General features: G+C 39.8%; 50 protein-coding genes (1 of these 50 running past the window's edge). 32 read left to right on the top strand and 18 right to left on the bottom strand.

The features are described from left to right. The 8 genes from VJ937_RS06385 to rfbD form a co-directional block, all read left to right on the top strand. On the top strand, nucleotides 1-203 hold the end of the coding sequence (locus tag VJ937_RS06385) for a TIGR02757 family protein (protein WP_324066060.1). 577 nt of this gene lie to the left of the window's left edge; only the last 203 of its 780 coding nucleotides appear in the window; its start codon lies beyond the left edge, outside the window; the stop codon is at nucleotides 201-203. A gap of 3 nt (nucleotides 204-206) precedes the next feature. Beyond that, on the top strand, nucleotides 207-917 hold the full coding sequence (locus VJ937_RS06380; protein ID WP_324066059.1) for a tRNA1(Val) (adenine(37)-N6)-methyltransferase: 711 nt from the start codon (nucleotides 207-209) through the stop codon (nucleotides 915-917). 109 nt (nucleotides 918-1,026) lie between these two features. Further along, on the top strand, nucleotides 1,027-1,656 hold the full coding sequence (locus VJ937_RS06375) for a YiiX/YebB-like N1pC/P60 family cysteine hydrolase (RefSeq protein ID WP_324066058.1): 630 nt from the start codon (nucleotides 1,027-1,029) through the stop codon (nucleotides 1,654-1,656). A gap of 10 nt (nucleotides 1,657-1,666) precedes the next feature. Further along, nucleotides 1,667-2,065, top strand: coding sequence for a DUF4878 domain-containing protein (locus VJ937_RS06370; protein WP_324066057.1), 399 nt, complete (start codon nucleotides 1,667-1,669; stop codon nucleotides 2,063-2,065). A gap of 129 nt (nucleotides 2,066-2,194) precedes the next feature. After that, on the top strand, nucleotides 2,195-3,154 hold the full coding sequence (locus tag VJ937_RS06365) for a UDP-glucuronic acid decarboxylase family protein (RefSeq protein ID WP_324066056.1): 960 nt from the start codon (nucleotides 2,195-2,197) through the stop codon (nucleotides 3,152-3,154). 33 nt (nucleotides 3,155-3,187) lie between these two features. Then, entirely contained in the window at nucleotides 3,188-4,060 is an 873-nt protein-coding gene (gene rfbA / locus VJ937_RS06360) for a glucose-1-phosphate thymidylyltransferase RfbA (RefSeq protein ID WP_324066055.1), read from the top strand. A gap of 3 nt (nucleotides 4,061-4,063) precedes the next feature. Then, on the top strand, nucleotides 4,064-4,624 hold the full coding sequence (gene rfbC / locus VJ937_RS06355) for a dTDP-4-dehydrorhamnose 3,5-epimerase (protein ID WP_057952567.1): 561 nt from the start codon (nucleotides 4,064-4,066) through the stop codon (nucleotides 4,622-4,624). Beyond that, on the top strand, nucleotides 4,617-5,498 hold the full coding sequence (rfbD, locus tag VJ937_RS06350) for a dTDP-4-dehydrorhamnose reductase (protein WP_324066054.1): 882 nt from the start codon (nucleotides 4,617-4,619) through the stop codon (nucleotides 5,496-5,498). Before rfbC ends, rfbD begins: the two co-directional genes overlap by 8 nt. A 12-nt stretch (nucleotides 5,499-5,510) precedes the next feature. Here the strand turns inward: rfbD and VJ937_RS06345 are convergent, their stop codons facing one another. Then, a complete protein-coding gene (locus tag VJ937_RS06345; RefSeq protein ID WP_324066053.1) occupies nucleotides 5,511-8,153 on the bottom strand; it encodes a S8 family serine peptidase in 2,643 nt (880 codons plus the stop codon). Nucleotides 8,154-8,386: 233 nt separating this feature from the next. On the opposite strand from VJ937_RS06345, the gene VJ937_RS06340 reads away from it, so the two are divergent. From VJ937_RS06340 to VJ937_RS06325, 4 genes are all read left to right on the top strand, one after another. Beyond that, the gene (locus VJ937_RS06340; protein WP_324066052.1) at nucleotides 8,387-9,100 is read left to right on the top strand and encodes a LytTR family DNA-binding domain-containing protein; all 714 of its coding nucleotides are present in this window, start codon (nucleotides 8,387-8,389) and stop codon (nucleotides 9,098-9,100) included. Between the two features lie 157 nt (nucleotides 9,101-9,257). Beyond that, the gene (locus tag VJ937_RS06335) at nucleotides 9,258-10,454 is read left to right on the top strand and encodes an aspartate aminotransferase family protein (RefSeq protein ID WP_324066051.1); all 1,197 of its coding nucleotides are present in this window, start codon (nucleotides 9,258-9,260) and stop codon (nucleotides 10,452-10,454) included. Between the two features lie 59 nt (nucleotides 10,455-10,513). Next, the gene (locus VJ937_RS06330) at nucleotides 10,514-11,383 is read left to right on the top strand and encodes a hypothetical protein (protein WP_324066050.1); all 870 of its coding nucleotides are present in this window, start codon (nucleotides 10,514-10,516) and stop codon (nucleotides 11,381-11,383) included. A gap of 12 nt (nucleotides 11,384-11,395) precedes the next feature. Continuing rightward, nucleotides 11,396-11,911, top strand: coding sequence for a hypothetical protein (locus tag VJ937_RS06325; RefSeq protein WP_324066049.1), 516 nt, complete (start codon nucleotides 11,396-11,398; stop codon nucleotides 11,909-11,911). A 104-nt stretch (nucleotides 11,912-12,015) separates the two neighbouring features. On the opposite strand, the gene ccsB is transcribed toward VJ937_RS06325, so the two are convergent. After that, the gene (gene ccsB, locus VJ937_RS06320; protein WP_324066048.1) at nucleotides 12,016-15,069 is read right to left on the bottom strand and encodes a c-type cytochrome biogenesis protein CcsB; all 3,054 of its coding nucleotides are present in this window, start codon (nucleotides 15,067-15,069) and stop codon (nucleotides 12,016-12,018) included. A 44-nt stretch (nucleotides 15,070-15,113) separates the two neighbouring features. Next, entirely contained in the window at nucleotides 15,114-15,806 is a 693-nt protein-coding gene (locus VJ937_RS06315; RefSeq protein WP_324066047.1) for a Crp/Fnr family transcriptional regulator, read from the bottom strand. 235 nt (nucleotides 15,807-16,041) lie between these two features. Here VJ937_RS06315 and VJ937_RS06310 point away from each other — a divergent pair, with 235 nt between their 5' ends. The 6 genes from VJ937_RS06310 (at nucleotide 16,042) to VJ937_RS06285 (ending at nucleotide 20,545) form a co-directional block, all read left to right on the top strand. Then, nucleotides 16,042-17,070, top strand: coding sequence for an ammonia-forming cytochrome c nitrite reductase subunit c552 (locus VJ937_RS06310; RefSeq protein WP_324066046.1), 1,029 nt, complete (start codon nucleotides 16,042-16,044; stop codon nucleotides 17,068-17,070). A gap of 103 nt (nucleotides 17,071-17,173) precedes the next feature. Next, complete coding sequence (locus VJ937_RS06305; RefSeq protein ID WP_324066044.1) at nucleotides 17,174-17,539, top strand: hypothetical protein; 366 nt, start codon at nucleotides 17,174-17,176, stop codon at nucleotides 17,537-17,539. 11 nt (nucleotides 17,540-17,550) lie between these two features. Next, on the top strand, nucleotides 17,551-18,417 hold the full coding sequence (locus VJ937_RS06300; RefSeq protein ID WP_324066043.1) for a DUF5777 family beta-barrel protein: 867 nt from the start codon (nucleotides 17,551-17,553) through the stop codon (nucleotides 18,415-18,417). Between the two features lie 29 nt (nucleotides 18,418-18,446). Further along, nucleotides 18,447-18,863, top strand: a complete 417-nt coding sequence (locus tag VJ937_RS06295) for a cytochrome c (RefSeq protein ID WP_324066042.1) — start codon at nucleotides 18,447-18,449, stop codon at nucleotides 18,861-18,863. A gap of 111 nt (nucleotides 18,864-18,974) precedes the next feature. Continuing rightward, the gene (locus tag VJ937_RS06290; RefSeq protein WP_324066041.1) at nucleotides 18,975-19,919 is read left to right on the top strand and encodes a hypothetical protein; all 945 of its coding nucleotides are present in this window, start codon (nucleotides 18,975-18,977) and stop codon (nucleotides 19,917-19,919) included. A 5-nt stretch (nucleotides 19,920-19,924) separates the two neighbouring features. Next, a complete protein-coding gene (locus VJ937_RS06285) occupies nucleotides 19,925-20,545 on the top strand; it encodes a cytochrome b/b6 domain-containing protein (RefSeq protein WP_324066040.1) in 621 nt (206 codons plus the stop codon). A 52-nt stretch (nucleotides 20,546-20,597) separates the two neighbouring features. Here the strand turns inward: VJ937_RS06285 and VJ937_RS06280 are convergent, their stop codons facing one another. After that, nucleotides 20,598-21,695: a glycosyltransferase gene (locus tag VJ937_RS06280; protein ID WP_324066039.1), complete on the bottom strand. Its 1,098-nt coding sequence runs from the start codon at nucleotides 21,693-21,695 to the stop codon at nucleotides 20,598-20,600. Nucleotides 21,696-21,772: 77 nt separating this feature from the next. Here VJ937_RS06280 and VJ937_RS06275 point away from each other — a divergent pair, with 77 nt between their 5' ends. After that, the gene (locus VJ937_RS06275; protein WP_324066038.1) at nucleotides 21,773-23,722 is read left to right on the top strand and encodes a tetratricopeptide repeat protein; all 1,950 of its coding nucleotides are present in this window, start codon (nucleotides 21,773-21,775) and stop codon (nucleotides 23,720-23,722) included. Between the two features lie 129 nt (nucleotides 23,723-23,851). After that, the gene (locus VJ937_RS06270; RefSeq protein WP_324066037.1) at nucleotides 23,852-24,109 is read left to right on the top strand and encodes a DUF1858 domain-containing protein; all 258 of its coding nucleotides are present in this window, start codon (nucleotides 23,852-23,854) and stop codon (nucleotides 24,107-24,109) included. Between the two features lie 27 nt (nucleotides 24,110-24,136). Here the strand turns inward: VJ937_RS06270 and VJ937_RS06265 are convergent, their stop codons facing one another. Together VJ937_RS06265 and purD are read right to left on the bottom strand one after the other, a co-directional pair. Then, nucleotides 24,137-25,108, bottom strand: a complete 972-nt coding sequence (locus tag VJ937_RS06265) for a DUF6427 family protein (protein WP_324066036.1) — start codon at nucleotides 25,106-25,108, stop codon at nucleotides 24,137-24,139. Between the two features lie 7 nt (nucleotides 25,109-25,115). Then, nucleotides 25,116-26,387: a phosphoribosylamine--glycine ligase gene (gene purD, locus VJ937_RS06260; RefSeq protein WP_324066035.1), complete on the bottom strand. Its 1,272-nt coding sequence runs from the start codon at nucleotides 26,385-26,387 to the stop codon at nucleotides 25,116-25,118. A gap of 428 nt (nucleotides 26,388-26,815) precedes the next feature. Here purD and VJ937_RS06255 point away from each other — a divergent pair, with 428 nt between their 5' ends. Together VJ937_RS06255 and VJ937_RS06250 are read left to right on the top strand one after the other, a co-directional pair. Beyond that, nucleotides 26,816-32,323: an alpha-2-macroglobulin family protein gene (locus tag VJ937_RS06255; RefSeq protein ID WP_324066034.1), complete on the top strand. Its 5,508-nt coding sequence runs from the start codon at nucleotides 26,816-26,818 to the stop codon at nucleotides 32,321-32,323. A 356-nt stretch (nucleotides 32,324-32,679) separates the two neighbouring features. Further along, nucleotides 32,680-33,123 carry a hypothetical protein gene (locus VJ937_RS06250; RefSeq protein ID WP_324066033.1) on the top strand — a complete coding sequence of 148 codons (444 nt, stop codon included), beginning with the start codon at nucleotides 32,680-32,682 and terminating at the stop codon, nucleotides 33,121-33,123. Between the two features lie 124 nt (nucleotides 33,124-33,247). On the opposite strand, the gene VJ937_RS06245 is transcribed toward VJ937_RS06250, so the two are convergent. The 5 genes from VJ937_RS06245 to VJ937_RS06225 all read right to left on the bottom strand — a co-directional run bounded on the left by VJ937_RS06245 (nucleotide 33,248) and on the right by VJ937_RS06225 (nucleotide 36,933). Continuing rightward, nucleotides 33,248-33,463 carry a hypothetical protein gene (locus VJ937_RS06245; protein ID WP_324066032.1) on the bottom strand — a complete coding sequence of 72 codons (216 nt, stop codon included), beginning with the start codon at nucleotides 33,461-33,463 and terminating at the stop codon, nucleotides 33,248-33,250. 534 nt (nucleotides 33,464-33,997) lie between these two features. Further along, the gene (locus VJ937_RS06240) at nucleotides 33,998-34,798 is read right to left on the bottom strand and encodes a hypothetical protein (RefSeq protein ID WP_324066031.1); all 801 of its coding nucleotides are present in this window, start codon (nucleotides 34,796-34,798) and stop codon (nucleotides 33,998-34,000) included. A 138-nt stretch (nucleotides 34,799-34,936) separates the two neighbouring features. Then, nucleotides 34,937-35,557, bottom strand: a complete 621-nt coding sequence (locus tag VJ937_RS06235; protein WP_324066030.1) for a hypothetical protein — start codon at nucleotides 35,555-35,557, stop codon at nucleotides 34,937-34,939. Nucleotides 35,558-35,653: 96 nt separating this feature from the next. Beyond that, on the bottom strand, nucleotides 35,654-36,550 hold the full coding sequence (locus tag VJ937_RS06230) for a helix-turn-helix transcriptional regulator (RefSeq protein WP_324066029.1): 897 nt from the start codon (nucleotides 36,548-36,550) through the stop codon (nucleotides 35,654-35,656). Between the two features lie 56 nt (nucleotides 36,551-36,606). Then, a complete protein-coding gene (locus tag VJ937_RS06225; RefSeq protein WP_324066028.1) occupies nucleotides 36,607-36,933 on the bottom strand; it encodes an HIRAN domain-containing protein in 327 nt (108 codons plus the stop codon). A gap of 248 nt (nucleotides 36,934-37,181) precedes the next feature. On the opposite strand from VJ937_RS06225, the gene VJ937_RS06220 reads away from it, so the two are divergent. The 5 genes from VJ937_RS06220 to VJ937_RS06200 all read left to right on the top strand — a co-directional run bounded on the left by VJ937_RS06220 (nucleotide 37,182) and on the right by VJ937_RS06200 (nucleotide 41,338). Then, on the top strand, nucleotides 37,182-37,532 hold the full coding sequence (locus tag VJ937_RS06220; protein WP_324066027.1) for a PadR family transcriptional regulator: 351 nt from the start codon (nucleotides 37,182-37,184) through the stop codon (nucleotides 37,530-37,532). Then, nucleotides 37,526-38,977: a GldL-related protein gene (locus VJ937_RS06215; RefSeq protein WP_324066026.1), complete on the top strand. Its 1,452-nt coding sequence runs from the start codon at nucleotides 37,526-37,528 to the stop codon at nucleotides 38,975-38,977. Before VJ937_RS06220 ends, VJ937_RS06215 begins: the two co-directional genes overlap by 7 nt. Beyond that, complete coding sequence (locus VJ937_RS06210; RefSeq protein WP_324066025.1) at nucleotides 38,974-39,918, top strand: GldL-related protein; 945 nt, start codon at nucleotides 38,974-38,976, stop codon at nucleotides 39,916-39,918. The genes VJ937_RS06215 and VJ937_RS06210 overlap by 4 nt, the downstream gene beginning before the upstream one ends. 195 nt (nucleotides 39,919-40,113) lie before the next feature. Continuing rightward, a complete protein-coding gene (locus tag VJ937_RS06205) occupies nucleotides 40,114-40,428 on the top strand; it encodes a rhodanese-like domain-containing protein (protein ID WP_324066024.1) in 315 nt (104 codons plus the stop codon). Between the two features lie 49 nt (nucleotides 40,429-40,477). After that, entirely contained in the window at nucleotides 40,478-41,338 is an 861-nt protein-coding gene (locus VJ937_RS06200; protein ID WP_324066023.1) for a hypothetical protein, read from the top strand. Here VJ937_RS06200 and VJ937_RS06195 read toward each other — a convergent pair. Beyond that, nucleotides 41,335-42,270 (bottom strand): DMT family transporter, encoded by a 936-nt coding sequence (locus tag VJ937_RS06195; protein WP_324066022.1) that lies wholly within the window; start codon nucleotides 42,268-42,270, stop codon nucleotides 41,335-41,337. The two genes, VJ937_RS06200 and VJ937_RS06195, sit on opposite strands and share 4 nt — an antisense overlap. A gap of 345 nt (nucleotides 42,271-42,615) precedes the next feature. Between VJ937_RS06195 and VJ937_RS06190 the strand changes: the two genes are divergently transcribed. Next, the gene (locus tag VJ937_RS06190; RefSeq protein ID WP_324066021.1) at nucleotides 42,616-44,256 is read left to right on the top strand and encodes a transglutaminase domain-containing protein; all 1,641 of its coding nucleotides are present in this window, start codon (nucleotides 42,616-42,618) and stop codon (nucleotides 44,254-44,256) included. 63 nt (nucleotides 44,257-44,319) lie between these two features. Here VJ937_RS06190 and VJ937_RS06185 read toward each other — a convergent pair whose 3' ends face one another. The 5 genes from VJ937_RS06185 to leuS form a co-directional block, all read right to left on the bottom strand. Beyond that, nucleotides 44,320-45,186, bottom strand: a complete 867-nt coding sequence (locus VJ937_RS06185; protein WP_324066020.1) for a hypothetical protein — start codon at nucleotides 45,184-45,186, stop codon at nucleotides 44,320-44,322. Nucleotides 45,187-45,253: 67 nt separating this feature from the next. Then, nucleotides 45,254-46,750, bottom strand: coding sequence for a serine hydrolase (locus tag VJ937_RS06180; protein ID WP_324066019.1), 1,497 nt, complete (start codon nucleotides 46,748-46,750; stop codon nucleotides 45,254-45,256). A gap of 145 nt (nucleotides 46,751-46,895) precedes the next feature. Continuing rightward, nucleotides 46,896-48,302: a peptidoglycan DD-metalloendopeptidase family protein gene (locus VJ937_RS06175; RefSeq protein WP_324066018.1), complete on the bottom strand. Its 1,407-nt coding sequence runs from the start codon at nucleotides 48,300-48,302 to the stop codon at nucleotides 46,896-46,898. 33 nt (nucleotides 48,303-48,335) lie between these two features. After that, nucleotides 48,336-49,220, bottom strand: a complete 885-nt coding sequence (locus VJ937_RS06170) for a YitT family protein (RefSeq protein WP_324066017.1) — start codon at nucleotides 49,218-49,220, stop codon at nucleotides 48,336-48,338. 83 nt (nucleotides 49,221-49,303) lie between these two features. Beyond that, entirely contained in the window at nucleotides 49,304-52,084 is a 2,781-nt protein-coding gene (gene leuS / locus VJ937_RS06165) for a leucine--tRNA ligase (RefSeq protein WP_324066016.1), read from the bottom strand. A 308-nt stretch (nucleotides 52,085-52,392) separates the two neighbouring features. Between leuS and VJ937_RS06160 the strand changes: the two genes are divergently transcribed. The 3 genes from VJ937_RS06160 to VJ937_RS06150 all read left to right on the top strand — a co-directional run bounded on the left by VJ937_RS06160 (nucleotide 52,393) and on the right by VJ937_RS06150 (nucleotide 56,916). Then, nucleotides 52,393-52,671 carry a hypothetical protein gene (locus VJ937_RS06160; RefSeq protein ID WP_324066015.1) on the top strand — a complete coding sequence of 93 codons (279 nt, stop codon included), beginning with the start codon at nucleotides 52,393-52,395 and terminating at the stop codon, nucleotides 52,669-52,671. A 97-nt stretch (nucleotides 52,672-52,768) separates the two neighbouring features. Continuing rightward, nucleotides 52,769-53,851 carry a transporter substrate-binding domain-containing protein gene (locus VJ937_RS06155; RefSeq protein WP_324066014.1) on the top strand — a complete coding sequence of 361 codons (1,083 nt, stop codon included), beginning with the start codon at nucleotides 52,769-52,771 and terminating at the stop codon, nucleotides 53,849-53,851. 251 nt (nucleotides 53,852-54,102) lie between these two features. Beyond that, on the top strand, nucleotides 54,103-56,916 hold the full coding sequence (locus tag VJ937_RS06150; RefSeq protein WP_324066013.1) for a PAS domain S-box protein: 2,814 nt from the start codon (nucleotides 54,103-54,105) through the stop codon (nucleotides 56,914-56,916). A gap of 24 nt (nucleotides 56,917-56,940) precedes the next feature. Here VJ937_RS06150 and VJ937_RS06145 read toward each other — a convergent pair whose 3' ends face one another. Further along, a complete protein-coding gene (locus tag VJ937_RS06145; RefSeq protein WP_324066012.1) occupies nucleotides 56,941-57,156 on the bottom strand; it encodes a DUF2892 domain-containing protein in 216 nt (71 codons plus the stop codon). A gap of 84 nt (nucleotides 57,157-57,240) precedes the next feature. Here VJ937_RS06145 and VJ937_RS06140 point away from each other — a divergent pair. Then, on the top strand, nucleotides 57,241-57,671 hold a 431-nt coding region (locus VJ937_RS06140; RefSeq protein WP_324066011.1), incomplete at its 3' end, for a DNA/RNA non-specific endonuclease.

Below are 57,671 nucleotides of genomic sequence, written 5' to 3'. Positions count from 1 at the left end.
AGTTTATCAAACCATCGGCCCTGTATTTACCACTCGATGTGCACACAGCCCGTATTAGTCGCAAGTTGGGTATTTTAACCCGCAGATCAAACGATTGGCGAGCGGTGGAAGAGGTTTCAAAAGTACTGCAGGAGTTTGATACGGAAGATCCTGCTAAATATGATTTTGCGCTATTTGGACTGGGCATCTTCGAAAAATTTTAAGCAATGGCTAATCAGTGGTTTCGTTTTAAACAGTTTACAATTAACCAGAATCGTACTGCCATGAAAGTGGGCACTGACGGTGTATTGGTCGGTGCATGGGCAAATGTTTCTGATTCATCGAAAATACTGGATGTGGGTACCGGAACCGGGCTTATCGCAATTATGGCAGCGCAACGCAATGCTACTGCCAGTATCGATGCTATTGAAGTTGATTGCGGGGCGTTTAACCAGGCAAAAGAGAATGTTCAGGCATGTGCCTGGAGTGAACGAATTAATTTGCATTTGATTGACTTCAGGTCTTTTTATGAAAATAGTGCGCAGCGCTTCGACCATATCATTACCAATCCGCCATTTTATAACAGCACCCTGAAACCTGCGCAAAAGGAAAGGGCTGTTGCCCGGCACGATGAATCCCTGGACTTGTCTGGAATAATGGAAGGTGCAGCAGCTTTGTTATACGACATGGGACGGTTATCTATGATCTTGCCAGCAGCCACATTTCCTGATTTGAAAACAATAGCTCAGAAGAATGGTTTCTTTATTTCTGCGCTGACATATGTGAAACCAACCCCCACAAAGGCGCCTCACCGTATTTTAGTCGAGCTTAATCAAACCAAAGCAGCCTGCGAGGTAAATGAGATAATTATTGAAGAATTTGGCCGGCATCAATATAGTGATGCTTATAAGCAACTCACCGGGCCATTTTATCTTTAGTTTACATACTAACAGTGTGTATATTTATTTGAGTTTTAATTAATTGTTAACTACTTATTTTTCAGGCGGGTCAATTTTATTTTTACTATCTTTACCCTAAATCCATTGAATGAACCCAATTTTCATTATACTCGCAATGTTGGCTTTTTGGGAGATATCTGCCGTTACCCCTTTAGATTCATTTCGTATAGCTAATTGTGATGATGACTTTAGCGCTTTGCCTGCTTTAAATGAGGGTGATTTGGTTTTCAGACGGGGAAAAAGCATTGAGAGTTATGTTGTTTTAGCTGCCGATGGTACTGTGAGATATTCTCATATTGGGATAGCACACATTAAAGACGATGGCGGTTGTGTAATTTTGCATGCTGCTCCCGCTGAAAATGAACCTGAAAATACTGTGAAAATGGAGCCTCTGAAGGAGTTTTGGCACTATAAACATGCCTCTGCAGGTGCAGTTTACCGCATAAACCTTAAAGCCTCGCAAAAGAAAAAAATTAGCGGTTACATTGACCGGGTTCATAATGCCAGGGTGGAATTCGATGACGCTTATGATTTGCACGATTCGTCGAGATTATATTGTACTGAATTGGTTCGCAATGCATATCGTGGATGTGGTATTGATATTCTGGCGGGAAACATGGATTCTCTGATCTTTCCCAGGCGAATCCCGATAATATTTCCCGGAACGATATTGAAGAATTCGAAAATTCAACATATTTATTCATTCCCCAATAACTAAATTTATACGTATGAAAAAATTAGCATTTTTATTAACGATTTTGGCAGCAGCTGCTACAATGTTTTTTGCATGTGGTGGCGAAGAAACACCCGGCGATATTACCGAGAAAGTATATTTTAGCCTTGCCGATGGAGAGTACGATTACGTAATCGATAAATTGGATACCAATGGAGATGAGATGACCGATGAAGATCGGGAAAAACTCAAAAAGATACTTGAAATGAGTAAGGGCCAAATTGAGAAAAAGGGCGGAATAAAAACAGTTAGTATCGTAAAAGAAGAAATTTCTGAAGATGGTAAAACCTGTAATGTTCAGGCCGAGGTAGAGTATGGAAATGGAGATAAGGAACCTGCCAATTCCAATTTAGTAATGGTCGACGGCGCCTGGATGCTGACCGTGGGAAAATAATTGAGTGTGAAATTGAGAAGAGACTGGCCTTTAAGTCAGTCTTTTTTTGTTTTTAGCGTAAAAAATATCTTAAAAGCCTTAATTTTGAAGTCAGATCGTTTTATAATTTGAAATGTATTACAAATTTTTATGAAAAAAGCACTTGTTACCGGTGGTGCCGGTTTTGTGGGATCACATTTGTGTGAAAGGCTACTGAATGATGGTTATGAAGTAATTTCTCTTGATAATTATTTTACTGGCGATAAACGTAATATAATGCATTTGATGGACAACCCGTTTTTTGAAGTAGTCAGACACGATGTGACAGCCTCATATTATGCAGAAGTGGATGAAATATACAATTTGGCTTGTCCTGCCTCTCCAATACACTATCAGTATAACCCCATTAAAACAGTAAAAACTTCTGTTATGGGTGCAATCAACATGTTGGGCCTTGCTAAACGCATAAAAGCACCAATACTGCAGGCGTCTACCTCAGAGGTTTACGGTGACCCCCACGTTCATCCACAAACTGAAGATTATTGGGGGCATGTAAATCCTATTGGTCGCAGATCGTGCTATGACGAAGGTAAGCGATGTGCTGAAACGCTGTTTATGGATTACCATATACAAAATAGAGTGCGCATAAAAATTATCAGGATTTTTAATACCTACGGCCCGCGCATGCACCCAAGCGACGGCCGTGTAATATCAAATTTCATTATCCAGGCGCTTCAAAACCAGAATATCACTATTTATGGCGATGGTAGCCAAACTCGCAGCTTCCAGTATGTGGATGATTTGGTTGAAGGTATGATTCGAATGATGAAGACCGATGATGAAATTACCGGACCAATTAATGTGGGCAACCCGGGAGAGTTTACAATAAAAGAACTGGCAGATATGGTAATTGAGATGACCGGTTCTGCGTCAAAAGTTGTGAACCATCCAAAACCCGATGATGATCCTATTCAGAGGCGACCCGATATTTCAAAAGCCCACGAATTACTTAATGGCTGGGAACCTGAAGTTGCCCTCAGACAGGGACTTGAAAAAACAATTACTTATTTTGATAATCTATTGAAATCAGGTAATTTCGATACCTGGTAAAATGGAGCAATTAAAAATTTAAATCACAATAAAATGAAAGGTATTATTCTGGCCGGTGGCGCCGGCACCAGGCTTTATCCTATTACGAAAAGTATCTCAAAACAAATCATTCCGGTTTACGATAAGCCAATGATTTATTACCCCTTGTCGGTACTGATGCTGGCAGGTATAAAAGATATCCTCATAATTTCAACACCCCGTGATTTACCATTGTATCAGAATTTATTTGAAGATGGCAGCCAGTATGGATTAAATATTCAGTATGCAGAGCAACCATCGCCCGATGGCCTCGCTCAGGCTTTTATTATTGGGGATGAATTTATTGGGAATGATCAGGCGTGTCTGATCCTTGGCGATAATATTTTTTATGGATATGGATTTTCAGGCATTTTGCGCAATGCTGTAGAGCGCCAGCAGGGAGCTACTGTTTTTGGTTACTATGTGAAAGATCCGCAACGATATGGGGTGGCAGAATTCGACGAACACGGCCATGTGCTCAGTATTGAGGAGAAGCCGGAAAATCCTAAGTCGAACTATGCGGTTACCGGCTTATATTTTTATGACAATACCGTGGTAGAAAAAGCTAAAGCGTTGAAGCCTTCAGCCAGGGGAGAACTGGAAATTACCGACCTGAACAGAATGTACCTCAAAGAAGGGAAACTTAATGTGGAATTGCTTGGTCGAGGCTTTGCCTGGCTCGATACCGGCACGCATGAGAGCCTGCATAATGCATCTAACTATGTAGAAACCATAGAACAGCGTCAGGGCCTGAAGATTGCCTGCATTGAGGAAATTGCCTATAAAAAAGGATTTATCGACAGAGCGCAATTGTTAAAATTGGCTGAAGAGCTTAAGAAGAACCAGTATGGCGAATATTTATTTGAAGTAGCCAGGAAAAACAGTTAATACATGAAAATTATTGAAACACCCATCTCCGATTTGTTAATTATAGAACCAAAAATATTCGGAGATGAGCGCGGATATTTTTATGAATCATACAATAAGCAAGCCTTTGAGAAGCAGGGTCTTCATTATGACTTTGTGCAGGATAATCAGGCCATGAGTCAGCGAGGCGTATTGCGTGGATTGCATTATCAGCATCCACCTTTCGCGCAAAGTAAGCTTATAAGGGCTATTGAGGGGGAGATAAACGATGTGGCTGTTGATTTACGTAAAGGATCACCAACTTTTGGACGTTGGTTCAGTGTTAAGCTTACTAAAGAAAACCATAAGCAACTTCTGGTTCCAAAAGGGTTTGCACATGGTTATGCAGTATTGAGCGAAACAGCGCTGGTACAATATAAGTGCGATGCCTATTATCATCCCGAAGCTGAAGGAGGAATTAATCCCTTTGATGCCGAACTCAATATCGATTGGGGTATTACATATGATGAAGCACGTTTGAGTGATAAGGATAAAGTGCACCCTGCTTTTAATAAATGTGTCAATAAATTTGAGTTTCATGCCTAAAAAAACAATATTGATTTCTGGTATCAATGGCCAATTAGGACAAAAAGTTAAGGAAGCTCTGCTGCATAACAATCACTTTAATGTAGTGGGTCTTGATATTGATGAACTGGATATTATCTCACGCCGGCAAGTTGAGGAAAAGCTACAGGAGATTCGGCCAGATGTGCTTATTAATTGCTCTGCATATACAGATGTTGATAATGCCGAGAACGAAAAGGAGATGGCACTCAAAGTGAACCAGAAAGGCCCGCTTGTGCTGGCTGAGAAATGTAAAATGTTTGATGTATTTTTAATACATATTTCTACAGATTATGTATTTAGCGGCGAAGGTTTTCGACCGTATATAGAAAACGATCCCATAAGGCCGGTGAATTTTTACGGGGAGACCAAGGCACTGGGCGAAGAATCCATCCAAAAAACATACAGCAATGCCATTATAATACGCACTGCATGGCTATATTCTGAGTATGGTAAAAACTTTGTAAAAACCATGCTGAGGCTGGGCGGGGAGCGTAAGCAACTCGGTGTAATTGATGACCAGGTTGGCAGTCCAACTTATGCAGGTGATTTGGCCGATGCTATTAATGCTATAACGATTCAATATTTAAATGATGATGATTTTGCACGGGGTATATATCATTTTACCAATGAAGGCGTTTGCTCATGGTTCGATTTTGCCCTGAAAATTCAGCAAATCGCAAATAACCGTGTGAAAGTAAACCCGATACCCACCAGTGATTATCCCACACCCGCAAAACGCCCGCATTACAGTGTGCTCGATAAACGAAAAATTAAAAACCAGTTTCATATCGCAATTCCGCATTGGGAAGCAAGTCTTGCAAATTGTATTGAAGTGCTTAAAAAATCAAACTGAGGTAGTGCAGTGTTACTGTATCACAAGTTTTGAATTTTTTACGGCTCCACCAGCGGTGTATGCTTTTACAACATAGATGCCTTTTGCAAGATCTTCTGTGTTAAGTAAATATTGTTTTGTGTGTAGGTTGAGTTGTTTCTCTGGCTTTCCGTTCAAGTTGTAAATTTCTATTCTGCGCAGGTAACTGTCACATGATATTATTACTTTTGAGTCAGATGGCTGGGGATATATGGTTAACCTGGTTTTTGATATTGGTGCTGTGACCGATGTGCTACCGGATAAATAATTCTCTGCTTCATTGATATTCGTGATGATATTTGAAAGGTGAAATCCGGCAGTGAGAATAAACGTCGTAGAAATGGTGTCGCCTGGATTTAAAGTCATGCCTTCTGTACCAACCAGATGTGCCACATCATCACCAGAACTCGAACCCGCTTCTTGTCGCTCATTCGAGAGTGCAAACCACCTCTCTTCGTTTGTGAATCCGTCTGTGATGTCAATACCTTCAGTATCTTCTTTTAGCTCGAAAGCATAGTGATGAAAGGGTTGGTTATGGATTTTAATTCCGGTAAGCATATTGCCTTCCAAAGTGTTTTCACAATATGCAATTTGATTGTTATTGTCAAAGTACATGTGGTTGGTCGTTGCGTTTATTAAATCCCAGTCAAAAAACAAGCCTGCATGGAAGTCATTATAGGTGTTTTCGCTTTTGTTGATGAAGGCATAAGAAATAAATATGGTAGATGTTAATTCCGGATAGTTAACGATACTTATTTTTTGCAAAGTTTTTATTTGCATGAGGCTTGTTTTATTGGTGTCAATCATCACAGCATGAATTGTTAAGCTATCCGTTCCAAAATATGCTGTGTCGGCAATACTCAGCGTTTGTAATCCTGTGGCTCCTATGAAAGTGCTGATTACCTCATTTGTGCTGTTACCATAAATCAATCCGGCCTCCCATACCATATTGGTGTAGTTATCCAGCCAGATGCCGTTACCCTGCAAAGGACTAATTCTATTAAACCCCAGACGCCCATTTGCGGGAACTGTCATGTTTAGCTCCTGGCGGGTGAGGTCAATGTACGACTGATTGGCATAGAATGAGAAATAGCGGTTGTATGATTTTTGGCCGTCATTAATGCGGAATTTTATGGTGATTTTTTCATCGAATGGTATGTCATCATGAAGAATAACAGGCACCTCATTATTTTCTATTGAGAACGATTCGCCAGTATTTAGGATCCCGGCATTCAATGATGTTGTTAACAGAGAAGCAAAATCGGATAGAGACTCAACTTCTATAGAGATGGCGGCACTTTGCAAATGGTTTGTCAATATGCCTCGCATGTGTATTGTATCACCTGCCGCTGTTAATCCATGGGTGTGCATTTCGGTAATGTCAACGCCACTTATCATGGTGTCTGAAAGAGCTTTATAGGCGTCGAGCCTTCCGCTCCCAAGTTTATTGCTATAAATCACGTTTTGGGGAATCGTATCTAAGAAGTAGGTTGAATTAATAATTTGTTGCATTACCTGAAAAGTATTTAGATGGGGCCGCTGATGCCTTACCAGTGCGGCAATTGCACCAACCGATGGTGCAGCATAAGAAGTGCCGGAGCCGCTACTGTAATTGTTGCCGAGGGCTGTTGAATAAATATCCTGACCGGGAGCTGAGAGGTCCACATAATAACCGTAAGATGAGCCTGCCCACTTCTGATCATTTTGATTGGTTGCAGCTACCGAAATTACTTCTTTGTAAGCCGCGGGATAAAATAACTCTTCATTATCGTTATTGCCGGCTGCAGCAACAATTACCATATCTTTATCATAAACAGCATATTCAATAATGTCGCGGGCAAAGGGAGATTCAACCAAACCACCCCATGAGCATACGGCCACATCTACACCATGGTCCGCAGCGTATACAATGCCTTCCCAGGCCGTGTTCAATTCTCCGTTGCTGTTCATAACCTTTATGGGTAGGTAACTAATGTCGCGCCCGGCCCCGGCAATGCCAATATTGTTATTCGCTGCAGCGGCTGCAATACCTGCTACTTTTACCCCATGACCGTTAATATCTGCCTGTGGGTTATTGTTATTTTCACTCAAATCCCATCCATTAAAATTGTCAACAAATCCATCCAGGTCATCGTCTATACCGTTTACAGGATCGGCATAATTGCGATGGACCTTCGTGTTTAAGTCATCGTGCGTAAAATCTGTTCCTGTATCAATAATGCCTATTACGGTGGTGGAATCGCCCTGCTCAATATCCCATGCAGCAAAAGCATTTATTGCACCAAGATAGTACTGCTGACTTATTGAAGGGTCGTTTGTGGTATCGAATAAATATACCGTGGGTTTTTCAACGGCATAAATAATTTCTGGTAGTTGGTTGAGTTGTTTTATGATCTGTATTTGTTCTGTCTTCGAGGCGGTTGAAATGCTGAAGATATTAGCCAACCTGCTTTTATTGCCCTTTTGTGCATTTTTATAGTGGGCTGGAAATAGCGGAACCAACTGAAACTTCTTATTAACCTGACTTAGATTAAAATTTGTGTTTTTTGTTTTAAGTATAACATTATAGTTTTGGGCTAAGCCTGTGCTGGCAAAGAACAAAAAAGTTGCAATCAGTAAGAATGTGAGGTTTTTCATTTTTTCAGCTTTGTCTTATTACTTCAATAACGGAAAACAAGGTGTTAAAGATTAAAAAATTGAAAATTATTCATATTTTTAGCTAAATTATTGACTATATTTGAATTTTATATGGTTAATAATGGACAAATAACCACGAAAATAATTATATTTTTGATTTAAGGTTGTTGAGAGGTCAGGGTTATTTTGGTAAGGCCCATCAACAATTATTGACACGCAAAAACATGGAAGCTATGAATTGCATAATCATTGACGATGATCAGTTATCACGAAAAGTAATTGAAGAATTTGTTAAAAAATCGGAATCATTAGATTTAATCGCATCTTACGATAATGCTATGGATGCCATCCAGGCCTTTAACGGACCCGATAGCATAGATTTAATTTTTCTCGATATTGAAATGCCGGAGATGTCTGGTTTGGATTTCTTGAATACACTTGACAATCCCCCTCAGATAATTATTATTTCAGGTAAAGAAAAATATGCAATTGAAGCTTTTGAGTACGATGTAACAGATTACTTGCTTAAACCAGTCAGTTTACCCCGCTTTATAAAATCTGTAAATAAAGCACAAAAGCGATTCAATAATGCTGCGCAAATTTCAGGTGAAACCAACGACGAAATTTTTATTAAAAAGAAAAATTCTACACTTGTTCGCTTAAATTACAATGATATCATTTATATTGAAGCTTTGGAGAATTATGTAATTGTTGCTACTTATGAGCATCGGTACACTATACACTTCACAATGAAAGCTATAGCAAATAAGCTGCCTGAAAACAAATTTAAAAGGGTTCATCGTTCATATATCATCAATGTAAACAGAGTTGATATGATTGAAGACAATACAGTGATAATGGGTGAAAAAACCGGAACCAAAGTAATTCCAATTGGCAAATCATACCGCGATGGTCTCATGGACGATTTAAACCTCATCTCGAAATAACACTGGTTTCCATAGAAATAGGTTAAAGGAGAGGCTTTGTATATGGATAGTTTATGCATTTTTAAGCTATGTTTAAAGTCGGTTTATTAAGAAGAAGATATACTACTCCCACTGTTTCTATAATGAAATAAAAAGTAAAAAATAAAATTAAGAGAAGATGCTGACTCACCGCCAGCTTTTTTTTGAGCACGTAGCACAGACGAGTACTGATCCATTTGCTATTGAGATTGAAAGTGCTGAGGGTATTTATCTACGTGGAAACAATGGCGAAAAATATATCGATCTGGTATCCGGCGTATCTGTAAGTAATGTGGGGCATGCTCATCCCGAAGTTGTAAAAGCCGTTCAAAACCAGGCAGCCAAACATATGCATTTGATGGTTTATGGCGAGATGATCCAAAGTCCGCAAGTGCGTTATGCCGAATTACTTACTTCGAAATTAGCTGCTCAGCTGAATACCGTTTATTATGTAAATTCAGGTAGTGAGGCAATCGAAGGCGCCATGAAACTGGCAAAACGTGCTACAGGCCGCTCAGGTGTTGTGGCTTTTCGCAATGCATACCATGGCGGTACCCAGGGAGCACTGAGTATACTTGGGGACGAGGTATTAAAAAATGCTTTTCGCCCGCTTTTGCCGGGCATTACACATTTGAATTTTAATGTACCTGAAGAGCTCTCAAAAATAGATAAAACCACGGCATGTGTGGTTGTGGAGCCTGTTCAGGCAGAAGCCGGAATTATAGTGCCAGATACGTCATACATGCAGCAACTAAGGGCGCGTTGCGATGAAGTTGGCGCATTGCTCATCTTTGATGAAATTCAAACCGGGTTCGGAAGAACTGGTAAGCTCTTTGCCCATGAGCATTATGATGTTGTTCCCGATATTATGACCATTGCGAAAAGTATGGGCGGAGGTATGCCCATTGGCGCTTTTGTGGCCGATAAACAGTTGATGAATCAACTCACTTATAACCCGGCGCTCGGTCATATTACAACCTTTGGCGGGCATCCTGTTTCTTGTGCTGCTGCTTTAGCTTCGCTCGAAATTATTTTACGCGATGAGCTTACGCAACGTGCCAATGAAGTGGGAAATATTTTCAGACAAAAAATGAAACACCCCCGCATTAAAAATGTAAGAGGGAAGGGGCTTTTTCTTGCTGTGGATTTAGACGATGTTTTTATCCCTGATTTTATGAAATACGCCGCTGAAAACGGCATAATTTTCGATCCGTTTCTTTTTAATCCGGAGGCTTTTCGTATTGCACCACCACTCATTATTACCAATGAGCAGGCCACTGAAATTGCCGAAAAGCTTCTCGGGTTAATTGATACTTTTGTGAACAAGCATGTCTAGGTAGAATTAAATACTAGAGATTGAATAAAAACGTTATAAAAAAAAATATAGCACATAACATGTTGAAAAGATTGTTGTTGATTTTAATGGTGCTTCTGTCCCTTGAGGGTATGACACAAAGAGCGACCAGTGAAAGTGTGGATGATACGCTTTCCGATTATTTTACACGTTTGCGTACTATTCAAGATATTGATAAAAAACTGGCATTGAATGATTCTATAAGAGAAATATTTGGTCGTATCCTGAAAGAAAAAGATTCATTTGAGCATGGGTTCGATACTTTGAAAACTATCGGCAAAATATTATCGCCTGATGAGAAGTTTCGATTAATAAACTGGAATATCATCAAGCCAGATGGCACCTATAATTACTATTGCTTTGTGCAGTTTTATAATGAAGATAAAGATGAAATTCGACTCACCGAGTTGCATGATGCTTCTGATAGTATTTCAGACCCTGAGCAACAAGTGCTGATGGCTGACCAGTGGTATGGTGCCTTATACTATGAAATTGTGCCGGCGAAAGTTAAAAGGCGAAACCATTATTTGCTGCTTGGCTGGGATGGTGGCGATTTGTTTGTCAACAGGAAGGTAATAGATGTGCTTAGTTTCAGCTCAAGCGGTGTGCCCAGATTTGGGAAAAGCGTATTTAAGTTTAAAAAAGACAGAAAAAAAAGAGTCGTGTTTGAGTTTTCTTACATGGCTACCATGAGGTTATTTTACGACGATGATATTGATATGGTCGTTTTTGAGCATATGACACCAATTAAGCCATCCCTCAAAGGACAAAAAGTAGCTTATGGGTCTGATCTAACTTTTGACGGACTCGAATTTGAAGATGGAAAGTGGGTTTTAAGAGAAAATTTAGATGTAAAAAATAGTAAAAAGCAATTGAATAGACGGAAAAAAGACATATCTTATACCTTCTGATAATTGATTGTTATGGCCTTTTTACACAAAATACTACGCACCTCTGTTTATATTGTCGAAGACGACAGGGATTTTCTACGTGTGCTCAAACAGGTTTTAGCACGCGGCGTAGAAAATCATAAAATTTTCAGCTTCAATTCTGCTGATGACCTTCTTGACCAACTAAAAAGTCAGGCAGTGAAAAAAATACAGCGAAATATTATTATTATTTCGGTTAGTGCACATGCCAGAGATACAAATAGTGTATTTGAAACCATTGAGGCTATAAAGCAGTACCTGCTCAATACGCATGTTATTCTGTTATATAATCCCGGGGAGCTCGAAACAGAAGAGATGGAGCTTTACCAGGCTGAGCTGGTGGTAGATGATATCATAACCAAAAATAATTTTGCCAGGCTACGTATTCAGAATTCCATCCGCAGAATACTCAGTCGCGATGATTTTCAATGGCGCCGCAAGTTACTCTACTTCGCAGCCGCTGTGGCGACTTTCTTTTTGACAACTACCTTGCTTTTATTTTTTATTTGAATTAATTTTTCATTGAGCTGTATCTTAATTTTTCGTAGTAGATAAAACAAAAGCTGCATAGATTTTTGTCTATACAGCTTTTATGAATGTTATGATTTTATTTGTTAGGCCGTTCGCATATTTTTATGGTTAACCCATGACAGCAATGAGAGGGTGATAAGCAGCCCTATACTTACATAAACAAATGTTGGTATTGGTACAGGATCTCCTCCGGCATAACTGTGAAGGCCTGACAGGTAGTAGTTCACGCCAAAGTATGTCATTAATACCGAGAAAAATGCATAAACAGATAACACATTAAAAACGAATATGCCATTCATATTTTTAACAAGTCTGGCGTGCGTTACAACTGTATAAACTATGATCGTTATAAGTGACCACGTTTCTTTAGGGTCCCACCCCCAGTAGCGACCCCACGATTCATTAGCCCAAACAGCACCAAGGAAAGTTCCTATGGTTAAAAAGATAACACCCAGGATTAATGTTTTATGGTTAATTACCGTAAGGCTTTCTATGGTTTCATTAATACGAGTTTTATTCTTTTTACTTTGAAGCATAAAAAGAATAAGGTTTATAATGCCGAGGATAGCACCAAGCCCGAGGAATCCGTAGCTGCCTGTAATAACAGAAACATGTAGTGTGAGCCAATAGGATTTAAGTACCGGAACCAGATTTGTTATTTGTGGGTCCATAAAACTAAGGTTGGCCACCATTAGCGTAAACCCGCCCAGGATTGCAGTGGCCGCCAGCGAGAATGGCGAGTACCTGTTAAACAGAAATCCTGCTAAAATGGTAACCCAGGATACAAAAATCATGGATTCGTACCCGTTACTCATCGGTGCGTGCCCCGAAATATACCACCTTATGGCAAGTCCTGCTGTATGTGCAAGAAATCCAATTAGTACCAGAATCATAAATGACCGGTTGAGCCATGGAGAAAATCGCTTGCCTGAAATAATGCTTCCGACAAGTATGAATAGGTATATTAGTCCAACAGTGGCATAGAAAGGGAATAATTTTTTGAAAATATTCCAACGATAATAGGTCAGCTCCATGTTTGTTTTGCTCTCTGATGGGAGCTCATATTGGGCATGACTGCGCTGGTATTTTTTTATCCCATTTAATATTTCAGTGGCCTGAGCATAATTTCCAGATTTTTTGGCTTTTGAAAGTTCCTGAAAATAAACGCCTGTTACATCTTTTAGGAAGGCTGAGTCTTCCGGGTTTTTGGCGTATTTCCATGCATTATCTGGCGTTTGCCATTTGTCAATAGCAGAGTCCTTTGCCGGAAATAATCTTAGAAATCTACCAGTAAACATGCCATAACAAATATTTACGCGCTCATCGACTTTAATAACTTCCTTGTCGGCCTTATTGCGCTCTGCGGGTGCTTTTGCATAAACTTTTTCGACCATGCCGCTTAGTTTATATCCTTTACCCGGTGCTACGATGTCTGTATAGGAGGCATAGTTTGAGTTTATACCTATGATTTGTTGCACCCTGTCGTTTCCAACTTTTATAAAGGGAATGTGTACAAGGTTCTCAGGGTTAACATGCATCTCAAGGAAAAACTGAGCAGGATTCATGCCTGCTATTTTTGATTTTCTGGAGATTTTGCGCATTATATCAGACGCCAGTGTATTGACCGGCTTGGTTCTGCCCTGGTCATCTTGTATCAATAGCTTTCCAAAAGTTAAAGCATGATTTTTCGATACGATGTTTTTGGGTGTATGGTGCGTTTTATGTTGTGCCTTTAAGTCGCTAAAAGGTGTTAACAAAAACATGAAAAGTGCCAACACACTCAGAGTTTTAATTTTGGTGTTGCGCAAAAATGTATGTTTGCTGACAAGTGACCATAACAGGCCGAGTGTAAGTAGAAAATAGCCGATGTAGGTCACTGTTGTTCCGGTTGTATCGTGGTTTACAGATAAAATTGTCCCTTTCTCATCTTTATCATAAGACGATTGGTAAAAGCGGTATCCTTCCATTTTTAAAATGTTGTTCATATAAATGTGATACGGTTTAGGATCTTTGCCCTCCTGGTAAATGGTAACGTGACTTGAAAAAGAGGATGGACTGTGTGAACCGGGGTAACGCTCTATTTCAAAGTCGTTCAGGTAGATCTCAAACGGTAATTCAATTACTTTATAACCGTATGCAAAATCGAGCGATGTTTCCCCGAATTTTACTGTAGAGATGTTATTGGTAAACTCTCTGCTTTGCCATACTACAACCTTTTTATCCTTATTGTTGTGCGATACATTAAATATAAGGGCCGGGCGGCTGGCTTTGTGGTTCTGTGCCCTTACCGGTGCAGCAATTATGTTTGCTGATTTATACAACTCTTGTGCTACAAGATTTACATTGGCTGTTTGGTAAAGCTTTTTTGTTTCAAGTGCAGTTTTTCCGGCTGTTAGTTTTCGTTGTTCTTGATCTCCCATTCTGCCCTGGGCTATTGGTGTTCTTGATTCTATAAAAAACGTGTCGTTTTTATAACTGAACCTAATGTCTGCCGCAGTATCGGTGTCGGAGAAGGCTACAGTAAGCATCCCGTATTGCCTTTTTTCTCCCTGGGTAATGTATGAAAATCCACGATAAGATCGGCCCGCCAGTACAAAGCCAATTGTTGGTTTGCCTTCCTCTGAGGGTTCTGCTTTTTCAATGGCGGCATTGTAGTTTTTTGATAGGGTAATATCGTATGTCTCTCCATCGAGTTCTATTGCTTCCTCAAATGAAGAGGGATTTTCAATATCATAATCAAAAAGATGCTGAAAATTATGAGCTTCTGTAGGTTTCACTTTTAAAGCCTTTTCATGCAGCAGTATGCTGGATGAAGCGTTGCCTTCGCGAATGTGCATAGTGCCTTCATAACCAAAATACCGTGTTATTGCAGCACCTATTAATATTATCACAAATGCAATATGGAATAGCAATACGGGCCATTTTCTTTTTTTATAGAGTTTTCGGTCGAAAATTGATCCAAAGAAATTGACTGCAAGTAAAAAAAGCAACACTTCAAACCACCAGGCATTATATATTGCATTTTTGGCAGCTTTGGGTCCAAAGTCATTCTCAATGAATGTGGCAAGTCCCATAAAAAAAGCAGCCATGATCAGGAGAACGACCATGGTTGCCGGGCTAAATAATAATTTTCGCAAATGTTTCATAGTTTTTTTAATATAAAGCTTTTTTAATTAGGCGGTTAGCCAGATTGCATAATCTTGTTTAGCCGCTCTTTGTCTAATATTTTAATTCGGCCTCCTTTTACATCAAGGATGCCTTCTTCATCAAATTCTTTTAAAAGCCTTACAACACTTTCTTTGGTCATAAGTGTAAGCTCTCCAATTTCCTGTCTTGTAAGTTGGCAGTCGAAATCTTCAGTATTATAAATCTTGTCGCTCAGGTAAAGAAGGCCTTCTGCAAGGCGGCCGTTCATTTTTTTCTGACTAAAGGTTATGATCTTTTTCAAACTTTCCAGTCCTTTAATACTTATGTCTCTCAAAAAACCTTCAGCAAAATCCCCGTTTTCGTGTACCATTTTTTTAAGCATGTTCATACCTATAAAACATACCGTTGAGTCTTCCACAGCAGCCAGATTAAAGTAATGTGTGTCATCAATAAAAATACCGGGTCCACCTATAAGTCTGCCTGGCTTTATTAATGCGATAATTACTCTTTTGCCCTCTTCTGTTTCTAAATAAAGTTTTGCTAAACCATCGGCCATAAATACAGCATTGGGAGTAGGTGTGCCTTGTTTAAATATCATCTCTCCAGCTCTATATCTTGCCTCAAAACGTGTTTCATCTATTTCTTTAATTTGGGCTTCAGTTAAGTTTTTAAAGTTATCCCATCCTACAGGGCAAGTTCCACAAGAATTACAAGGTTTAAAATCCATCGCTCAAAAGTATTAATTTTTAAAAAGATCACCGGTTGATATATATCAACAAATGAGTTGGGGTTTTGTAGCTTCAGGGTTATGTAAATTCAATCAATTAAGTATAAGCAATCAAGCCCAAAAATCAATCCAAAAGAAGATATATGCGTATTTTTATCTAAAATGTTTATGGCAAACCAGAAGAAGTATTTTAAAAAATAGATTAATAGGTGAAAACAATAAAAATCAGAGGAATATGAAAAGAACATTAAACTATCTATTGACGATCTCGGCCCTATTTGCATTGGCAATAACTATAAGTTGTGAAGGTCCTGAGGGGCCCGTAGGGCAAGACGGACAAAATGCAAGCGAAGTTTGTAAAGAATGTCATAATGACGAAAAGCAAGATTCTGTTAGTACGCAATATGCATCAAGCGTGCACGCTGCAGGAGCAAATGTCGGTTATGCCGGTGGTAGAAATGATTGTGCTGCATGCCACTCCCACGAGGGTTTTGTAGAAACACAACATACAGGCAGGGATACCACTGCTGCTGATATACCTATTCCAACAGCAATTGCATGTAATACTTGTCACGACGATCATAACACCCTTGATTTCGAAAATGACGGTCCTGACTATGCAATGCGTACAAAAGAGGCAGTTACTTTATTAATGGACGGTTCCTCGCTTGATTTTGAAGGTAGTAGTAACTTGTGTGCCAGCTGCCACCAGCCACGCACCCCAGCTCCATCTTCAACAGACGGTACTTATGCAATTACCAGTCCGCATTATGGCCCGCACCACGGTACACAGGCTACAGTATTAGAAGGTATTGGTGGTTACGAGTTGGCTGGTAGTATGAGTTATCCTGAGCCAGGCGCTTCTACACACAGAACCGGAGCCTCTTGTAATAGTTGTCATATGTCTCCTGCTGCTGATAACAATTCTACCGGAGGACACACTTTTGTGCCTAATTTGGCAAGCTGTACCAGCTGTCATACCGATGCCAGTAGTTTTGATGTGAATGGTGTTCAAACAGAAGTTGAGTCTATGCTTGGTGATCTGGAAACTGCACTTATTAATGCAAACATTATTGGAACAGACGGGCATCTTTTGGATGATAGTGGAGAAGCATTGAATTACGGAAGTAGCCTAAATCTTACAATTGATCAGGCCGGAGCCTATTTTAACTGGGCTACTGTTGCTGAAGATCGCAGTATGGGTGTACATAACCCTGCTTACGTGAAAGCATTGCTTCAGAATTCAATTGAGGTTTTTAATTAATAGATTACTTAATAAACAAGATGGGGGCTTTTTTTAAGAAGTCCCCATTCTTTGTAAACTGTTTTTAACCAAAACATATTTTACAAGAAAAAAGCTAATCAAAATGAAAAAGAGTTTTATTCACATATTTTTATTAACTGCAGTGCTATTTCTGTGGGGTTGTGAATATACGGCTTTTGAGGCTGAAGCATTACCCGAAGTCTCAGAAGAAGTTAGTTTTGCAAATGATGTAGAACCCATATTTAACGACGCCGGATGCACAGATTGTCACAATGGTGGACAATCGCCGGATTTAACTACCGGAAATGCATACAATAGCCTCACGGGCAACGCGGAATATATCGACTTAAACAGCGATAATAATATTTATAATGTTGCAGCACCGGAGAATTCTCATTATAAGAATTATACTGCAGAGCAGGCCGCTCTTGTTCAAGCCTGGCTTGAACAAGGTGCACCAAATAATTAAAAAGATTTATCATGAAGAAAATACTACTGCTTTTATCGGTTTTATTCTTAAGCTGTCAGTTTTTGATTGCTCAGGAAACTGAAAAAGAAACTAAACCCAGACCTGTTAGAGCTCCTTTTGAGAGCCCTTATTTGCTCGACAATCAAACCACATTTATTTTGCCCGAGAAAACACTTCAAATGGCAATTCAGCATAAGTTTGGTACAATGGAAGAGGGAATTTCTGATTTATATGGAATTTACTCTTCAGCAAATATTCGAATAGGATTTGATTATGTGCCCTACGAAAATGTACAGGTAGGTTATGGCCTGACAAGAACAAATATGACACATGATTTCAACGCAAAGTGGACTGTTTTTGAACAGACGCGCGATAACTCTCGCCCGCTTGGTTTGGCACTCTACGGAAACATGGGTATTGATGGACGTGAAAAAGAAAATTTGGGAGCCCAGAATGCCTTCCCACAGAGGCTATCTTACTTCGGGCAGCTCATCATGAGCCGTAAGTTTGGATATAGAGTAAGTGTACAACTTGGAGCAAGTTTTTCTCACTTTAATATGACCGATACTTCACGATTCGATTACGATCGTGTAGGTATACATTTCAATGGAAGGGTTAGAGTCGCTCCAACAGGCAATATCGTATTTAATTATGATCAGCCACTTGACTTCCTGAGACTATCGGGAACAGAAGAATATGAACTAAATCCAAATATTACTATTGGATATGAGATCGTAACCAGTACCCATGCATTTCATTTATACATGGGTTACACAAATCACTTATTGCCTCAATATGCAATGGTGCGTGAGACCAAAGAGTTTGAGCTCGAGCAGTTTAATTTTGGTTTTACCATTACAAGGTTATGGTCATTTTAAACAATTCGTATAACGTAAATTTTTGAATTATGAAAAAGACCTATTTAGCAATTCTAGTATCAGCCATAGCAATGGCTTTTATTCTAATGTCCTTCAGTTTACCACAAGATAAACAGTACGGACCAGAGTGGGAGATTCCAGCCAAGTATAAGAATATGGAAAATCCGCACAAAGGTGATAAGTCGCTTAAAAATGTTGGGCGCAGCCTTTATATGAAACATTGCCGCTCTTGTCATGGAAATAAAGGAGAGGGAGACGGCCCAAAATCTCGTATGTTAGAAACCGCTATGCGTGATTTCAGTTCAGAAGAGATACAATCAAAAACCGATGGCGAACTGTATTATATGTCTATTATCGGACGCGATGAAATGCCCAATTATGAGTCGAAAATTGAATATGAAGAAGATCGTTGGGCTCTGATTAATTATATCAGATCAATGAAATAGCCAGATTATTGCACAGCTCAATGGGTTGGCAATAGCTAACCTGTTGGGCGTGCTTTTATTTAACCCAGAATTGTTTAATTCCGGTAAAACATAAATGCAAATTTTATGAATATGCAAAAACTGATTCTGATACTGCCAGCATTATTGTTTCTTTTTTTTCAAGGGACGGCTGTTGCGCAGGATAATGAGCCCGAAATGGTCGATATGAACCGTACATGCTTCCAATGTCATGGCAATTCGCATTATGGTGTTTATATCGAAATGACTGATACGCGTGAGCGTCGTATTATGAATCCTTATTATATTGTAGACAGTATTGGCTATATGGAAGGTGTGCATGGTACTTTTGCTTGTATCGATTGTCATAATTATGAGTATGAAACATACCCACACAAGGCTTCTTTAAAATTGGAGCCCCAATATAAATGTATGGATTGTCACGGTGGTGACGACCTTTTCGCAGAATTCCATTTTGATGAAATATCAGAGCAGGTAAATGAAAGTGTGCACGTTAAGGCTATTGGTGATAACTTTACATGTGCCAAATGCCACGACCCACATACATATAAGCTTATTGCGCGTGATAGCACAAGTATGATTAAAGAAATTGTTGCTGGTAATAATGCAATGTGCCTTGATTGTCATGGGGACCTTACCCGTTATCAACTTTTTACCGAACAGGAGCAACCCCAAATCATGGAGACACATAATTGGCTGCCCAATCAGGAGCTGCATTTTAAAAATGTACGATGTATCGAATGCCATACTTCAGTTCAAGATACCATGAATGTATCGCATGAAATTTTGGCCAAGGAAAAAGCAGTGAGAAAGTGTGTTGAATGTCACTCTACAAATTCTCTGCTAAGCAATAAGCTTTATAAATATAAGCGAACTTCCGACCGGTCATCCGGCTTTTATAATGATGTAATCTTAAATGAGGCTTACGTTGTTGGGGCCAACAGAAATAAGTACCTAAATAATATCAGCTTGCTGATTTTTGCACTGACCTTTGGCGGTATTTTGGTCCATATTATCATGCGAATTGTAAAAAGATAATTATTATGAATAGCGAAAAACTATATCTATATCCTGTTTGGTTGCGCTTATGGCATGGTTTAAATGCTTTGTGTATCATAATGTTAATTTTAACAGGTATCAGTATTCAGTATTCCGACATTAAGTATCCGTTTATACCATTCGATACAGCGATTATCCTCCATAATATATTTGGGGTTATTGCAGTGGTTAGTTACGTGTTTTTCTTTTTCGCAAACCTCTTTACTGAAAATGGAAAGCAATACCGCATAAAGATGAAAGGATTATTGCAGCGGCTTACCAAACAAACACAATATTATCTGACCGGTTATTTTAAAGATGCCCCGAAGCCCTATCCAATTGAAAAAAATAATAAGTTTAATCCCTTGCAGCGAATTGCTTATACTTCTGCCATGTATTTGCTTATGCCAATAGTAATTATAACAGGTGTTGCTCTGCTATTTCCTGAGTTTATTATTGATGAGGTATTTGAGATTAGTGGTATACAGATAACAGCTATTGTGCATGCTGCGGCAGGTTTCTTTATTTCAATATTTTTAATTATTCATTTATACGTGGCTTCAGTAGGAAAACACCCCTTAAAAAACTATAAAAGTATTATATCAGGTTATCACGAAAGCCATTAGCATATATTTAAATCATAAGAGGCCTCATGCAAGTGATTTTGTATGGGGCTTTTTATTTTAGCCACTTATTTGCCGGACTAATTAGTCCAAGCATGGCTGTTGTGAAAATATAAAATGGATATAACGGCGCCATAATGAAAAAAGATTTTACCCACCCGGGCTGTTTCCAGCTTAAGCTATAGGTATGTAAAGCAATGAAGTCTGTAATTATTTTTCCAAGCCAAAGCATAATGAATGGGAGCCAATACTCAATAAAAAAGAAGCTTGCCAGTTGTGCAGATGTAATGGAAAAAACCAAAATGGCCAGCCCTTGAGCGTGCCAATCTCTATAAGCTGTGGCCTTGCCACCCCACCTCATTCTTTGCTTAATAAATGTCTTAAGTGTTGTAGGGCTTGCTGTTTTAACGATCATCGATCTGTCGGGGCAGGCCTTTATTTTTTCCGGCCCAAAGTGTTTTTTTACTGTATGTAGCAGAAATACGTCATCGCCTGAAGCCAGATGCGCGTCTTTGCTTCGGTTGTAAGCACTGCCAAGGTCTGATGTGATGGCATAATTTGCTCCGTTCATGTATACAGGCATGCCCTTTAAAGCCAGACCTGCCCCTGTGCCTGTTAAGCTGAGGAATTCTAAAGCAAATATTTTTTCGAGCCAATTGTTGGCATTGTATATTACCGATCCAAAATATAAACCACTGCCTTGGTTTTCAAAATGCGTAATGTAATCTGAAACCCAGGTGCAGGGTAAACGACAATCTGCATCAGTGAAAAGCCACAATGGCGCATTTGTCTCCCTAATCGCATATCTGATAGCTTGCTTTTTGCCTTTCTCTGGATTATTTAACAGGTACTGATCCAGTTGTTTTCCCTGTTTTCTAATTATTGTTTCACTGTTGTCAGTCGAGGAATCATTTACCCATAAAACACGGAATTGTTTATGGGTTTGTGATAATAAATCTTTTATAAGCGCAGGTAATTTTTTCTCTTCATTATGATACGCTATTATGATGTCTGGTTTGATATTTTTATTTGACTTGCTTCCTTTTTGTTTCTTATTTGCTTTTATTCCCCGCATAGCAATTGTAATGCTCAGGATGTAGGCCACAAGCAGAAAAAATGCGCAGGAATAAAAAAGCAGCGGAATAAAATTCATTATATTGCGTTAAATAATTGCTTAAACAGTAAAAGTAATGTTTAACGCCTAAACCTGCAATAATACAGTCGTATCACATGAAGAAATATTTCGTTTTTATATTGTTTGTGTTCTTGTCATTCTCAGTGTTTTCTCAACTAAATATTAAAGCTTACCTGGGGGCAGGGCGTATAGCCCTGATGGATAAAAACTATACTGAAGCCATCAACCGTTTTAGCCGTATACTGGAAGTGAAACCAAAATTTGCCGATGCCTATTTTTTTCGGGGTATTGCAAAGTATAATCTTGGTGATTACCTGGGAGCCCGGGCCGACTTTTCGAAAGCCATAAGCATTAATCCTTTTTTCGCAATGGCATATCATAACAGGGGCCTGGCACATGAACAACTTAATGACTTTAAAGATGCTTTAGACGATTACGAACAGGCGCTGCAAATGGACCCTACCGAGCCTATGGTGTATGTGCACCGCGGCCTTACTTACCTGATGAATGAAAAGTATAAAAAGGCGAGAAATGATTTTAATGAAGCGCTGCGAATTGATCCTAACCAGCCTTTAGCATATATGAACAGGGCCATAGCCTTTTTGGAGCTAAAAGATACGGCAAAAGCTATTAAGGACATCAATAAGAGTATTAAGTTAAACCCATACGACGAAGAGGCTTTTAGGCGCCGCGGACTTATTGCCTACATGAAAGGTGACTATAAACAAGCCCTTGAAGATTATGATATGGCCCTTAGACTCGACCCCAAAAACAGCCTTGTTGTGTATCAGCGAGCACTGGCTTATTATAAGTTGGGTGATTACGATAAGGCTTTGGAGGATTATAACACCGTGATTACACTCGACCCCGGCAATGCCCTGGCTATATACAATCGTGCATTGCTTAAATCCGAAATGGGTAATTACGACGATGCCATTGAAGATTATGACAAAGTAAGTAATCTTAACCCTGATAACGTGCTGGTTTATTATAACCGGGCTGGCGTTAAGATTGAGATTGGTGATTTAAAAGGTGCGCTGGAAGATTATGGTAAGGCCATAGATATTTTCCCCGATTTTGCCACAGCTTACATCAATAGGTCTATAGTAAAACAAAAACTGGGACAGGATAAAGGAGCATATCTGGACCGGCAAAAAGCTGAAAATATTATTGCCGAATATAAAAAGTCTCATGACGATACTACCTACCAGGCATTTCGAGATACATCGAAAAACCTTGCACAACTTGTTGATTTTAACTCAGAGTTTAATAACGATTTTAGCCGGAATCGAATTCAGAACAAAGATGTTCAGATTACCCTTAAAAATAATTACATAATTATCCCTGCGGCCGAGGATGTAAACCCAGAAAATCTGCAGTTTGTGCAAGCCATATTTGATTATGAAAAGAATGATGATAACAGTTGGAAATGGATTCCCGGACTATGGCAAACCGAATCGGATAATTTGATTGCAGAACCTGAAAGTATTGATTCGCTCACGCCCGGTTCTTCGCGTTTCCAATTGTATAGTTATGCGCTCGACCAGAGCCTGAGTAATAACTATTATAAGGCAGTAAAATCATTTGATAACTCAGCAAAAAATTGGCAGGAGTATTTCTTGTTGGGCACCATAAAAGCTCAAATGCAATCGTATATTCAGACAATGAATGATTTTCAGACTCAAATCAGGTTAAATGAAGATGCCAATTCAATGAATAATACCACCAGAGGCAATAGTTCCCTTGATTATACCGATGCCATTGAAGATTTGTCCAGAAGCATAGAGTTGAACAATAAATTTAGTCTTGCTTATTATAATCGTGGTAACTTATATTGCCAGCAGCGCGAATTTAAGAAAGGGATTGCAGATTATACCGAGGCCATTTCCATTGATAAACTTCCTGAAGCCTACTACAATCGTGGTCTTACATTAATTTACCTTAAAGAAACAGAAAAAGGATGCCTTGATATTAGTAAAGCCGGCGAGCTTGGTATTCAGCAGGCCTATAATGTGATAAAGCGATACTGTAAATCACAAGAGTAGTTTTTATTGTTTTTCAAGATTATTAAATGCCATAATTTCAGGTCTTAATTTATTGAATTTTAATGTTTTGAGTTGTTTTTTGTTTTGGAATATTTCTTGTAACTTTACGTATCAAAATATATAGATATTATGATTACAAAAGATATTACAATTGAAGACCTTGTAGATGATGTACCCGGAGCAGTAAGGTACATGATGGAGCAGGGAATTAAGTGTATTGCTTGTGGCGAGCCTATTTGGGGAACCCTTGAAGAAGCCGCTAAAGAAAAAGGCTTTGATGATGATACTATTGAAAAATTTGTAGCCGACCTGAATCACTTGCAGGAAAACCCGCCTGAGGATTCTGCCGGCGGAAAAAGGATTGAGACCAAATCAATGGACGATTAACGTTTCCATATTCGGAGCTCTTGTCATTTAGGCTATTACAACCCATGCAACTGCTGCAGCGACGAAAATACTGAAGTTAATCTCGGGAAAGATTCTGCTGCGGGTAATGAGGTATTGATTGGATAAAAATATAGTTGCCGGGATGCCTGCCAATGCAATACCTGCCTGGCCGGCAGAAGGTATCAATAACATACTTGCTGTGATGGTTAATAAGAACCAAAACAGACCATTGTAATATTTTCTAATGATGATTTTCTTATCAATTACATGTGTAAAATGATACCACATGGCGCTTAAAAGTAAAAAGATCAGAACATATATTTTAATTGACCTCATATCGTCACTCAGCGGGAAGTTGCGCTGCATCGTTAAACTGTTTGTGATGTCCTGATATACTCCAATCTGATCGGTCATGAAATAGTAAAAAGCTATAAATACCCAGGGCGTTAAAGCACCCAGAATTTGTGCGATCAGACCTCGCCAGTTAAGACCATGTAAAATGAGTGTAAAAAACCAAAAAGGTACTAACATTAGTATTACCGGCCAATAAAACATGGCCGCAATGCCGATCAACAGCCCTGTCCTGTATATTATTCTAATGTTTAAACGATTTATCTGTGTTTTGAGCATATCCTCAAATGCAATAAGGATGAAAAGATTTGCAATAACAGTTGCATTAAAATGGTTGGTCCCGGTCATTAAGGTCATCCATAAAATATACACAAATGCCGGAAAGTATGTGCGCCGGTCGATAAATATGTACTGAAAATTAAGTCTGACCATATAGAAAGCTTCAAATACAATGATTGCAAAGAGCAGTATTGTATTAAGAAACTGTTGATTTCCAATATGCAGATAGTCAGGCCTAAGGAAGGGAGCAAAGAATGTTTGTGATGTGAAATCGTGGGTCCAGAACAGTTTGAGCCATAGTAAAATGCTGAAAAGCACTATAAGCAATATATTGGCGGGTTGTGGTCCTTTAAGTAATCTAACAAACATACGCTATCTATTTTAAGTCAAATCCCAGGTCCTTCCGGTAATATTTTTTATCAAAATTAATTTTTTCTGCATTATTCATTGAAGTTTTCAATGCTGCTTCCATTGTTTGGTCAAGGCTTGTAATGGCCATTACCCGGCCTCCACTGGTGACCGTTTCGTTATTATTGATTTTTGTGCCGGCGTGTAAAACAATACTGTCTTTTACAGCATTAAGGCCTGTAATTGTTTTTCCTTTTTCGTAGGCTTCAGGGTATCCACCTGAGACAAGCATCACGGCAGTGGCGAAGTCTGGTTTAAGCTCCAGGGTGAAGTCTTTGAGGTTATCTTCGATGCCGGCCCCGAACATATCCATAAGGTCGGTTTTTATTCTGGGCATAATCGACTCTGTTTCAGGATCGCCCAGACGTACATTGTATTCAATCACGTAAGGGTCTCCATTTACATTCATCAGGCCAAAAAATATGAACCCGTGATAATCAATTCCACGTTGCTGTATCCCATGAATTGTAGGTTCAACAATTCGTTCTTCAACTTTTTGTAAAAATGCTTTGTTGGCAAATGGAACCGGTGATATACTACCCATTCCACCTGTATTTAATCCTGTGTCGCCTTCCCCAATACGCTTATAGTCTTTAGCCTCTGGCAGCATCACATAATCTTTCCCATTGGTATAACAGAAACACGACAATTCGATGCCTTTCAGGAATTCCTCTATTACCACGGTAGCACTTGCATCACCAAATTTGCCGGTGAGCATATTTTCCAACTCTATTTTTGCTTCATCAATATCCTCGAGAATCAATACCCCTTTGCCTGCTGCCAGACCGTCTGCTTTCAATACATAGGGTGCCTTTAAGGTTTCAAGGAATGTTTTCCCCTCCTTTAGCGTATCTTTTGTAAACGACTGATATTGAGCAGTTGGAATTTTGAATTCCTGCATAAATGCTTTAGCAAAATCTTTACTGCCTTCCAGTTTGGCTCCGGCTTTTGTAGGGCCCACAACTGGTATTGATTTTAGTTTTTCCTCTGCAGTGAAAAAATCGGTTATTCCTTTCACAAGTGGCGCTTCAGGCCCAACAATGACAAGGCCGATCTGTTGCTCCAGCGTAATTTTTTTAATTGCTTCAAAGTCATCAGGAGCTATATCGATATTGGTTCCGCAGTGTTGCGTACCACCGTTCCCAGGAGCAATATATAATTGATCGATTTTTTTACTTTGGCTGAGTTTCCACGCCAGTGCATGTTCTCTGCCACCGGAGCCAAGTATCAATACGTTCATAATGCATTAAAATTTTAAATCTTCACGAAGATAATATTTTCCGGCAGGGAAATGAAGATATTTTTATATCGATACGGCCAAATGGTTAAATGTTTGATGGAACTATTAGCTTCTTTTCCTTTCGCTGGTTTAAAGACTGCGCATTGTTTTTAGATGCTTCAATCGCTTTCGAAAAGTATGACTGATGGAATATACGCTAAGCGGGTCACGTCTGGTTGTTCAGGTTTTGAGAAAAACTAGAGGAGAACAAGCATCCACGGGAAAGGCTTAGCGGCTTTATGCCACTTAACCGATGCGCAGAGTTCGTTTCTGGTAATGGCTGTTTAGCTAATTTTTGCTACCCTTCATCATAAACCTATGGAAATGGCACCTTAATAATTACCATTACAACCCCATTTTTTTTAACTTTAAACAAAAATTAGTCTGCCATGAATCGAAAAACACTACTTATTACCATTGGCGCATTGCTGGCTGTGGCAATCGCATTATATTTTATTGTTTTTGCTTCGTCAGGTGAGCAAAACAGACAAACATATGCCCGCTGGATTTCAGCACATACCAGTGGGACGGTATCTGCTCATAGTGCCGTAAAAGTTTATTTTACTCAAAATATCGTTTCGGTAGATCAAACAGGCATTGCGCTCTCTGATGGTGCGTTTGAAATATCGCCCAAAACTAAAGGTCAGGCCATTTGGGTGCAGCCCAATGTGCTGGAGTATACCCCGGCTGAGCCTTTTAAAAACGGTACTCAGTATCATGTTGAAGTCGATTTGTCAGAAATGGTCGATTCACTTAAGGTAGATGCCTATGAGTTTGATTTTAATGTGATTGAGCAAAATTTTAATATTGAAATTGAAGGTCTTGCGCCGGTTGATATTCAGAAAGCAGATATGCTGAAAGTGTATGGTAACCTCAAACTTGCAGATAAAGCCGAGGCCGATGTTGTGGGTAAAATGCTACAGGCAACTGTTGGTGATAAAAGTTACAAGGTGAAGTGGGAGGCAGATAAAAGTGGTCGTTTTTTTCAATTTACAATCGATAGTATTGCCCGAACCGAAAAGTCAAGAGTTTTAACCATTCAATATACCGGAGAGCCGCTGAACATAAGCAATAAAGGAACTACTACGTATAAAATTCCTTCGAAAAATGAATTTATCATTACAGGTTATAAAGTACAGCAGCATCCCGATCAACAAGTTGTGCTTTACTTTTCTGATCCCATTAAGCGGTACCAGGAATTATCCGGCCTCGTTGGGTTTGAGCAAATCGATGATTACCAGGTGGATGTGGCCGGAAATCAGCTGATTATACAGCCCGTAGAGCGACAGAAAATTCAGGATGAATTGACCATTCGGCGAGGCATAGAGAGTACGAATGATAAAACATTGAGCGCCGATACAGTTTTTAATATCCTTTTTGAAGAATTAAAACCGGCTGTGCGGGCCAAATCAGATGATGTAATACTGCCACCAGGAGAACAGGGTGCGCTCTTTGCTTTCGAGGCTGTGAATTTAAAGGCTGTTGATGTTCGTGTGTATCGTGTGTATGAAAACAATATCATTCAGTTTTTGCAGGTAAATAGTCTCGACGATAACCGCCAACTGAATCGTGTCGGGAAACCCGTTTTTGAGCAGACAGTAATGCTGGAACAATTTGCCAATACTGATCTGGGCCAGTGGAATACTTTTTATATTGATCTGAATAAAATTGTAGAGCAGGCCCCGGGTGCCCTGTACCATGTGCAGATTGGTTTCCGGAAAGAAAATGCCATCACACAATGCGATGAGCTTGCTGCTGATAAAAAGGCACAAATTGCATCTGAGCGTTTCTGGAAAAACTTTTCAAGTTATTCATATGGCAATAGTTATAGCTGGCGTCACCGCGATGATCCCTGTCATGAATACTATTATGGTTTCAGACGCGCCATGAAACATAATTTTATGATCAGCGATATTGGCGTTATTGCTAAAGCAGGAGAAGGTGAGCATCTAACAGTATTTGCAACACGTTTGTCAACAACAGAGGTGCTATCGGGCGCCACAGTTGAGGTGTTGAATTATCAACAACAAGTTCTCAAAGAGGGAAAGACCGATGCCAATGGAAAAATTGAATTTGTTGGATCTGAAGATCCCTATTTTGTAAAAGTTACAGATGGAAATCATGCCACATATCTACGCATGAGTAGTTCTGAAGCCCTTTCATACAGCCATTTTCCGACAGATGGTGTAGTTGTGCGCGAGGGAATGAAAGGTTTTTTGTACAATGAACGTGGTGTTTACAGACCCGGCGATACGATTTATGCCGGTTTTATGTTGCATGACTTAACAGGTAATTTGCCTGGCAATATTCCCGTTACCATTGAATTGTATAATGCGCGTTCGCAACTGGCCGGTAAAAAGGTGCTTTCGCGTAATGCAGCGGATCATTATTTGGTGCATTTTCCCACTTCATCTGATGATGAAACCGGTACCTGGCGCATAAAGGTACTGGTGGGTAGCCGTACATTTACGAAATCAATAGCTGTGGAAACAGTAAAACCTAACAGGCTTAAACTGGATATTGATACCCCGGAAAAACTACTGGCTGATGAGAAACAGGACATTGGGCTTCATGTAGAATGGCTGCACGGTGCACCGGTAAGTAATTTAAAGGTTACAGTAGAAGGAGCTGCTACAAAATCAAGACTCCGGTTTGATGATTGGCCGGGGTATGAGTTCAATCACCAGGAGCAGCAACTGAGTACGCCTCCTCAAATGTATTTTGAAGGAAAACTTGATGCCAACGGAGATGCTAAAATTTCGCCTTATATCCCGAAATCGCAGGAGCTACCGGCTAAAGTTGCGCTTTCGTACTTTTTTAAGGTTTTTGAGCCCAATGGAAACTTCAGCATAGCATCAGCCAGGCAGCAATATTTTCCTTACACCTCCTATGTGGGTATAAGATTGCCCGAGCCTACAGGTCGTTACAACATGTACCAAACCGACAAAGAAATTGCCGTAGATTTGGCAGCAACTAACGTAAAAGGCGAAAAAATGAGCTCAACAGTTAGGGCTAAAGTGAAGGTTTATAAAGTTGCCTGGAGTTGGTGGTGGGAGTCTGCCAGTGATTTCGGATATCGCTATCGCCGATATAAAAAGCTGAAAAAGACCGATTACGTTAATATAAAAAATGGAAGAGCAACGTACAATCTTTCGATGGATCGTAACGAATGGGGACGCTATTTAATTGAAGTAACCAACATGCGCAATCAGCAGGTGGCCTCCAAATTTATTTATTTTGACTGGCCATCTATTGCAGGGCGTTCGAACCGACCTGACGGTGTTTCGCAAAATATGCTTCGTTTTGCCACCGATAAGGAGCAATACGAAACCGGCGAAAAAGTGAGCCTGAGCTTTCCAACCGAAGCAGGAGGTAAGGCACTTGTGAGTATTGAAAATGGTGTAAAGGTAATTGAAGATTATTGGGTCGATACCCAGGATGGGGAAACGTCATTCTCATTTAAAGCAACACCCCAAATGAGTCCGAACTGTTACATCAATATTCATTACCTGCAATCTTACAGCCGAACAGCAAACGATTTGCCGTTAAGGCTTTATGGTGTGGCCGGAATTAAAGTGACTGATCCCGAAAAGAAAATATATCCGGTAATTGAAATGGATGGAACCATAGAATCCGGCGAGGAGTTTGAGATTACCATTTCAGAGCAATACGGCAAGGCCATGAACTATAGCATTGCCATAGTTGACGAAGGGCTGCTGGCGTTGACCAATTTTACCACACCGGATCCATACGCCCATTTCTTTAGCCACGAGGCCCTGGGCGTGATGACCTACGATATTTTTGACTGGGTAATTGGTGCGTTCAGCTCCACAATTGAACGTGTAATTGGTATCGGTGGTGGTGCCATGGGCGATAAAGATCCTTCACAGGTTGCCGACCAGCGATTTAAACCGGTTGTAATTGTAGAGGGGCCATTTAACCTTGAAAAAGGAAAATCATATACCCATAAAATGAAATTGCCTCCCTACATCGGAGAGGTACGAACAATGGTTGTGGCGCGCAGCAAGCAGGCTTTTGGTAAGGCGGAACGTTCTACAAAAGTTAAATCACCTTTGATGGTGATGGCTACTGCACCGCGAAAATTGGTCATGAAAGATCAGTTTGTTTTGCCTGTGAATGTTTTTCGTGATCAGACATCAGGTGGCAGTGTAACCGTAGAGGTAAAACACGACAATAAAATTAGCGTCGACAATCCCAAAAGAAGGATATCTTTTGAAAGCGGGCAGCAGGAAAAAATGATATATTTTGATTGTGTGGTTGGTAAGGCACCCGGAAGCACAAAATTCAGTATTCATGCGATGGATGGAAGTTATACGGCCATGGAACCGCTTTTTGTGGAAATTTATAATCCTACACCTGTCATTTATAATGTGAATTATGTACGCCTCGACGATAATGAGAGCCGTACTGTGGCCATCGATCCGATCGGAGCACCAGGCACGAATGATTTTACAGCTGAAATTGCCACAATGCCACCATTCAATATTCAAAAGCATTTTCATTATCTCTTAAATTATCCGCATGGCTGCATTGAGCAGACTGTTTCAGGTGTTTTCGGACTTGTGTATGCGCCGAAAATAATACAGTTGACAGATAAAAGTGCCCAACGAATGAAAGATAAAATTGCCGCTGCACTTCAAAAGCTTCGTAAGTTTCAGACGAACAGTGGGGGATTGGCATACTGGCCTGGTTCACGCAATGTAAATGAATGGAGCACCAACTATGCCGGACATTTTATGCTTGTTGCCCGGGAGGCAGGTTACCAGGTCGACCGTGGATTGTTGAATAAATGGATACGTTACCAGAAAACTATGGCCCGCAATTGGGTCGATAATGGCCCGACTTCGCGATACAATCAAGCCTACCGACTTTATACCCTTGCATTGGCCGATAAGCCTGCACGTGGTCCAATGAATCGTTTGAGAAGTATTGAAGATTTACATCCTGCGGTTCAGTGGCGATTGGCTGCTGCTTATGCTGTAGCAGGGCGGGAACGTGCAGCTGAAAAACTTATAACAAGTTTGTCAGTAGCAGAACCCATTGAAACGATCAGGTATACCTACGGATCTTCGTTGCGCGAGCAGGCTATGGTGCTACAAACACTCGATTATTTAGGTAAAGAGACCGAAGCTTTTAATCTGATCGCTGAAATGTCGGATGCTATGATTGAAGACCGCTGGTACAGTACGCAAACCCGTGCATGGGTTATGTACGCCATCGCCGATTTTTACCGCAAACGTGATGTGGCACGTAAAATTGACCTCACTTATGCCGTAAATAATGGCAAGAAAAATACTGTGCAAAGTAGCAAGCATGTGGCCAGTGTCGATTTCCCATTAGAATTTTCATTGTCGCAGAATATCAGGTTTACTAACCAGTCGGGTGGTGAAATATTTCTTCAGATGATCAGTCAGGGTAAACCGTTGCCTAAAGAAATGGCTGGTGGTGCCTCTAATTTGAGTATTGATGTGCAATACCTTGATTTCAACCAAAATCCGGTGTCGGTTTCCCAAATCGACCAAACCACAGATTTTATCGCACAAATTAAGGTGAGGCATCCCGGTGTAAGAAGAGCCTATAAAGATTTAGCCCTTACATATACTGCACCCGGAGGTTGGGAAATTATTAATACACGGTTTACCGATTTCGACGGCGAAATTAACGAGAGCAATTACACTTACCGCGATTTTCGCGACACCAGGGTGATGACCTATTTTGATTTGGCTAAGAGTCAGGAAAAAGTATTTTATATTAAGTTAAATGCCAGCTATCCTGGCCGGTTTTATTTAGCGCCGGTTTCGGTAGAAGCCATGTACGATCATGCAATTAATGCACGCACCCAATCGAAGTTTGTAAAAGTTAAACGTAAGGAATAATCTATTTGAAATAATTCCATTGCCCGCTGCAATTTTGTAGCGGGCTTTTTTTGTCTAATATCGCATTATGGTTGGTTGTTTTATAAAAAACCAAAATTCGAGCTATGTGAGCTTATCGGAGATATATTTGTCACAACGCAAAGCATTTAAATCTTTCTCTTCATTTTCTTTTGTTAGTTTAACTGCTTAATTCCTGCTTTGGTTGCTATAACTTGATCTCTTTATCAGCCCTAATTAAAGTCAACTACAGTAAATTTAACTACCTCAAAAAAAAATATTATAAAAAATTCAAAATCCGACACTAGTTGTCGGGAGTGCATCGTAGATTACTTAATAAACCTTTAAAATGTCCTGTTATGCGTTTAATTTTTGTTTTAATATTGCTTTTTGCATTTACAATGCCCTTAAAAGCCCAGTTGGTTTACAATGCCGAAAATGATTCTGTAACAATAGTACCCTATGATACCTGGTATGAGGTGTCGGGTCATTATATTGTCAAATTAATTCAAAGATCAGGAGCCAATTATTCATTTATGATTAAAGGTGAATTGTATTTGCTTGTAAAGTTAAAGCAACAACTTGATGATGGTAGCGAGTTCTATGATGTAATAGGGGGTAATAACCGGTTTCATGTTGTAGATACACATTTTGCACATGTAACCCATATTCATCTCGATAGAAAGCAAAAATATGTTTTGTTACTTGATGAGGAACATCCTTCTAAAACACTTTATATGGAGGTAGACACTATTCACCCGGACAAAGGTCGGTTTGATCCGGAGCATGCTGAATATGAATGATGAAAAAGTCAGCCCTTGTTTGTTTGGTTTTCTATAGCAATAATTACTTCCTGTCGCTGATTTTCTATTCTTTTGAGTATGCGGGCTAAATAAACGTCACCCAAATGATTCTGCAGTCAGCGCACTAATGGAACCGTTCAAAGTGATCATCCTGCGACATTCCTGTTTCCTGGTTGCCATGCTCAACTATCTGGTGCAACAACCGGTCGACCTGTAAACTTGCGAGCAATTTTATTTGTACATGTGGGTTTGCTTGCAAACTTTTAAGCAGGGCTTCATATCCGAAGAAATAAAAAAAGCCCACGAGAAACTTGAGTTTATCGCTAATGCCGATCAGCATATTTAAACGGCCTTTCAGCGTTTTTTGGGTTTTATTGTTGGTTATGAGGTTGTTGGTTGTGTTTACAAATAATTAAATATTCTGTTTTTTACACTGCTAATTATGTGGCTTGCTTTAGATGATTCTTCGGAAGATACCTGGTGTTGTAGGCTTCTGTGCCAGTGTTTTTCCACTTTGTTTAATCATTTACTAAAGTTTCGCACTTAACATCAGATTGACTTACTGAGATTTACATAAATCAACTTTGTTTTACCCTCGTGTATGTTCGCCGATAACTCTTTTGTTAATGCTATTTAACGAAGCATCGCGGCGATTTTCCATTTTTGCATAAATTATCTACCATAATATCGCCTCTAATGAGGCTTAAAAACTTCAGAAAGCACCGTTGGTTATTGAGCGCAGTCGAAATATAGGTGCGGAATTATGGTAGAATTGTATGCCTGGGTAAGACCCGAGCGCCGTTAGGTGCGGAATTATCATATTAACCAAAGAGCTGTTTTTTAATTGTTTATATAACTGCGAAACATCAGTCATTTAATACTCTGCTTCAATAATACTTTTGATAGATTCATCATCAATATTTAACCGAATTTTCCATCTGGCATCAAATGCACCATTGTCCGGGCCACCGGGTTCTAAAAGAATATAACGCTTGCCGGTTTGGGTTAATGCAAAATCAATAAATTCTTGTAGTTTCTTTTTGTTGAATAACTCAGCCAAGTAACCGATTCGCTTTATCAGTGATTGATTTTGATAAATTTTCGTGTATTCAATCATTTTTTCAGAATTGATATCTGCCTGGTGTAAAGCCCGCAATAAATCCGGCCAGTCACCAGCATAACGTGGTTGATCGAAACAATCGATTAACGTTGCTTCTTTATCGGTTATGACATAAGAATTTTGCCCATATCCCATTTGGATGGTTCCAATTCGTTTTTCCGGTTTTGTGTATACAAACTGAATGGTTGAACCCAAAACAGATGTATTCCTTTTCCGGTAATCAGTTTTAATAAATATTGTGTTGGGAAAACGGTCGGTAAGGTTATGGATATGCAAGGCTGACCAATAAGCAATGATTCCACCATGGGATATAAATGATGCCAATACATTGGGTTCGTTAAAGTTTGCTTTGCAATATTTTCCTTTTTCTAAACGGATGAGTACTCCCTTTTCAACCAGGTTCTCGAGTATTTCATTCAGGTTAGCGTAAGATTCATTCAATTCTTCCTCAATTTCACTGAGTTGAAAATACAATATCTCCTCCTCCTCAATTCGCTTTAGGAAATGAAGCTGATCTCTGGTGAGATTTCTCGATTTATAAACACTATCTGCCATTACATTTTGTGTATCAATAGGACCTAAAAAATGGGTCTTTTAGTTACATGAGATGTAAAGGTGAGATGTTTTATTTTTATAGCTACATTCTGGCGGCAATATTTATTTACTCTCTCAATTTAAACTTTTATAAGTTCTTTAAGAAGCAGCGCTTGTTGAAATTCTGCTACAGTTAAAGTTTTTTCCTTTACAGTAAGAGATCATGTTGCGGAAAATAAGTGGCGAAGCGTCTTTCGTAAATTTTTTTATGCTGTTTTCTTTCCGGTCAGTGATTCGTACAAGATCGCAGTCGCGGTAAATGCTTTTCATAATTGAGAAACCTGTCACTTTTTTGGCTGCATTGGGGGGTATGCGCAATTGCTTCTGTTCAATTCTTTCTTCGATATTTTTAATGCTCAACTGACGGGCATTGTATCTGGTGGCTTTTGACTTACCTGATGAAATACTGCTTTCGTCGACGGTGGTGAAAACCCGGTTTTGAAAATAGGTATGCACCACTCCGTTAATAATCAGGTGCGAGCGATTAAGTTCAATGACAATGTCAGTGCTGGTTTTATTGTGTACCCAAAAGCTACTATTCCCCGGTTCAGCCCAGAGATTATAAGTGACGCGCACATCTTCGTTTTCATACACCAAATTGTTATTCTGTTTGTCGACATCTTCTGATGCTGCGGTGCACATTTGGTAATAATTGTGAGGTATGCAGCTGGTAAGCATACCTAATAAAAGGATTTGAATTGAATGGTTTAAGATTCCCATTGTAGGAATTTGTTTTTACATTTTAAGATCATTTTGTTGATAATACTTATAATTGAGAAGTCTTAACCATTATTGTTTGGCGAAAATAATTTTTATTTAATTGCTATATTCTGCAATTTTCTTTTTAACATATGCTTTGAATGCTTCCGGACCAATAATTTGGATTTCACCGGGCAATCCCAGTACAAAACGTCCAATTCCTTCCCATTTATACACCGGGATTTTGAGTAAATAATGGTCATGTTTTTGGATGAGGTATTTTTCCGTGCCTGGAAACTCTTCTGTAAGAAGTAAAAAAGCTCTGTGGCTGAGTTCCATCTCGACTATAGTGCTTTTTTCGCCGGTCATGCCAAAGAGGTCCACTCCATAATTACCATACCTGGCCGTATAGCGGATACGTGTTTCTGTAAGTTCTACTTTTTCGATGCGTTCGGTTTTAAACTCTTTAATCATACCGTCTTCTACTTCCCAGGCCGCCAAATAACGGTTGTAACGGTACATGCGTATGGGCTCAACCAGGCGGTCGCGAACTGTACCACTGTTAAGCGACTGGTAGTTGTGTAGTATAACCTGTAATTTGTATTTCATGGCATGGTAAAGCAACGAAATGTTGTTGCTTACAGACTGGTCGAACACGGTTTCGGTGAGTTCCGGCATTTCGGCCATGGCATAGAGTTTACTCAATAAGCTCTGCTGCAATGGATGTTTCACTTGCTGGTTTTCGAGTGCAGTTTTAATCAACTGAGCCTCCTCCAGTGTAAATGTGATGAGGTCTTCAACCTGCATGCGGGTTTCATTAAGGGAGCGAATGCGGTATCGCCCCCGTTGAAACTCGATATTAAAACCAATGCTACGCAGTAAACTCAGGTAACGCTCTACTGTGCGGGCACTTACTTCAAAATCTGCTGCAATATCAGCTTTTGTGCAACCCAATGGCGCACGCAGCCGGGCAAGCAGTTGAAAAATGCGAAATATTTTCTGGTGTTCGAGCATTTTGTATGGTAATAATACTCAAATGTAACATTTTGCATTGGCTGTTGCAAAATTACTTAGGAATTTTGTGGTTTCACCAAAACAGCTACCCGTACTTGTGCTTCAGGATGCTCTTCAGGATTGATTTGTTGTACCAACGCTTCAAATGCGTCGTATCCGTTATTGAGCAACAAGGCTACAGCTTTATTGTCGCCACGCGGCACATAGCCCAGTTTGAAGTTTTCCATGTAAAGCGCTACTGCATGATCGTCGTGCCGATTTTCGGGTTCGGCTATCAGTTTAAGCTTTTTCCCGATTGTAAGATGCTTAAAAGCCAGTGCGCCTTCGTAATAAGTGAATCCGGCAATTTGAAAACTGGTCAGTAAATTACTTTTTTTCTCCATAATGTATGTGTTTTTCTTTTTCAAGGTTACGGAGGAAGTCCGACAATTAGTGTCGGTTGTAAGTGAAAAAAATAATTTTTGGGAAAGTGTTTTTGTGTAATGCTCGTAATATTATGTTATTGAGCGTATTAGCCGATTGGATTTTAAGTTTAATCACAATATTTTTAGTTACAAAGCAAAAAAACTTGACTTTTAAAATTTTATATACTAATTTAGCAATATAATAGAATCTTATATATAAATAAATCATGATATCAAAAGAGCTATTAAAGGGGTCCATAAAATCGATCATTTTAAAACTATTAAAGGAAAATGGCCGAATGTATGGTTATGAGATCACCCAAAAAGTAAAAGAAATTACATCAGGTAAGGTGCAGCTTACATACGGGGCACTTTATCCTATTTTGCACAAGCTTGAGAACGATGGTGTAGTGACAACCGACAAGGAGACTGTCAATAATCGTACGCGTGTGTATTACAAACTCACTGAGAAAGGGCATAACTCTGCAATGGAAAAGATTAAAGAGCTGCAGGAATTTGTGGATACACTTTCGAATATCCTGAAACCTGATTACGGACTCAATAATTCGTTATGTTAACCGAGGCACATATCAGTGTAATTGAAAAGGATGTTGTGCAAGCAAGAATCTTCTATTCGCATCTGAAGGAAGATTTGGTTGACCATATCTGTTGCGATGTGGAAAGCGAAATGGAACAGGGCTATAAGTTTAATGATGCATATAAAATGGTGCAGCAAAGGATCGGCTACAGGGGGCTGAAAAAGATCCAGGACGATACCTTTTATTTAATCGATAAAACTTATAGAATTATGAAAAACACAATGAAAGCAACCGGACTCATTGCGCCGGTTTTAATGGGATTTGGCTCCCTGTTTAAAGTCTTCCACTGGCCCGGTGCCAGTGTGTTGTTAGTACTGGGGTTTTTAACTCTGTGCCTGGTTTTTCTGCCTACTTCGGTATACGTGCTCTACAAAGAGACCCGAAGTAATAAAAATGTGCTGACTTACCTTACCGGATTTATTGCTGCTTTTGCTTTCGCGCTTGGTGTGCTGTTTAAAGTTCAGCATTGGCCGGCATCAGGGATTTTACTCGTAGTAGGTGAATTTATGCTGATTGTATTGTTTTTGCCTGCCTTACTTGCACAAAGCATACGTAATGTCAGCGATCGGCTTCATAAAGTATCCATAATTATTGCTTTTTTTGCTGCTGGTATTCTTGCTGCTGGTTATCTTTTCAAACTTATGCACTGGCCCGGTGCGGCCATGTTTTTGGTGGTAGGTAATGTTTTTTTGTTTCTTATTGCTGTGCCGCTTTACGGTACGCATATTTTGAAAAGCAAGACGTATATCACTGGCCGGTTTATTATGTTGATGCTGGGGGTGGCCTGGCTTGTTTTATCTGTAAACCTCATTTCTGTCAAGGTTTCCCGGAATTTAAGTCAAAGCTACAATGGACAATTCAGTGAACTGTTGCATGGGAATAAATTATTGAAAGAATCAAATAGTTTATTTCTTGAGAAAAACCAATTCTCAGATGCCACGAAAGCTCAAAAATTACATGCTGGTACAGCCTCTGTTTTAGAGACAATTGATGGGCTTAAGAGCGACCTTGTAATGTTTGACTCAGGCGTAAGGCCCGAGGCGGGTTTAAACTCAAAGCCGTTTTTGCATTATTTGAAAACACCCTTTAGCCATGATTTGGTAAGAAAATACATGCTGGACAAGGATGCCGGTAGTGGTGAAGGTTACGTCCTTCAGGATGAACTTAAACAGTATTTGAGAGAAATGGATGCACTTTTGCCTGCGCACGATCTGAATCCCATACTGGAAGAATTTTATAATGATGTTGCAGAAGATACCTGGCCATCGCACCACTTTTCTAATTCGTTGGCATACACGCTTGAGTATCTCACACTTTTACAACAAAAATTGCTAATGCTGGAGTCTGCCTATCAGTCAGTAATACTTGATATTGATGCACATGCTGTTGCAGAAGATGTTTCACCTCAAAAACAGTCGTCATGAAAAAAACAACTCAAATTATAGGTATACTCTCCATCATTTTTGTTGGAGCAGGCTCACTGGCCAAAGCACTTCATTGGCCCGGAGCAGGTTTTGCACTCGTTGCAGGCCTTGTATTACTTGCTCTTGTTTTTGTTCCGCTTGCCCTTGTCAATAATTATAAAGCAGTTAAGCCGCCTACCGTAGTTTTTCATAGTGTTGTGTTGCTTACAGTTTTAATTCACTTTGTTGCTGTTCTGTTTAAAGTGATGGGCTGGCAGGGAACAGACATACTTATGCTTATTGCTTTTCCATTTCCTTTTGTGGTGTTTATACCCACGCTGTTGTGGTATACAAGGAAATATAAGCTTATTACACTGCAACAAACCATTATTATTCTGTTTTTTATGGCTTATTTGGGTATTAGCAATGCTTTTCTTGTTGTTGATTTTTCGAAAGATTTAATTGAGGAAAATATTTCTTTGGAGAAAGAGTTTCAGGCACACCAGGAATTTATAGAGTCAATAAATCAATTGCAATATACGGATGTTGATGAAAAGGAGACTCAGCGCTTCGGATTTGCTGAACAGTCCATTAGGCAGGTTAGGTCTCAGCTTTTAAATACAGATGATAAACGTTTTATGAGCCAGTCTGCGGGAGCTGGATTTGAAAATCTTACTAATAAAACCAGTTTCAGTGCATCATATTCCCGATTGATTTCGGCTGAGAAATACGTTACAGAACTTAAAGAAAACATAATGGCCTGCTATCTTGCCGCATTACCTCAGGAAAGTCAACAGTTTTTATCGGAAGGGGATCGGAGCAAGGTTTCAGATTATGTGTATAAAATGCTTTTCCCCAACCCAAAATTGTGGACCTTAACTAACCTGACTTTTATGACTTCGCAATTAGAGCTTCAGAAATATGTTTTTCTAAAACACAGGTCTATAAAACCCCCTGAATAAATAGCCTCGCACCTTATTGCATTTATTAGGCTCAGGTAACCCGGTAATTCACCGGGTTGCTTTTTTTTATGCAGATGCCAATTTTTTATAGATGGGGGGCACAAAATCTTTAAAATAATATCAAAACAATGCCTCGTGGAATCTTGTTGGACTTTACAGAGTGTGTTAATTGTTGTGAATCAAAAATTTAAAGCTATGAAGACTATAGATAAAGAAAATCTTAAAAAGAAATTAGACCAAAATGCAATTACTTTAATCGAAGTGTTGAGCAATGAGAGTTATGAAAAAGAGCACATAAAAGGTGCTGTTAATATCCCATTGGAAGAAATAGGGCACAAAGCTAAAGCACGTTTTAATAAGGATGAACCCATAGCAGTTTATTGCTCGAATTTTGATTGTGGCGCCAGTCCGGCTGCGGCTAAAAAGTTAATCGAAATGGGATTTGAAAATGTGTATGACTACCAGGGGGGTAAGCAAGACTGGAAAGATGCAGGATTACCAATGGCGTAACAGTTAAGTTGTATTTGGAATTACGTAATAATTAAAAAAAAAGATACGAATGAAGTTAAAGATTATCAGCGACATAAAAAAAGGAAAAGAAAACATCATTGTTTATGGACTCAAGCTGGCACGCTACCTTGAATGGGAGGTGGACATTATTCATATGGTCGATCCACGAGCAGAACACGGAGTAGCCAGTACCTACTCCGATTCTCAGACCATCACCCCTGGTCGAAAAATGACACCTGATGAAATTATACAACGTGAGATAAATGAAAATCAGTCGGCTTTAGATAACTTGATTAGTGGTGAAGGAAGCCGGTTAGACTATCCCCTGAAAATAAACAGTGTAGTTGAAGAAGGGGCAATAAATGCAAAATTGCGCAAAATTGGGCAGGATGAAGATACCGGCCTGATTATGGTAAATTCAGAACTTGATAATAATGTATTGTCATCGCAGAGTGAGCTTTTCGATCTTATGAAGATTATTCCTGCACCATGGTTAATTGTGCCGTCAGGACACCAATTCCAATCTTTTAATCATATGATGTTGCCAGCTGAGTTTTTAGAACTCGATTCGCCACAATATCCGAAAATATCTTTCATCCTGAAGCATTTTAATTCACGGATAGAAGCAGTGGATGTAGTGAAAAAAACTTCAGGAGAGCTGGATAAAAAAACCGCAAGCTGGATTGAGAGTGCCCGCGATATTTTTACAGCTTCCACACTGGAAGCAAAAGAACTGGAAGGTGTTGACTACAATAAAACATTGATTGAATATGTGAAGAAGACGAGGCCCGATCTGTTATTACTTCTAAAAAAGGAGAAAAGTATATTCGAACGCTTGTTTAAAAAGGATTTATTGAAAGATTTGATCGAAAAGACCAATCTTCCATTGTTATTTTATAATAGCCATTAAAATTTGCGGTTACTGTTTTTACGCTTAAGCATTCTGAAATGTCCTATAATTCGAAACTTACCTTTGCTGTTGATGATATAAACTCCGAGCAGGATCAGCGCCATAAACAGTAGGTGCACAGGCAAAATAACTTCACCGTCAACTACGCCCCATCCAATGGCAAATACAGGAATAATGTAAGTTACAGATGAGGCAAACACAGGAGGTACATGTCGAATTAAGCTGTTCATGAGTAGCATGGCCAGCGCTGTGCCAATTACACCTAAAACCATCAGAGCCATCAAATGGTAACCCCAACCTTCATGCGTAATAGCTGTGCGAATATCTGTTGTGAGCAGATATCCCAGTGCAACGGGCAACAAAAACATAAATGATAAACTTGTGATTTGTATGCCTGAGAGGTGCGATAGACGTGCCTTTATCTCATTCATGTTGGTGCCATAGCATATGGTGGCAAGGACTACAAAAAATGCATAGCTGTTAATGTTGCTGAGGTCCAGGTCTTCTCCGGTAGCAATAAGTCCGGCAGCTCCCATAAGTCCGAGTATTAATCCTATCACCTGCATCCTCAGGATTTTAATTTTATAAAATGCCAGCCCGATGAACAAAGTGAACATTGGAGTGAGCGAGTTAAGCATTCCTGCCATGGAACTGTCTATGCGGGTTTGGGCTTTTGTAAACAAAAATGCAGGTATGAAACTACCAATAAATCCAGCTATTAGTAAGCTTTTCAGGTCTTTGCGTTTGAGTTGTTTGATGTGTCGGAGCGATAAGGGTAGCAATGCCAACGAAGCACTCACTATGCGAATGGCCGCAGCTTGCGGACTGGTAAAGCTTTTAAGACCAATTTTCATTAAAATGAATGAACTGCCCCATACAAAAGCCAGTAAAATTAGTGTTGCGTATTGTCCCCAGCGTTTTTCGAGATACATGGATTATTTAAATTTAAAGTTCGAAGTTAATTATTTCTGATCCACTTTGGTTTAGAATGCTGATTTTTGCTCATTATTGTACCATTTCGAACATTCAATGTTTTTCCCATACGACGTTATTCATTAGTAGCATCAACCATCATTCACAAAGTATAATGCATCACAATTTCTATGGATAAACTTTTTTGTGTTGAATTTTTCCTGGTTTCAAGATAAGCTCATGAGTTAGAAAAAAGTGGGCTGTTCACCAGCGTGCAATTTTTTGGCTGAACTGGCATTGAAACAGCTTTTTTCATAAATTACCTGGAATTTGATAAATTGTAGTGGAACCTAAAAAATTATATTATGCAATTTCAATACAAATGGATATGGACTTTTACACTTATCGTGTTTTTTTCGATAAGTGCACAGGAAACTAAAGCCTGGCCGGGTAAAATCGTCAGCTCTTATAAAACGCCCGGAAACATAGCAACGGGACTAACCTTCGATGGAGAATTATTATGGGTGGCCGATCGTGCAGCAAAAAAGCTTTATGGCCTTAATCCGGATAACGGAAAAGTAAAAAAAGAGCTTGAATCTCCGGCCTACTGGCCGATGGGCATGACATGGGATGGTGAGGCGCTTTGGAATGTCGATGTAAAAGGAGGACTTCCGCTTAGTGAAAACTATCATGGAGTTGCTTATCGTATCGACCCGAAAAGCGGTGAAGTACTGCGCACTGTTAAACTTTCCGTTAGCAAGGCACAGGGGCTGGCATGGGACGGTCGCTACCTCTGGGTGGCCGATGATGGACTTAATGTAATTGAGCAGGTCAATGCCAATGATGGAACCACCATAAAATCTTTTCCGTCGCCTACCCTCAATCCGAACGGGATGACCTTCGATGGAAAGTATCTTTGGATTTCTGATCGCTACCGTGATGAAATTTATATGGTTTCGCCCCGCGACGGATCTGTCATACAAATTCTGGAGGCTCCGGGACATTATACACATGGCCTTGCCGTTGCCAACGGACACTTATGGGCAGCAGATTCTGAAGCAGATAAAATATTTAAACTCATAAAATCAGATAAAGACCGTTACAGAAGATACAACCCGAAAAAAGTGCGTGTAACACATACACACGAGGCAACCAATTTTGGGCCAGGTATGCTTACTGATCTCGATATACATCTTGCAATACCCACTGATCGCCCGAATCAGGATATTGAAGGTGAAATAGACTACTCAGATGGTATGACCGATAAACCTGAGGATCACTGGGGGCAAAAAACAGCTCATTATGAGCAACAAAATATTGAACCTGGTTCGCGTTTTAAAGCGCAAATGACGGTTGATGCTACATTGTACGAGGTGCGTTACTTTATTGACCCTGCCAATGTGGGTGATTTGGAAGATGTGCCCGAAGACATACGTAATCGATATCTTGCCAATAATGAAAAGTATCAGTTCGACCATCCCATCATAACCAGGGCGCTTGAAACTGCCCTTCAGGGCGAAACAAACCCTTATTGGATGGCGCGCAGGCTTTTTAATTATTTGATTGACCATATGTACTATGAAATGGTAGGTGGATGGAATACAGCTCCTGCTGTACTCGAACGTGGAAATGGTTCATGCTCTGAGTATACTTTTACTTACATTGCCATGTGCCGCGCAGCAGGAATTCCGGCTCGTTATGTCGGGTCTGTCGTAATACGCGGCGATGACTCCAGTATGGATGATGTATTCCACCGTTGGGCAGAAATTTATTTGCCAGGGTACGGTTGGATTCCGGTTGATGCCAGTCGTGGTGATAAGAAATTATTACGCGATCAGGCCAGTTCGTTCGGTTACCTGGCCAACAGATTTGTTATTACCACACAAAGTGGAGGTGGCTCAGAAACCATGGAATGGACCTATAACTCCAACGCTTTCTGGAAAACAGAGCCTAAAACTTATGTGGTGACCGATCATTATGCTGATTGGAAGCCCGTATCAGAATAAAAACAGAAATTAGGGGTTGCCCCATCCTTTTTGAGCTTTATTGTGCCCGGGGTGGGGCATTTTTTATAAAATTATTCGAAGTCCCGCAGAGAAGTCAATGCGGCTGAGGCCGATTTTTTCTTCGTCTTCTTCAAAGGTGTAACTGTCTGTGTATTCATTGCTTTCTATCTCAACGGAGCTTATGGTGCCACCCACAAACCCGATATGTGCCCCCAGGAACAGGTTTTCGAGTAGCTCTATGTCCAGCCCAAGGCTTAAATTAAATCCTATGTTTTCGCCTGTGGTAGTTAGTTCAAATGTATCAACCTTTGCTATATCTTCATATGAAGTATACCCGAAACCACCAGACACTATTGCCCAAACTTGTTCGTATTTGCTTTTGATGTAAAATTGTGGGCCTAAATATAAAATGGTAATGTGATCACTCATGGTACCGTAAAACGTGCCAACGTCTTCTATACTTAATTCAACACCATCCATGCTGTTTGAGCTCTGGAAACGGCTGGCATGAATCCCAATGCCTGCATTTTCTGAAAAGAATATACCAATATCGCCTCCCAAATGGTAGCCCTTTTTCAGCTCTTCGACATACGATTTGAACTCATCAGGTGTATATTCACTTACCTCACTTGTTTGACGAGATATACCGCCGTAAAAGCGGGCAGTGAATTTTACGGTATCTTTATTTGTTTTGGTGTTCGCACTTGCGATGTTGTGGTAATAGCCCAGTTCAAACGTTTTGATTTTGCTCTTGGGTAGTACGCTGTCTCTTACCACTTTATTTGATGCATAAGTGAAGGCTATTTGTTCAAATCCTTCCTGGTTGATGTTGCATTTAATGGAGTCATTGTTTTCTGTTACAATGAGGTCTTGCGATAGTAAACCCAGCGATATTATTAAGAAAAGGAGGGTGGTAAAATAAGTTTTCATTTGCGTGTTGTTTTGTTTTCAGTCTCAAAAATACAATATTTCACCACACTCACAAATCATTGTTAAATTAATGCGACTCAATAAATTTTTGAGTAAAACTATGTGTGCCGTTTTTCCAGTGTATAATGTACAATCCGGCTGGTAATTCAGGCAAAGGCTGTTGTTTTTTGTTTATTTGGCCTTTGTGCACAATATTTCCACCAAGGCTGTAAATATAAATCATGCCTGTGGGGTTGTTTACCTTGAAATGTATTGTCTGAGACTGTTGATTTACAAAAAACGGATCTTCGATTTTATTGTTGAGCATAGCAGCTGCACTTGTGGTTGTGTCACATATAGGGAATTGGTATTCGGCTACAGTGCCGAAAACCTGCTCCTCCGGCACATAAAAGGCTGTGGAATCTCCGAAATTATATCCTCCGCTGTAGTAGCCATTTGTGAGGAAAATAATTCCAAATTGCTTTGCTTTTTCGAAGTACATATCGCTTATCAGTCCGTATGCCTCGCCCGGATGACCTATCATGGTTGTTTCTGGTAGTACAATGTCTCCATTGGCTGTATTGGTAGTAATTTGCATGCCGAGACCCCATTGGTTAAAAAGATTGTAATAATTGTTGCCGTTTGAGCCGTTGTAGGTCCAGGTAGGTTTATGCATCAAATCAATGGTTGCTTTTTGCAAAATTTCTATATTTTCCCATTGGCCTTCATTGGCATGCATAGACATAAAATGCATCAACTCTTCGGCTGTAATGCGCAGTCCGCCTTGTGGGGCAAACACGAGTCCATTGGAGCCAATTGTATAGGAGGTGCTATCAAATGGTTCAGGTGGTGTGCCCTGGTAATGATCTGCCTGCGGAACAGCGTTTCTGTACAAAACAGCCACGCGATTAATATCGGGGAGGTGGTCAATATTGAAACTTCCGCTTATGTTAAGCGGCGTTAAAATTGAGTCGCGAACAAAACGGTCGAAGCGTTGACCCGAGATTTGCTCAATGAGCGTGGCTATAAGGCCAAAGTTAATGTTGCTGTAGGAAAAGTAGGTGCCGGGGACGGCATTAAGCCACATGTCGTTCGTATAGTAAGAACCACCAATTGTCAGTAATTCAGAGATGTGGGGAGGGGGTGTTTCATTGTATGTGGATGATAAAAAGCTGCTATAGCCTGAACCATCAACTAAACCTGATGTATGGGAGAGCAGCATGCCAAAAGTTATGCTGTCATCGGGATAATTAGGGTTTTGGATATTAAAGTCAAGGTAGTTATTAATGTTGTCCTCTAAAGCAAAATTATCATTTTCAAAAAGTTTCATTAAAGCCGATGCTGTTACAGTTTTTGAGATGGATGCAATGCGAAAATATGTTTGGTCGGTAACTGCTATTTCCCGGTCAATATCTGCTAGCCCGTAATAAAAGCGGTCGCTGATTGCTCCGTTGCACATCACAATAACCGACATGCCAATTAACTGCTGCTCCTCTGCAATGTTTTCAAGTGTTTCTTGGTAGTTTTGTGCTTGATGTTGAGCGAAAACGCACACCACCAGCGAAAGTGTCAGGAAAAACTTCATAGCTGAATTTTTTCCTAAGATATGGTTAAAATATTTCCTGTAAAAATAATCTGATAGCAGCGGTAGATTATTCATGCGTTGAGGTAAAAAAAAAAGAAGGATTAATTGAATAATCCTTCTTTAAATGAAATGTTGCAAATTGATTTTATTGTAAAGTCCATTCATCATTGCCCGGCAATGAATAGCTGTCTTTTGGGTAGTCAATATCTTTGCGGCGGTACTCGTAACGGGCAATCAGGTCCATAACTTCGTCGTCTTTTGCTCTTTTCTTTTTAATGTGTTCGGCCAATATGGGGTTGCTGTGGTGGAGCTTTTCATCTGCTTCTTTCAGCTCTTCAATCATTTTGTCTCTAATACGCTTGTATTCTTCCAGGTTAACCTTTTTAACCGGCTCAACAGGAGGCGATTCTACCTTGAGTGGGTTGATGGGCTGCCCGTTTTTCCAGAACCTGAAATCGAGGTGTGGTCCCGTGGCCAATCCACTCGCGCCAACATATCCAATTACTTCGCCTTGCTTCACGTGTGATCCAACCTTAATTCCTTTTCCATAACGAGAAAGGTGCAGATAAGCTGTTGTATAAACACTATTGTGCTTAATTTTAACAACTCTGCCGCCTTGTCTTGTATATTTCTTTTTTACAACAACACCATCACCGACGGTATGCACAGGAGTTCCTGTTGGTGCTGCGTAATCGATACCTGTGTGTGGCCTGTAAATTTTCAGTACCGGATGCAGCCTTCTGTAGCTGAAGCCAGATGATATACGACTGTAGCGCAGTGGAGCTTTCAGAAAAGTACGACGTAACGACTGACCGGTAGAGTCAAAATAACTCTCTATGCTATCTTGATTGAAAGAGATGGCATAGAAATCTTTGTTTCGGTGGTTGAACAGAGCTGAGTGAATTTTACCAATTCCCACGCGCACCGTATCGACATACTCTTCTTCATATATCACAGAAAAGTGATCGCCTTTTTTCAACCCGAAAAAGTCGATGCTCCATGCATAAATCTCAGATAATTCTATTGACATCATGGGGTCAATATCGTATTCTAGCATTGCATTCCACAGGTTGCTTTCAATGAAACCACTCGCAATGCGACGCACAGTAGTAACTTCCTTTTTGCCTTTCGATACCTTCACTGAATCACTGAGGTCAATTTTTATGTAATCGATTGGCGTGTGCTCATAAACAAAGTATTGTGCCGAAGTGTCCTCGCTACAAAATACGCTGTAATTTTTTCCGTGCCTTATTCTTCGTACATCGAATACTTCTTTCTCATGTGCGATTTGTTCAATGGCCTGGGGCGAAACTTTATAATCTGACAAAATTTCTGACAAATTTTCATTTCTCCTGATTCTGCCCTTTACAACCGTAAATGAATCGACCGGTATGCCATATTTAATCACAGGCTCTGGTTCCGGTGGCACAGGGAGCACTTTGCTCTCCTTCTGGTTGGGCTGGGCCTGAAAGGGCATGCTTGAAATAAGGAGCGTAATTATGCCTCCGCCCAGTAAAACAAAAATTATGTACTTGAGTAAATTTTTTCTCATATAGTTTGATTTTGAACCTCTTGAAACTGCTTATTATCCACGTATGTTTTCAAATCCTTTGCCATAAGTTCCCATTACAGATGCAACAGAAATAAAGGCATCAGGATCAATGGATTTTATAATTCTGAGTACGTGAGGCATTTCATGCTTCCGTGTCACAACCAGTACAATTTTGCCGGGTTCGCGTGAATACCATCCCTGCGCATCAAGTAGTGTCATGCCACGGTTGATGTGTTCGTTAAGTTCTTTTGATATTTCTTCGTAATATTTTGAAAAGATGAAAATTTGTGTCGATTGTCGGTTACCGGCCATAATCATGTCTATAGACCAGGCCACAATTGCCATTGTCACAAATCCATAAACCAAACGTTCGACAGAATCGAATACAAAATAACTGGAAGAGATAATGACAACGTCGAAATATAAAATTAGTCTGCCGGGGCTAATGTTCCGGTATTTGTTAATAATCATGGCAAAAATGTCAGTTCCACCAGTGCTTCCGCCCTGGTTAAAAACAATTCCGATTCCGGCACCAGCCAAAAGTCCGCCAAGTACTGCCGAAAGAAAAATGTCATCTACAAGGGGCTCTTTAATAAGTCCTTGCAAAAGCGAAAGAAATCCACCCAATACCAGTACACTAAATATGGTTTTTACACCAAAACTTGCTCCCAGAATTCTGATGGCAATTAAAACCAGCAGAATGTTGATGATTAAATAAACCACACCTACTGGTATCCCTGTCATGTAAAAGATGATTGTGGAAATACCGCTCAATCCACCACCAATAATCTTGGATGGAATAAGGAATGCAGTCCATGCAAAGGCATTAATGAAAAGGCCAAAGGTCATGATCACCCATCTGCGCATTTCTTTTAATACATCCTGCTTTGTAGTTCGTAATGGGAACGCCCTGAACATATTGCTCTCTTTTTTATAGTGCAAAAGTCATAAAACCTTGCTGATTAACAAGTGATTTATGACTTTGTTTTTCAAATGAAATGTTAAACTACAATATTGATGATTCTTTTGGGCACAATAATAACTTTCCTGGGTGTTTTACCATCGAGGTATTTTTGCGATTTATCGTGGTCGAGTACTGTTTTTTCGATTTCATCTTTGCTGGCGTCGGCAGGTAAGCTCAGTTTAAACCTGGTTTTGCCGTTAAAAGAGACCGGGTACTCAATTTCGTCCTCTTTTAGGTATTGCTCATCGTATGCGGGAAACTTAGCATCCACAATGGTACTGTTATGGCCACTGATTTGCCATAACTCTTCAGCTATATGCGGCGCAAACGGACTGAGCATAACGGTTAGTGGCTCAAGTATTGCACGTTTGTGACACTTTAGGTCTGCCAAATCGTTTACACATATCATAAATGCACTAATGGCCGTATTGTAAGAAAACCGCTCTATGTCGTGTTCGATTTTATGAATGGTTTTGTGCAGTATTTTCAGCTCTTTTTCATTTGGAGCCTCATCGTTTAACAGGAGTTTGTCTCCTTCAAAATATAGGCGCCAGAATTTTTTCAGGAAGCGATGCACTCCGTCAATACCTTTTGTATCCCAGGGTTTGCTTTGTTCAACAGGTCCAAGGAACATTTCGTAAAGGCGCAGGGTGTCTGCGCCATAATGGGCGATAATATCGTCGGGGTTCACCACGTTAAACATCGATTTCGACATCTTTTCTACCGCATAGCCGCAAACATATTTACCATCTTCGAGGATGAATTCTGCATCTTTGAACTCGGGTCGCCATTTGCGAAATGCATCCACGTCAAGCACATCATTATCCACAATGTTTACATCTACGTGAATTGGTGTTACATCATATTGTTTTCGAAGGCTGTATGATACAAACTTGTTTTCGCCTTTTATGCGATAAACAAAGTTTGAGCGTCCCTGAATCATTCCCTGGTTGATGAGTTTCTTGTAAGGTTCCTCTTTCTCGACAATACCAATGTCGTAAAGGAACTTGTTCCAGAAACGTGAATAAATCAGGTGGCCTGTAGCATGCTCTGTTCCGCCGATATACAAATCTACATCCTGCCAGTAGCTGTTTGCTTCTTTCGAAACAAGGGCTTCGTTGTTGTGTGGGTCCATGTAACGGATGTAATAAGCCGATGAGCCTGCAAAGCCTGGCATTGTATTGAGTTCAAGCGGGTATCCTTCTTCTGTGGTCCAGTTTTGTGCCCTGCCCAAAGGTGGCTGACCATCTTCTGTTGGCAGGTATTTGTCTACTTCCGGAAGCTCCAGCGGGAGTTTATCTTCTTCGAGTACATAGGGCATGTCGTTCTTGTAGTACACCGGGAATGGTTCTCCCCAGTAGCGCTGGCGGCTGAAAATTGCATCGCGCAGTTTGTAATTGGTTTGCTTCTTGCCAATTCCGGATCTTTGTATGTGATCAGTTATTTTAGTGATTGCTTCAGGTACATCAAGCCCGTTGATGATGTCTGAATTGATGAGTTTACCCTCTTTGGCATCATAGGAGTCATCCCAGTTTGCCGGGTCCGATTCACTGTCGTTATGGCCTACCACAACCTGTTTAATCGATAGTCCGAAGTGTTTGGCAAATGCAAAGTCGCGGCTGTCGTGTGCCGGTACAGCCATTATGGCTCCTGTACCATATCCCATCAAAACGTAATCAGCGATCCAGATCGGAATTTTTTCATTCGTAAGTGGGTTAATACCGTAGGCACCAGTGAATACTCCGGTGATGCTTTTTGAATCGGCAATGCGCTCACGTTCATTGCGGTTAAGCGCCCATTTTATGTAATCTTCTACTTCCTGTTTTTTATCTGAAGTAGCTATTTCACGCACCAATTCGTGTTCAGGAGCCAATACCATAAATGTTGCTCCGTAAAGTGTATCGGGGCGGGTGGTGAAAATTTCCAAACTATGGTCGTGCCCATCTATTTTGAAGTCTACTGCTGCACCCGTACTTTTGCCGATCCAATTGCGTTGAATCTCTTTTAAAGAGTCGCTCCAGTCAACTTTTTCCAGTCCCTGTAATAATCGTTCTGCATATGCAGAGACTCTTAATGACCACTGGCGCATGGTTTTTTGCACTACCGGATGTCCGCCACGTACCGATACACCATCTTTAACTTCGTCGTTGGCTAAAACAGTACCGAGCTCAGGGCACCAGTTTACCACGGTGTCTGCCAGGTAGGCTATTCTGTAACTTAATAAAATTTCTTGCTGCTCCTTTTCAGTCATGGCTTTCCACTTTTCAGCCGTAAAACTATCGACGGGAGAAGCTGAGGCTTTAACTTTGTGGTTGCCAGACTCATTAAATTCTGCGATAAGTGTTTCTATTGGTTCAGCTTTTTGGGTTTGTTCGTTGAACCAATGTTGAAACATTTGTATAAATGCCCATTGTGTCCATTTGTAATAATCGGGATCACAGGTGCGCACTTCACGATTCCAATCAAATGAAAAACCTATTTTGTCAAGTTGCTCACGGTACCGCTTAATGTTGTTTTCGGTTGTGATGGCAGGATGTTGTCCGGTTTGGATGGCATATTGTTCTGCCGGCAAACCATAAGCATCGTAGCCCATTGGATGCAATACATTGAATCCTTTTTGCCTTTTAAAGCGGGCATAAATGTCAGATGCGATATATCCCAAAGGATGCCCCACATGTAGTCCGGCTCCTGATGGATAGGGGAACATATCGAGCACGTAAAACTTAGGTTTACTTTTGTCAACTTCAACCTTGTAGGTGTTGTGGTTACGCCAGTAATCCTGCCATTTAGGCTCTATCTTATTAAAAGAGTATTCCATTTGATTGAATTAAATTTTAACGCGGCAAAATTATAAATATTCGTTTGATATACAAAGAAGATGTTTCGTGAAATGCAATAGTATAAAATATTGTAGGACAGGTTTCTATTTGGGGTAGATTGTAAAACAGGAGAATTGTAAAAATATTCGGGGTTCTTTAATGGCGTTTTAATTTATTTACAATGGACTGGTATGTAGTTTTTAATTATCGTCATCTTTTTGATTAATCGATGTTGTTGTTTTTCTGCTGAATTTTTCGTATCTATGACAAGATAGATGTTTAACTGCCCTTCAATAAAATTGGTGATATGGGGAAACAACTTAGAACTACTGATGATTATACGATTTTCAGGGATCTAACAGATGAAGATCGTGTTTATGCGGTTCATAAAGATGAAGTGGAGAATATGAAACGTGTAAAAGACCGTTATGCTAACGAGACTGTGCCCGATGAAGTCACTGTAAAGGCTTATCCTGTGGCACATCTCAGGGTTAGAAATAATGTAGTAATGGATTATGATCTGGTGAGTGATCGGCCTGAAGAGGTGCAGGTCAATGTTTTGGATAACTACATTGTTGAGGTATAGTTTTTCTAACACTTAACATTGGCAAACTTGTAGGATTTTTACAGGTTAATTTGTTTTTTTGTGTCAATTTTATCCATAAATAACTCAATCAATAGTCATGAAGAAAATTATTTCTACAATTCTAATCATACTGGCGAGTGTCAACTTGGTTTCAGCCACAACAGATAAATCCAATGATACGCTGGTGATAGGCTATTACCCGTCAGCCCCATTTATTATTGAAAACGGCGACAAACTGGATGGTATCAGTATTTGGTTATGGGAAGGTATTCAGCGGGAGACCGGATATCCTTACAAATTAAAAAAAATGACGCTTGATGAGGTAGTTAAAGGCCTGGCGCAAGACGAAATAGATATGACTTTAAATCCACTTACGATTAATAGTATACGAAGTGAAGTAATGGATTTTTCGGCTCCTTATTATATTTCGAATTCATCGGTAATGGTGCATTCTGTGAGCTCTTTCGAGAAGGGATTGCAATTTATCAGTTCATTTTTTTCACTGAATTTCTTGAGGGCTATAGGCGCATTGTTTCTAGTGGTTTTTATTTTTGGCACACTGGCCTGGATTTTTGAACATCGCAAAAATCCTGAAGAATTTAAACCCGGAATCAAAGGCTTGTGGAGTGGTATTTGGTGGTCGGCCGTTACAATGACTACCGTAGGATATGGCGATAAATCGCCACGTACTAGCGGCGGTAGAGTAATTGCTCTGATATGGATGTTTGCTGCCATTATCATTATTTCGGGTTTCACGGCTTCTATTGCATCTTCACTAACGGTAAATCAACTTAGCTGGAATCAGAATAAAATAAAAGATTTTAAAGAAAAAAGAATTGCGGTAATTGATAACTCTGCTACGCAGGTGTTCTTAGAACAACGTTTTTTTAAAGAGTTATACCCTTATCAAAGCCTTAAGGCTTGTGTAAAAGCTCTTGGAAAAGGGGAAGTGGACGCAGTATCTCACGATGTTCCACAGCTTACTTATATTTCCGGGTTAGATTCACTTGACCGTTTTGATGTATTGCCGATTCGCTATAATCCTCAACTTTATGCTTTTGGTTTTACCGAGCAAATGCCCGAGTATAAAAAAGAGTTGATAAGCAATGAGCTTCTAAAGGTTATCGAAAGTACTGATTGGAGGATATTGCTTAGTGAGTATAACCTTGAACAGGAATAAATCAACGCTTGTTTGATCGTTGTTTATTAGCATCCAGGTCTGTTTGTCTTGAGGTTTGATTTTTATTAGAATTTTGTTTGTTTTATAAGTCTCTGTTTTGTAGTGTTTTTGAGAGATTATTTGTTTTCCGTAAATAGTTCTGTGTGATTCTATTTAACAAAATATCATGTTTTTTGGTTCCTTTTTTTTATATTGCAAACAACAAAGCCAGTAATTTATGGCTTAAGCAATGAGATTGTTACCACTGCTGGATGGCTAGAGAAAAAGATACATATTTAACTGCGCAAAGAATTAGAGGCAAGAATACTGTTGGCCGGGATGTAAATTCTCTTGTTGGCCATGATCATTTTTTGTCTGCTGAAGCTTTAACCACTATCGAATCAATGATCAATATGCTTCAGGCTATTGACAGTAGCGCTGCATACATTATTGTCCACTCTAACAGTAAAGAAGGTTTTGTAATCGATAAAGCTTTTTTACCAGATGACCAAAAAATGACAAATGGTTTTAACCATCATCAACTGCAAGGTAAAAGTTGTTTCGGGCATAATGTGGTGGAAAATTTTTTTAGGCCGGAACTGAGAAAAGCTGAGGGGTTGAGAAGTTTGAAGTGTGAAGCTTTTCAGACGCTTGTGGAATGGTTTGAAAATGAGCAATCAGATGTTTTGTTATACAGCGCAAGGGTAGCAGAAAAAGATGCTTTTTGGGTAGGTTTAATAAGCCTGTCAGGTAAAACCTCTGAAAAGCAGTTAAGCTTATCAGAAAGTGCAATGGAGAGTTTTCGGGGATTAATTCAAACCCATTTGACCAGCTACAATGCGGATAAGCACATTGGCGGAAACAAAGAGCTTTATGATAAGGTGCTGAATAATACGACTGAGGGTATAATTGTTATACAAAATGAACGAATTGTATGGGGGAACATCGCAACACAAGAAATATTAGGTTATCCGGAAAATGACTATTCCGATTCACTCTACACAATGATTGTTCCTGAAGATGTTCCAATAGTCAAAAAACGTTACAAAGAAATTATAAACGGGAAAACTATTGAGAGTTTTGATATACGAATTGTCAACCAAAAGCAGGAGTATCTATGCCTTTTAGTAAACGGGACTATCATAAATTATTATGGGCAGCCTGCTGTATTGGCGTTCTTGCAGGATATTACCATGCGGAAAAAAGCAGAAGAAGCGCTAAAATTATCGGAATCGCGCTATCGCCTGCTGGTAAATAAGTCTACCGATATATTTGTAGAAATTGACGGGAATGGTAATCAATTATTTATTAGCCCTGCGGCGGAGAAGCTTACAGGTTTTACCCCGGAAGAACTAAAACGGCCTTTCAATGAGGTTATTCATCCCGATGATATTGATGAGGTTTTGAAGCATTGGAAGATTGCCCTGGAAAATCAGGACCAAACACATTTGATGGAATACCGGCATATTCATAAAACCAAGGGATATATTTGGGTGGAAGCCCATGGCCAAAGCTTTTTACATGACCCTGATATAAGACGTGTGTTTACTTTTGTCCGGGATATTTCTGATAGAAAAGAGCTGGAATTAGAGGTGCAAGAGCAACAGGAGCTGTATGAGATGATTACAACCAATGTCAGTGATGTGATTTGGATTTATAATCTTGCACAGATGAAGTTTACATATATCTCACCATCGGTAGAGCGACTGAGGGGGTATACAGTTGAAGAGGCTATGGCGCAAACACTTTTTGAGTCACTTGCGCCAGAGTCCATAGATCTTGTGAAGGAGCGCATTGAAGAAGGTTTGAAAACCCTGGAGAAGAATCCCAGGGCATTGATTGAATCAACCGAAGAACTTCAGCAACCATGTAAAGATGGTAGCCTGGTTTGGATTGAAGTCTCCACATCAGTGAGAGTTAATAAAAAAGGAGAGCACGAGATCCTGGGTGTGTCAAGAAATATTCAGGATAGAAAAATGGCAGCAAAGGCGCTGTTTGAGAGTAAAGAACGCTATCGTAAGTTGATACAAAATATGGAAGAGGGCGTGCTGCTGATTAATAAAAAAGGAGAAATTGTGTCATCAAATGATGCAGCTGAGCGGATTCTAAATATCAATCCTTTGACCGGAAGGGACATAGCGCATTTTCGAAATATGGTTGTTTATGAAAATGGAGCACCCTATTCCCTGGATAAGTACCCTCTGAAAAGTGTTCTGGAAACTGAAGGCGCTGGAAATAATTCCATATTGGGTGTGAGACTTCCCGACGGGGTCACCTGGCTGAAAATTCATTCCGATACATTTGATTTGGGTGATAGTAATGATTTGCATGTGCTGGTTACATTTACTGACATCAGTAATCTGAAACAAAAGAACCAGAAGCTTAAAGAATCTAATGCCACCAAAGATAAATTTATCTCCATAATGGCCCATGACCTGAAGTCTTCTTTTAATGTAATAATGGGTTATACGGAACTTCTTAAAGAAACCAGTCTTGAACATGGTATAGCCTCTGTTGAAGAAATGGCCAGCCTTACACATAATTCAGCCATTCATACGCTTGGCTTGTTAAATAATTTGCTCGATTGGTCAAGGGCCCAGACAGGTCACATCAAATTCAATCCTGAGATAATTGATCTCGACCGCCTGCTTGATAGTGTGCTGATCATGCAGAACGATATTGCTCAGAAAAAGTCTGTCAGCCTTTTGGTGGATATAAAAGCCTGCAAGAAAGCCTATGCTGATAAGAATATGATGAGTACTATTCTGCGAAATATCATTTCGAATGCAATTAAGTTTACCAATGCGGGTGGGACTGTCAGGATTGTTTGCGATAAAATAGGAGACGTCTTGCAACTAAGGGTGCAGGATAATGGCGTGGGAATGGATAAAGAAAAAGTTCAGTATCTTTTCTCCTCTGAAGATGTTTCGTCTACACCCGGTACCGACGGTGAGATGGGGACAGGCCTGGGTCTCAATGTGAGTAAGGAGTTTGTTGGTTACCATCAGGGTCGAATATACGCAGATAGTGAAATAGGCAAGGGAACAACTATTTATTTAGAAATTCCCATGCCAGATGTATCATAATTTTTGCGAGTTGTCGGTTATTAATCACTCATTTTTAGATTCCTTTGGACATGTACGAATTCCAAACAGAGGGTAAAGTCCACAGAATCCGGTAATGCTGGTTATCAGGAAAATACCTGCGACTACTAACAATATAATTCCGATTGTTCCGGTTACGACTTCCATGAAATATAAAGCCACTAAAATTGCAGCGATTATCACTCTGATAATCCGGTCTGCTGAACCCATATTTTTTTTCATAATTTTACGATTTAATGTGCTTAACTAATAACAATAAATCGGTATGTTTAGTTTATTTTTATTTTGAACATTAATTTAGAAGTAATGAAATATTTTATATTGCAAATTATTAAAATAAGGTTTTGGCTGGGTATAATAGTATTAGGCTTGCTCTATACAGCTTGTGGATACACCGGCTCAGGGAATCTTGAGCTACCAGCTGCAGCTGAAGGGAGGTCTGTTGTTTCGCATTCAGGTTACACTTTTCAGTATAATGAGTCAACCGAACAGGCCGATTGGGTTGCCTATGAGCTCACACGCGATGAATTGAATGGGGTTGTTGAGCGTACCAATAATTTTAAACCCGATCCCAATGTATCAACAGGCACAGCAAGGGATGAGGATTATTATAAATCAGGTTATGACCGCGGACATTTAGCTCCTGCAGCAGATATGACCTGGAGTGAGCAGGCCATGACAGAAAGCTTTTACTATAGCAATATGTCTCCCCAGTATGCTTCGTTTAACAGAGGTAT

Origin of the sequence: Salinivirga sp. (assembly GCF_035268865.1) — a bacterium.
Lineage (GTDB): Bacteria > Bacteroidota > Bacteroidia > Bacteroidales > Salinivirgaceae > Salinivirga.
The sequence above is the reverse complement of the archived record's forward strand: the minus strand, read 5'-3'. Positions and strand labels throughout refer to the sequence as shown.

What these genes read in the sequence shown, in the direction of transcription:
- VJ937_RS06365 (WP_324066056.1), top strand. Translation starts at nt 2,195, where the DNA reads ATGAAAAAAGCACTTGTTACCGGTGGTGCCGGTTTTGTGGGATCACAT.
- VJ937_RS06300 (WP_324066043.1), top strand. Translation starts at nt 17,551, where the DNA reads ATGAAGAAAATACTACTGCTTTTATCGGTTTTATTCTTAAGCTGTCAG.
- VJ937_RS06175 (WP_324066018.1), bottom strand. Translation starts at nt 48,302, where the DNA reads ATGAGAAAAAATTTACTCAAGTACATAATTTTTGTTTTACTGGGCGGA.
- VJ937_RS06335 (WP_324066051.1), top strand. Translation starts at nt 9,258, where the DNA reads ATGCTGACTCACCGCCAGCTTTTTTTTGAGCACGTAGCACAGACGAGT.
- VJ937_RS06270 (WP_324066037.1), top strand. Translation starts at nt 23,852, where the DNA reads ATGATTACAAAAGATATTACAATTGAAGACCTTGTAGATGATGTACCC.
- VJ937_RS06330 (WP_324066050.1), top strand. Translation starts at nt 10,514, where the DNA reads ATGTTGAAAAGATTGTTGTTGATTTTAATGGTGCTTCTGTCCCTTGAG.
- VJ937_RS06225 (WP_324066028.1), bottom strand. Translation starts at nt 36,933, where the DNA reads ATGGAGAAAAAAAGTAATTTACTGACCAGTTTTCAAATTGCCGGATTC.
- VJ937_RS06325 (WP_324066049.1), top strand. Translation starts at nt 11,396, where the DNA reads ATGGCCTTTTTACACAAAATACTACGCACCTCTGTTTATATTGTCGAA.
- VJ937_RS06220 (WP_324066027.1), top strand. Translation starts at nt 37,182, where the DNA reads ATGATATCAAAAGAGCTATTAAAGGGGTCCATAAAATCGATCATTTTA.
- VJ937_RS06315 (WP_324066047.1), bottom strand. Translation starts at nt 15,806, where the DNA reads ATGGATTTTAAACCTTGTAATTCTTGTGGAACTTGCCCTGTAGGATGG.
- VJ937_RS06180 (WP_324066019.1), bottom strand. Translation starts at nt 46,750, where the DNA reads ATGAAGTTTTTCCTGACACTTTCGCTGGTGGTGTGCGTTTTCGCTCAA.
- VJ937_RS06240 (WP_324066031.1), bottom strand. Translation starts at nt 34,798, where the DNA reads ATGGCAGATAGTGTTTATAAATCGAGAAATCTCACCAGAGATCAGCTT.
- VJ937_RS06195 (WP_324066022.1), bottom strand. Translation starts at nt 42,270, where the DNA reads ATGTATCTCGAAAAACGCTGGGGACAATACGCAACACTAATTTTACTG.
- VJ937_RS06155 (WP_324066014.1), top strand. Translation starts at nt 52,769, where the DNA reads ATGAAGAAAATTATTTCTACAATTCTAATCATACTGGCGAGTGTCAAC.
- leuS (WP_324066016.1), bottom strand. Translation starts at nt 52,084, where the DNA reads ATGGAATACTCTTTTAATAAGATAGAGCCTAAATGGCAGGATTACTGG.
- rfbA (WP_324066055.1), top strand. Translation starts at nt 3,188, where the DNA reads ATGAAAGGTATTATTCTGGCCGGTGGCGCCGGCACCAGGCTTTATCCT.
- VJ937_RS06210 (WP_324066025.1), top strand. Translation starts at nt 38,974, where the DNA reads ATGAAAAAAACAACTCAAATTATAGGTATACTCTCCATCATTTTTGTT.
- VJ937_RS06340 (WP_324066052.1), top strand. Translation starts at nt 8,387, where the DNA reads ATGAATTGCATAATCATTGACGATGATCAGTTATCACGAAAAGTAATT.
- VJ937_RS06245 (WP_324066032.1), bottom strand. Translation starts at nt 33,463, where the DNA reads ATGCTGATCGGCATTAGCGATAAACTCAAGTTTCTCGTGGGCTTTTTT.
- VJ937_RS06185 (WP_324066020.1), bottom strand. Translation starts at nt 45,186, where the DNA reads ATGAAAACTTATTTTACCACCCTCCTTTTCTTAATAATATCGCTGGGT.
- VJ937_RS06160 (WP_324066015.1), top strand. Translation starts at nt 52,393, where the DNA reads ATGGGGAAACAACTTAGAACTACTGATGATTATACGATTTTCAGGGAT.
- VJ937_RS06230 (WP_324066029.1), bottom strand. Translation starts at nt 36,550, where the DNA reads ATGCTCGAACACCAGAAAATATTTCGCATTTTTCAACTGCTTGCCCGG.
- VJ937_RS06275 (WP_324066038.1), top strand. Translation starts at nt 21,773, where the DNA reads ATGAAGAAATATTTCGTTTTTATATTGTTTGTGTTCTTGTCATTCTCA.
- VJ937_RS06280 (WP_324066039.1), bottom strand. Translation starts at nt 21,695, where the DNA reads ATGAATTTTATTCCGCTGCTTTTTTATTCCTGCGCATTTTTTCTGCTT.
- VJ937_RS06190 (WP_324066021.1), top strand. Translation starts at nt 42,616, where the DNA reads ATGCAATTTCAATACAAATGGATATGGACTTTTACACTTATCGTGTTT.
- VJ937_RS06375 (WP_324066058.1), top strand. Translation starts at nt 1,027, where the DNA reads ATGAACCCAATTTTCATTATACTCGCAATGTTGGCTTTTTGGGAGATA.
- purD (WP_324066035.1), bottom strand. Translation starts at nt 26,387, where the DNA reads ATGAACGTATTGATACTTGGCTCCGGTGGCAGAGAACATGCACTGGCG.
- VJ937_RS06205 (WP_324066024.1), top strand. Translation starts at nt 40,114, where the DNA reads ATGAAGACTATAGATAAAGAAAATCTTAAAAAGAAATTAGACCAAAAT.
- rfbC (WP_057952567.1), top strand. Translation starts at nt 4,064, where the DNA reads ATGAAAATTATTGAAACACCCATCTCCGATTTGTTAATTATAGAACCA.
- VJ937_RS06265 (WP_324066036.1), bottom strand. Translation starts at nt 25,108, where the DNA reads ATGTTTGTTAGATTACTTAAAGGACCACAACCCGCCAATATATTGCTT.
- VJ937_RS06370 (WP_324066057.1), top strand. Translation starts at nt 1,667, where the DNA reads ATGAAAAAATTAGCATTTTTATTAACGATTTTGGCAGCAGCTGCTACA.
- VJ937_RS06310 (WP_324066046.1), top strand. Translation starts at nt 16,042, where the DNA reads ATGAAAAGAACATTAAACTATCTATTGACGATCTCGGCCCTATTTGCA.
- VJ937_RS06295 (WP_324066042.1), top strand. Translation starts at nt 18,447, where the DNA reads ATGAAAAAGACCTATTTAGCAATTCTAGTATCAGCCATAGCAATGGCT.
- VJ937_RS06215 (WP_324066026.1), top strand. Translation starts at nt 37,526, where the DNA reads ATGTTAACCGAGGCACATATCAGTGTAATTGAAAAGGATGTTGTGCAA.
- VJ937_RS06305 (WP_324066044.1), top strand. Translation starts at nt 17,174, where the DNA reads ATGAAAAAGAGTTTTATTCACATATTTTTATTAACTGCAGTGCTATTT.
- VJ937_RS06200 (WP_324066023.1), top strand. Translation starts at nt 40,478, where the DNA reads ATGAAGTTAAAGATTATCAGCGACATAAAAAAAGGAAAAGAAAACATC.
- VJ937_RS06235 (WP_324066030.1), bottom strand. Translation starts at nt 35,557, where the DNA reads ATGGGAATCTTAAACCATTCAATTCAAATCCTTTTATTAGGTATGCTT.
- VJ937_RS06285 (WP_324066040.1), top strand. Translation starts at nt 19,925, where the DNA reads ATGAATAGCGAAAAACTATATCTATATCCTGTTTGGTTGCGCTTATGG.
- VJ937_RS06290 (WP_324066041.1), top strand. Translation starts at nt 18,975, where the DNA reads ATGCAAAAACTGATTCTGATACTGCCAGCATTATTGTTTCTTTTTTTT.
- VJ937_RS06150 (WP_324066013.1), top strand. Translation starts at nt 54,103, where the DNA reads ATGGCTAGAGAAAAAGATACATATTTAACTGCGCAAAGAATTAGAGGC.
- VJ937_RS06255 (WP_324066034.1), top strand. Translation starts at nt 26,816, where the DNA reads ATGAATCGAAAAACACTACTTATTACCATTGGCGCATTGCTGGCTGTG.
- VJ937_RS06345 (WP_324066053.1), bottom strand. Translation starts at nt 8,153, where the DNA reads ATGAAAAACCTCACATTCTTACTGATTGCAACTTTTTTGTTCTTTGCC.
- VJ937_RS06170 (WP_324066017.1), bottom strand. Translation starts at nt 49,220, where the DNA reads ATGTTCAGGGCGTTCCCATTACGAACTACAAAGCAGGATGTATTAAAA.
- rfbD (WP_324066054.1), top strand. Translation starts at nt 4,617, where the DNA reads ATGCCTAAAAAAACAATATTGATTTCTGGTATCAATGGCCAATTAGGA.
- VJ937_RS06380 (WP_324066059.1), top strand. Translation starts at nt 207, where the DNA reads ATGGCTAATCAGTGGTTTCGTTTTAAACAGTTTACAATTAACCAGAAT.
- VJ937_RS06145 (WP_324066012.1), bottom strand. Translation starts at nt 57,156, where the DNA reads ATGAAAAAAAATATGGGTTCAGCAGACCGGATTATCAGAGTGATAATC.
- VJ937_RS06250 (WP_324066033.1), top strand. Translation starts at nt 32,680, where the DNA reads ATGCGTTTAATTTTTGTTTTAATATTGCTTTTTGCATTTACAATGCCC.